Here is a 57,429-nt window from a genome sequence, read left to right as displayed (position 1 = left end):
ATAGGGGTCAACCGGCGCGATCATCAGGTGCACGTCCATGAAGGTTTTCACATGCGGACGGAAAGCTTTCACGGCGGGCGGACCGAAGGTCAGGTTCGGCACGAAATGGCCGTCCATCACATCCACATGCACCCAGTCGGCACCTTGCGCTTCAATGGCTTGGATTTCTTGGCCGAAGTTGGCGAAATCAGCGGACAGGATCGACGGGGCGATCTTGATAGAACGATCAAAGGACATGGCAGTTCTCCGGGCAGCATGGATTTGCCGCCCTTATAGAGAGTTTCGCGCGATTGCGAAGGGTGAAAGCGTCGCGTCCTTTCGGTCAAAACGCAGAGTGGGTCAGTTACCAACGCCGTACCAGTCATCTGTCACCGAGCATCCTTCCCCGCGCAAACACGAAACCATTCCGTCCAGAGTTTCCTGATCCGGCTTTCGATAGACGCCTAAGTTGCAGGCAAAGTCATTGAAGATATGGAAGCGTCCACGAACGCGGTAGATGTAGACCAGCACCTCGTCCGATAGGAATTCACACGACACTGTATCGCAGTATGATTTCATGAGGACCGGTGCCTCGAACCTGTTGACGTAACCATCCTCGGTCAGGCTTTTCCCGTTCAGATAGCCCTTCAGATAGTAGATCCCATCCCTGTTTTTACTTTCAACGGTGCGTGCGGGATCTATGCTCAACTTTCCATGCACGATGAATCGCTCAGGGGCGTCGGTGTTTTGATGTGCTGGGCTGTTGATAATGGCATGGAGTAATGCGATCGGATCATGAATGGGGCAATAGCGTGCTTGCGCCACAGAGGCAGTCGTCAACAGAGCGCCCAGAATCAAGAAACCAGAGCAGAGCGCCCGCTTGATGGCAGGCATGATCTTTTGCATCATAAATTATCTTCTTGGCAAATCCGGGTCGCAGCGTTTGCCCTGAAGGCATGCTGTAACCTTCGACAGGGTGGCCGCGTCGGGGTCTTGGAAGGCAAAGCCGCCGCAGGGGTTGGTTTCCAGAAGATAGTTGCCATCGTCGCGCTTGAGATAGACCAGATACTTCGCCCCATTGGTCAGCCCCGAGCACCACGGCCCAGCGCACTGCACATTGATGTCAATGTCATGCACAAACTGCGCGGTGAACCCGGCGCGGGTCAGGCTTTGGCCGTCGATCCGTCCTGACAGGAAATTGTCCGGTTTGACGTCCTCTTGGTTTTGCCAATCCACTTTGGGCAGCTTGCTTTCATCAAAGCTGAGTGTGCCGTGGACCACCACATAGGAATCGTCCGACTTGGCGGCGTCTTGAAAGGCGGCGATGGCATTGTACGGCATGCAAGACAGGGCGAGCGCCGGGCCGGGAAGCGCCAGAAACAGGGCAGCAAACAGATTGCGCATTACAGATACTCCTGAAATCCTTCCATCACTTTGGCATAGAGTTCGCGTTTGAACGGCACGATATTTTCCACGACTTCGTTTGTGGCCATCCATTGCCAACGGCTGAATTCAGGGTGGTCGGTTTCGATATTCACCTGCGCGTCATCTCCGAGAAAGCGCAGTAGGAACCAGCGCTGCTTCTGGCCGCGATAGCGCCCTTTCCAAATCTTGGGCACAACGTCATGGGGAAGGTCATAGGGCAACCAATCGGGCAGCTCGGCCTCGATCGTCACAAGGTCCGAAGTGATGCCGGTTTCTTCCCACAACTCGCGCAGAGCGGCGTCGCGGGGGTCTTCGCCATCATCCACCCCACCCTGCGGCATCTGCCAGGCAGTCTGTGTCCCCAGCTTGGGCGCATCCAGACGCTGACCGACAAAGGCTTTGCCGTCGGCGTTCAGGATCATGATGCCCACGCAAGGGCGATAGGGAAGTTTGGAAATTTGTTCGGGGGTCATGTGGGCCTCGTCTTTTTCCGTCACACTAGGCGGCAGAGCGCCAAAGGAAAAGGGCCACCCGAGGGCGGCCCTTATTGTTCAATCGACAGAGATCACTCGGCTGCCTTGATCGTCGAAAGACCCTTGATCAGATCGACGGCGTAGGACAGCTGGAAGTCATCGTCGCGCAGCTTGGCGGCCTCTTCGGCGGCTTCGCGTTCTTCCTCGATCTGACGGCGTTCGTCATCGGACAGGCTGTCATTGTTCAGACTGCCGCGAAGATCGGCTTCGCTGCGCTGACGGCCATTGTCCTGATCTTCGTCTTCGCTTTCCGGCTGACGCGGGGGCTGTTCCACCACGATATCGGGCGAGACGCCCAGCGCCTGAATAGAGCGGCCCGACGGTGTGTAATAGCGCGCGGTGGTCAGGCGCATCGCACCTTCGGACGCAACGGGCATTACTGTCTGGACCGAGCCTTTGCCGAAGCTTTTCGTGCCCACGACGATGGCGCGGCGGTGATCCTGAAGGGCACCTGCGACAATCTCGGACGCCGAGGCCGAGCCGCCGTTGATCAGCACCACAATGGGTTTTCCTTCGGCCAGATCGCCAGCTTGGGCGTTCACACGCTCGCTTTCTTCCGGATTGCGGCCACGGGTCGACACGATTTCGCCGCTGTTGAGGAAGGCGTTGGATACAGCGATGGCCTGAGACAACAGGCCGCCGGGGTTGTTGCGCAGATCCAGCACCACACCGTCCACGTTCTCGAACCCACCAAGGGCTTCAACCTCGCGGGCCAGACCGTCGGCCATGTTAGGATAGGTCTGGTCGTTGAAGGTGGTGACACGCAGCACAACTGTGTTGCCCACGCTGCGCGCGGTGGCGGCGGTCAGCTTGATCGTGTCGCGGATGATCGAGACGTCAAAGGGCTCGTCCACACCTTCGCGCACAACCGTAATAATGATTTCCGAGCCGACCGGACCGCGCAGCTTGTTCACAGCCTCGTCCAGCGTCAGACCCAGCAGGCTTTCGCCATCCACATGGGTGATATAATCGCCAGTGGCCATGCCCGCATCATCGGCAGGTGTACCATCCATCGGCGAGACAACGCGCACGAAGCCTTCTTCCTGCGTCACCTCGATGCCCAGCCCGCCGAACGACCCACGGGTCTGCACGCGCATGTCAGCGGCATCCTTGGGCGACAGATAGCTGGAATGCGGATCGAGCGAGGACAACATGCCGTCAATGGCGGCCTCGATCAGATCGCCGGGTTCGACCTCTTCGACATATTGCGCGCGGATTCGTTCGAAAATGTCGCCAAACAGGTCAAGCTGCTCGTACACCGTCGCGTTATCGCTGGCGTCTTGCGCGACCAAGGGTCCGGCAATCTGCGTGGTCAGAATGACGCCTGCCAAGGTTCCGCCCAGCGCGGCCATTACGAGTTTCTTCATTCCATCAATCCTTGCCTGCCGCGAACCAGTTCGTGGGATCCACGGGTTTTCCGTCTTTTCTAAGCTCTATATAAAGCGTTTCCGAGCGTTCTGCGCCAGTTCCTTCCTCCGCAGCGATCAAAAACGCTTGATCATCGCCGGAGCTGACAGCCGGATCGGCCCCGCCCATCAGACCTACGGGCGCGCCTTGGGCCAACACTTCGCCCACGTCTCCATACAATTGACCCAACCCGGCTAGCACCAAAAGATAGCCGTCACCGGGTTCCAGAATGGCCACGTTTCCATAGTCCAGAAGCGGGCCGAGATAGCGGATCGTGGCGGGCCACGGGGTTGTGACAATGGACAAGGGGCGCGTCACGACAATCAGGCCGGGGCGCTGAATGCCCGCGGCATCACGCTCGCCATATCCGCGCAGTACGCGGCCCAGAACCGGCATGGCCAGGCGCCCACGCACGGACGCGAAGTCCGGCAGAGCCGTGGCGCTGGCATTGGCTTTCGGGTCCGACATCAGACCTTCGGCAAAGCTGGCCAGCGTGTCCGCACTTTCCACAAGGGTTTTCATCCGCGCTTCGTCCGCAACAAAGCGACGAGGCAATTGGGTGCGGCGCGCGATAGCAAGGCTAAGCTCAAACCGTGCTTCCTGCACGCCGGCCAAGCCCGCTTGCAACGTGTCCACGGCGTTTTCCTGAAGCGCGCGCAGGGTGCGCTGCTCTTCCAGTCTGAGACGCAGATCTTCGGCCTGAGCTTGCAGGGCGGGGGTCACTTCAGACAGAATCATACCTGACCGCGCAGTGCCCAATGGGCCGGACGGATGGACCAAAAGCGCGGGCTCGGGTGCTTTTCCGATGGCTTGCAGCACGCCAAGAAGCTGGCCCAGACGATCACTTTCCGCATTAAAGGCGGCTTGCAGAGTGGCTTCACGCAGGTTGATCCGACGCAACCCGTCGCGCAGGGAAGACAGGCCTTCCTCGTAGGCTTGCACGGTCTGCGTCAGCGCCGCGATTCGGTCGCCGGATTTCTGCGCCTCTTGCAGGGCTTGTGTTGCGGCCTCAAGCTGGCCCATTGCTGCCCGGGCTGTTTGCGTGGGGTCGGATTGCGCAGACAAAGGCCCGGTCGCCAGGACCAAGGCAAGGCCCGCCAGAAGGGGCTGGAGGGCGTGGCGCAAGATCACGGACGGATCAGGCTTTCGCCGGTCATCTCGGCAGGTTTCGGAAGATCCATCAGCTCTAATACCGTGGGGGCCAGATCGGCCAACCGCCCATGTGCCAAAGAGCTCCCGTCCGGCGCACCCATCAAAACCACGGGAACCAGGTTGGTGGTGTGGGCAGTGTGAGGGCCGTTCGTCGCGTCATCCCACATGGTTTCGCAATTGCCGTGATCCGCAGTGACGATCATCGCGCCGCCGACCTCTTCCAAAGCTGCAATCACCTTGCCCAGACCTTGATCCACAGCTTCGCAGGCCGCGATGGCCGCATCCAAGTCACCAGTATGGCCGACCATGTCGGGATTGGCGAAGTTGGTGACGATCAGGTCAAACCCGTCATGGATCGCTTGCACGAAATGTTCAGTCACGTCGGGCGCCGACATCTCGGGTTGCAGGTCATAGGTCGCAACCTTGGGGCTGGCGGCCATATAGCGCGTCTCGCCCTCGACGGGGGCTTCCTTGCCACCGTTCAGGAAGAAGGTGACATGGGGATATTTCTCGGTCTCGGCGGTGTGGAACTGGGTCTTGCCATGCTTGGCAACCCATTCTGCCAGCGTGTTCACGATGTCACGCTTGGGGAAACAAGTGGTCATATAGGCGTTATGGGCGTCGGAATACTCGACCATGCCCAGAAGCGCCGACAGGGTTGGGCGCGCACCCACAGCAAATTCGTCAAAGCCCGGCTCGCCAATGGCGCGCAGGATTTCGCGGGTGCGGTCGGCGCGGAAGTTGATGAAGAACAACCCGTCACCATCTTGCAGACCCGCATGTTCGTCGATGATCACCGGGCGGATGAACTCGTCGGTGGTTTCGTTGTTATAGGCCGAAGAAATCGCCGCATCGACCGAGCTGAACACCTTGCCGTCGCCCTGCGCAATGGCCTTGTAAGCAAGCGAGACACGCTCCCACCGGTTATCGCGGTCCATTGCAAAGTAACGGCCAGACAGGGTCACAATGCGCGCGCCTTCGGGCAGGTCCGCCTGAAACGCAGCCAGCTGTTCGCGGGCGGATTGCGGGGCCACGTCGCGCCCATCGGTGATCGCGTGGATCGCCACGGTCAGCCCAGCATCGGTCAGTGCCTTTGCTGCGGCCACAAGGTGGTTTTGGTGGCTGTGAACTCCACCGGGACTGACAAGACCCGCGATATGGGCGGTACCGCCAGCGGCCTTGACCTTGGCGGCAAAATCCAGAAGGGCCTTGTTCTTGAAAAAGCTACCATCCTCGATCGCCAGATCAATCTGACCCAGATCCATCGCCACCACACGGCCTGCACCGATGTTGGTGTGGCCGACCTCGGAATTCCCCATCTGGCCGGTTGGCAGGCCAACATCGGGACCGTGGGTGATCAGTGTATTGTTGGGGCAGGTCGCCATCAGCCGCTCAAAGTTCGGCGTGTTTGCCAGTGCTGGCGCGTTATAGGCGGTGTCCTCGCGCAGACCCCATCCATCCAGAATGCACAAAACAACGGGTTTCGGGATAGTCATGTCGGGGTCCTCTGGCTGCTCGCCTTCTATCTATGGGGTCAGGGGGGCGTGTGCAACGGTTGAGGCGTGGTTCTAGACCCGGTGATACGGGCTTCCTGCCAGAATACTCGCCGCGCGATAAAGCTGTTCGGACAACATCACGCGGACAAGCATGTGGGGCCAGACCATTTTACCAAAGGACAGGCTGGCATCCGCCTTGGCGCGCAGGGACGGATCGATCCCGTCTGCACCACCAATGACAAAGGCCACATCTCCGCGACCTTCATCACGCCAACGGCCCAAAAGGTTGGCAAACTCGGGCGAGGACATGACCTTGCCGCGCTCATCCATCGTGCAGATCAGCGCACCTTTGGGAATGGCACGTTCCAACAAGGGCGCTTCAGCAGACATGCCGCCGCCCTTCTTGTCTTCGACTTCATGGAGAGAGAGCGGACCAAGGCCCAGCGCCCGCCCGGTCCGGTCGAACCGGGTGGAATAGTCGGTGATCAGCTCAAGTTCGGGCGATTTGCGCAGCCGTCCGACCGCGCAGACATGCACGCGCATCCTATCGCCCCCTGATCAGGTCGCGGCGTCGGCCGCGCCGGGTTCCATCCACATCTTTTCAAGCTGATAGAACTCACGCACTTCCGGGCGGAACACGTGGACGATCACGTCGCCCCCGTCGATCAGCACCCAGTCGCCCTGACCCTTCCCTTCAATCTTCGAGAAGACGCCCATTTCCTGCTTCAGCTTATCTGCAAGCTTTTCAGAAATGGCAGATACCTGACGAGTCGAACGACCAGAGCACACGACCATGTTGTCGGCAATCTGCGACTTGCCGTTGAGGCTGATCACCACAACGTCTTCGGCTTTGTCTTCTTCAAGGGTCTTCAGGACAAGGGCCAGCATCTGCTCGCTGGCGGTATTTCCGGGGTTAGCCGTCATTTCGGGATCCCCTGCGGCTGCGCCTGATGCAGCCTCTGTTTGCAAAGACAGGACATTGTCCTCCTAACATTACACACCGTTCCGCCCCGGTGCTGGGCATGTAAGAATCGTAACACCGCCAGCACATAAGCTCAATCCACCGTTTATCAAGCCAGCGTGAAGGGTATGTAAACAGGTCACGGGTCGATTTTGGGGCCGGCATCTTCCAGCATCCGAACCTCGCGCTGCGGGAATGGGATCGAGATGCCATGCTCGTGGAACGCATCCCAAAGCGCCAGATAGACATTGCCGCGAATATTGGTCAGCCCGCCAGACGGATCATCGATCCAGAAGCGCAGGATATAGTCGACCGAGCTGTCACCAAATCCGACGATATGGCAAACGGGCGGGCGGAAGCTGAGCACACGGTCGACACTGCGAGCGGCATCGATTGCGATTTTGCGTACTCGATGGGGATCATCGCCATAGGCGGTACCGAAAAAGATATCCAAGCGCACGAAGGCGTTGGTATGCGACCAGTTCACCACCTGTCCGGTGATCAGGTCTTCGTTCGGGATAAGGTATTCGCGCCCGTCCCGCGTCACCACGGACACATAGCGCGCGCCCAATTGTTCGATCCAGCCGAATGTGTCGCCAAGGCTGATCACGTCTCCGGGTTTGATTGACTTGTCCAGCAAGATGATCACGCCTGACACAAGGTTCGACACGACCTTTTGCAGACCAAAACCAAGGCCCAGACCAATGGCGCCAGACAGGAAGGCCAATCCGGTCAGGTCCACTCCGACCGCCTTCAGCGCGATAAAGAAAGCTGCGCCATACAGGCCCATCTGAAGGAACTTCACCGCCAACACCTTCATGGATGGCGAGATATCCTCGTTCTCTTGAATACGCGCGGCGGATCCTCGACTGAGCATTCGTGCCAATGCAAATAGGATGCCAAGGATCACCAAGACACGCAGGATGGTCCAAAGTGAAATCCGGAAGTCCCCGACCTCGAGCGCGAGGTTATCAAGAACGCTCGCAGTCTCTTCGGTGATGCCAAGGAAATAGAGCGTGACATAAATCCACATGCCCCACGTGGCCATGCGGCGCAGGGGGCGGTTTTCGATCGCGAAGGCAGCAAGCCCCACCAACAGCCACGCCGTGACCATCGTAGCAACGAGCGCGATCAGATAGCTGCGGGAGGGCCATGTGACTTCGCGCATCACGGACACCGTGCCCCATGACAGCACGATATAAGCCATCATCGCGATCCGATTGCGCAGATGAATGGCAAAGCGCAACTTGCGTTTGGACCACCCCTCGCGGGTACGCAGCCATGCTTCGATCTTTGGAACCAGAAGTCGAGAAATGATAAACGCAGTCGCCGCAAGTCCCAGCATGATGAGAACCTGATACAGCCGCCATGTCTGACTAAGGCTGACAACAAAGTCGCCACCGTCCTCCCAAAGCGACCAAAGCTGTTCGGTCAGGGACGGTCCGGACGGCTCTGTGGACACGTCCGGTTTGACTTCGGCTGCGGGATCCTGCTCCATTCCCCCTCCTTTTTTGGCAGCATGGCATGGTCCCATATAGAAGGTCCAGAGCCTCGCCCCTTGCCCTGAAGGGCGGGAACGGTTATCTGACCAGCATGACTCGGATTTTTGACATGGATGACCACGCGTTCTTGCCGTGGCGCTTCTTCGGCGCCCAGAACGCGGTGCTTGCCTGCCTATAAGACTTTGTCGCCCGTTTCCGCGGGCGAGCAATCCCTGTCACCCTACCCAATCACAATCCACACGATATCCACGGAGAGCGATATGACCGCCCCGAAGACACTCTATGATAAAATCTGGGATGCCCACGTAGCCCACGAAGCTGAAGACGGCACCTGCCTTTTGTATATCGACCGCCATCTGGTCCACGAAGTGACCAGCCCGCAGGCGTTCGAAGGCCTGCGCATGGCTGGCCGTCAGGTTCACGCACCGGACAAGACTATCGCCGTGCCGGACCACAACGTTCCGACCACCGCTGGCCGTGAAGACCCCTCGCAGATGACCGAGGAAAGCCGCATTCAGGTGGCTGCACTGGACAAGAACGCCAAGGAATTTGGTGTGCATTACTATCCGGTTTCGGACGTCCGTCAGGGCATCGTGCACATCGTTGGCCCGGAACAGGGCTGGACCCTGCCCGGCATGACCGTTGTGTGCGGCGACAGCCACACCGCGACCCACGGTGCGTTCGGCGCACTGGCCCACGGCATCGGCACCTCGGAAGTTGAGCACGTTCTGGCGACGCAAACGCTGATCCAGAAAAAGTCCAAGAACATGAAGGTCGAGATCACCGGCAAGCTGAAGCCGGGCGTGACCGCCAAGGACATCACGCTGGCCGTGATCGGCGAGACCGGCACCGGCGGCGGCACCGGCTATGTCATCGAATACTGCGGTGAAGCGATCCGCGATCTGTCGATGGAAGGCCGTATGACCGTCTGTAACATGGCCATCGAAGGCGGCGCCCGCGCTGGCCTGATCGCCCCGGACGAAACCACCTTTGAATACGTTAAAGGCCGCCCGCACGCCCCGAAAGGTGGCCAGTTCGAGCAGGCTTTGGACTATTGGAAAACGCTCTTCACCGACGAAGGCGCGCATTTCGACAAAGTCGTCACGCTGAAAGGCGAAGAGATCGAGCCGGTTGTGACCTGGGGCACCTCGCCCGAGGATGTTCTGCCGATTTCGGCTGTCGTTCCCAGCCCGTCTGATTTCGAAGGCGGCAAAGTCGACGCGGCTGCACGCTCGCTTGACTATATGGGTCTGACACCGGGTCAGAAACTGACCGACATCGAGATCGACACCGTATTCATCGGGTCCTGCACCAACGGCCGCATCGAAGACATGCGCGCTGTGGCCGAGATCGTGAAAGGCAAGAAGATCAAAGACGGCATGCGTGCCATGATCGTACCCGGTTCGGGTCTGGTCCGCGCTCAGGCTGAAGAAGAAGGACTGGCTGACATCTTCAAGGACGCTGGCTTTGAATGGCGTCTGGCTGGCTGCTCGATGTGTCTGGCAATGAACCCCGACCAACTGTCCGAGAACGAGCGCTGTGCCTCGACCTCGAACCGCAACTTCGAAGGTCGTCAGGGCTATAAAGGCCGAACCCACCTGGTGTCGCCCGCCATGGCCGCCGCTGCCGCGCTGACCGGTCGGCTGACCGACGTTCGTGAACTGATCTAAGAGGACCGCAACATGGAAAAGTTTGAAAAACTCCAAGGTATCGCGGCCCCTATGCCGCTGGTGAACATCGACACGGATATGATCATCCCGAAAGTGTTCCTGAAATCGATCGCACGCACAGGCTTCGGCAAGAACCTGTTTGACGAGATGCGCTATAACCGCGACGGCACCGAGATCGAAGATTTCGTGCTGAACAAGCCGCAATACCGCGACACCCAGATCCTGATCGCCGGTGACAACTTCGGCTGTGGCTCGTCGCGCGAGCACGCTCCTTGGGCGATTGCAGATTTCGGCATCAAATGCGTGGTCTCGACCTCGTTCGCTGACATCTTCTTCAACAACTGCTTCAAGAACGGCATCCTGCCGATCGTCCTGCCGCAAGAGCAAGTCGACACGCTGATGGCGGACGCGGAAAAGGGTGCAAATGCCCGGATGACCGTGGATCTGGAAGCGCAGGAAATCACCACTTCGGACGGTGAAACCATTGCTTTCGAAGTCGATGCGTTCAAGAAACACTGCCTGCTGGAAGGTCTTGATGACATCGGCCTGACGATGGCAAAGAAAGCGTCAATCGACGCTTTTGAAGCCAAGGCAGCAGCGGCTCGTCCCTGGGTCTGACTTTTAAAATACAACCACAGGAAGGGGTCGACTATCATGGTCGACCCCTTTTTGGTGTCAATTTGGTGCATTCCGGCATCATTTGTGGCGTTTTTGGGGCAATCTTACCGCGAATATCGCTCCTAGCCTTGCAGCACCCCCTTTTCCTGCGCAGTCTATTCCCAACCACCCTGGTTTGACCCTAGCGAGGGGCAAGCGCGGAACAAGGATGCGGCATGAATCGCACCGTCCGTATTGCGGAGGAAGAGGCATGGTAAGACGACTGATTGGCGCCATTGTGCGCGCTGGTCTAATGGTGATGTTAATCGCAACACCTTCGGTCCTGGTTCCAGGAGTCAGCGCCGAGGGCGGTCAGGTTGTGGCAATTCTTGCCTTGGCAGCGGCCGCTTTGACCACGTTCGAATATGCGTCCACCTACCCCAGCATTGTCGAGTTTCGGGACGCCCGCCCCTTCAACCGTATCAGGTTTCTGTCGCTGTTTGCATCGGTCCTAAGCCTGTCAATCATCGCCCGTTCGCAGGTAGATCCCTCGATCACGGTCGAGTTTTTGACCTCGATCGGTATCCTGATCGGGCAGGCCATTGATTTTCCATACAGCCCCGTTCACGCGGTGGTGTCGATCCTACCGGCGGATGCCCCGTTCGCGGATCTGGTACAGCTGCGCGCCTTTGCCGGGATGAGCTATCTGATCTCACTTCTCTCCATCGCGGTGTTTTTGATCGCGTTGCGCCTGACCAACTGGCCTTTTTATCGGCAAGAAAGCTTCAACCTGTGGGTCAACCTGCCCACGTTCAGCCCCGCCCGCAATGGCGACATCGTACGCCGCCTGAAACGGGACGCGCGCTGGAACATTGCTCTTGGGTTCTTGCTGCCTTTCCTGACACCGATGATTGTCGTCGAAACAGCGGCCCTATTTGACTCATTCGAAGTGATTGAAACCCAGACAATCATCTGGACCGTCACCGCTTGGGCCTTCCTGCCCGCCAGCCTATTCATGCGCGGGATCGCCATGCAACGGGTTGCTGTCATGATCAGCGATGATCGCAAGCGGAACGGGGCTCCGGCCCGCAATGGACAACCTGTAACCGCATGATACGACCCCTTCTGGCGCTATGTCTGGCGCTTGTTCCCTGCACAGCTTTGGCCGAGACGTTGCGCATTGCGACCTATCACACAGATATTCGCAAAAAGGGGCCCGGACTGTTGCTGCGGGACATCCTGAAAGAAGACCCGCAGATCGCTGCATTGGCGCAGGTAATTGCCCATGCAAAACCGGATGTTCTGGCGCTTCAGGGATTTGACCATGACCTTGAGGGTCACGCGTTGGCGGCATTTCAAGCGTATCTTGCGCAGGTCGGCCACGAGATGCCCTACAATTTCACCGCCGCGCCGAACACCGGGGTCGACACCGGGTTTGATCTGGATGGCGACGGACGCTTGGCCGAACCAGAAGACGCGCAAAGCTTTGGGCGCTATGCCGGCGAAGGCGGGATGGCGGTGCTGTCGCGTGTGCCGATTGGCGAGGTACGCAGTTTCTCGGATCTTCTATGGAAAGACCTGCCCAGCGCACTTCTGCCCGGCCCGGATGAGATCCCTTTTCCCACGCCCGAGGCTCTGTCGATCCAGCGCCTCAGCAGCGTGGCGCATTGGGACATCACGCTGGAACCACAAAGCGGCCCCGCGTTCCACTTGCTGACATTCCACGCCAACACACCCGTCTTCGACGGCCCCGAAGACCGCAACGGACGACGCAACCACGACGAGGTGACGTTCTGGGCCAAGTATCTGGACGGCGCCCTGCTCTTCCCGACGCCGGACGCCCCCGTGGTGATTGCCGGAAACGCCAATCTGGATGCGATGGACGGGGATGGCCGACACGAAGCAATCAACACCCTTCTAACCCACCCGCAGCTGCAAGACCCACGCCCGCAAAGCGCCGGGGGTGCAGCCGCCGCAGATGCAGATCATAGGGCAGACCCGGCGTTTGATACCGCGGACTGGCCAGATCAGAAGCCCGGCAACTTGCGGGTCAGCTATGTCTTGCCCGATACGCGCCTGCGTGTAGAGGGCAGCGGCGTGGTCTGGCCCCTACCTGATGATCCGTTTGCGCAAACGGTCGAAACCGCGTCCCGTCACCGGCTTGTCTGGGTCGATATTGCGTTTTGAGCCGTTGTTTTCTTGACCCTGAGTGCCGGGCAGGCTAGGCCCGTCTGCGACGAATTCAGTGCAAGGAATGCCCCCATGACGAACCCCTCTCTGCTTATTCTGCCCGGTGATGGCATTGGTCAGGAAGTGATGGCCGAAGTACGCAAAGTGATCGACTGGATCGGCGCGAAACGCGGCGCGACCTTCGACGTCAGCGAGGATCTGGTGGGTGGTGCCGCCTATGACAAACATGGCGTGCCGCTGGCCGACGAAACCATGGCGAAGGCGCAAGAAGTTGACGCCGTTCTGCTGGGTGCCGTGGGTGGCCCGGCCTATGACGATCTGGACTTCTCGGTGAAGCCCGAGCGTGGCCTTCTGCGTCTGCGCAAAGAGATGGACCTGTTCGCCAACCTGCGCCCCGCGCAGTGCTTTGACGCGCTGGCCGATTTCTCGTCCCTGAAAAAGGACCTTGTATCGGGTCTGGACATCATGATCGTACGCGAGCTGACCTCGGGCGTATACTTCGGCGAGCCGCGCGGCATCTCGGAAGTCGACGGCCAGCGTGTGGGCGTAAACACCCAGCGTTACACCGAAGCCGAGATCGAACGCGGCGCGCGTGCTGCATTCGAGCTGGCCATGAAGCGGGACAAGAAGCTCTGCTCGATGGAAAAAGCCAACGTGATGGAATCGGGTATCCTGTGGCGTGACGTGGTGACCGAAGTGTCGAAAGATTATCCCGAGGTCGAGCTGAGCCACATGTATGCCGACAACGGTGCCATGCAGCTGGTCCGCGCACCCAAGCAGTTTGACGTGATCTACACCGACAACCTGTTCGGCGACATCCTGTCGGATTGCGCCGCGATGCTGACCGGTTCGCTGGGCATGCTGCCCTCGGCCAGCCTTGGTGCACCGATGGAGAACGGCCGCCCGAAAGCCATGTACGAACCCGTCCACGGCTCGGCCCCGGATATCATGGGCCAAGGCAAAGCTAACCCCTGTGCTTGTATCCTCAGCTTCGCGATGGCGCTGCGTTACAGCTTTGACATGGGCGAAGAAGCGACACGTCTGGAAACCGCAGTCGAGAAAGTTCTGGCCGATGGTGTACGCACCGGCGACCTGCTGAACGAAGAAGGCGTGAAGCCGGTGTCGACCAGCGAAATGGGCGATGCAGTCATCGCCGCGCTGGACGCCAGCCTCTAAGTATCTTTCCCTTCGGCCTCAATCGGGGCCGAGGGGAACCCCCGCTGCGCGATGGCCTGATAATGGGCGACACGCTCGGCGTGATGAAGGCTTCGGTCTAGCCAGCGCATCGCATCCGTATGCGCAAACACTTCCTGAAGATCATAGATCCCCGCATGCTCGCCCAGCAAAAGCCCGCGGCGATGCTTGTTCTTGCGATGCTTGATGATGTCGTGAAGTCGGGACAGACGTGCTGCCTCACGCGAACTGAATTCGGCTTCGGCAAACCGCCGCAAGGTGGCGCCAAGCGCCAAGGTTGGGCGGCGCAGAACATGGTCTTCTAACAGCTCGTTTACGTGTGTGGTCTTGCTGGCCCGGTTGATTAGGCGCGACATGTGGTCGGTCTGGTGCAATAGCGCGGAATAGGTTTCCTCTTCGACGCGATTGTCCCGTTCCGGATGGATGTGTGACAAGAATTCAGACAGATCTTCGAGCGCGCCCTGAAATGGCGCAAGGGCCGAGATTCCGCGATAGTCCGGAGGGGTGTTCATCGCCTGACCCAATGCGCCAAACAGCCGGTTGGCGATCTTTTCACATGCGCCCTGCGCTGCAACCAGCGCCGCGTCCGTGTCCTTCAACAGGCTGCGATCCAACGAGATCAACTTGCCTTCTTCTTTCTCAGGCACCAACCGCGCAACCATCGCCGCAAATTTGGACGTCACGGGCAGGAAGGCCGCCGCGCCGATCAAGTTGAACCCAGTGTGGAACACCAAAAGCGCCGTGAGGTCGTCAAAGCTTTGCGCCAACCCGCTAAGCATCGGGATGACAAGTAAAAGCAAGGGAAAGGCGAACCCGGCGGTCACGCAATTAAAGATCAGGTTGGCAATCGCGGTTTGCCGCATCGGCAGCGATCCCCCGACTGACGCCAGAATGGCCGTGAAGGTCGTCCCGATATTCATTCCGATCACAAGGGCAGCGGCCTGCACCAACTCGATCGCGCCACCCTGCAAAAGGACCAAGGCCAAGGCCATCGCGGCGCTGGAGGATTGCATGACGATGGTCATGACAAGCCCGATGCCGACCAAGAACAACAGCCCTCCGATCCCGCTGCCAGGCAGGATTTCGGGCGTCACCGTGTCCTTAAACCCCCCAAGCCCGGTCTGCATCATCTCAAGCCCGATGATCAGCAGGCAAAGCCCCGCAAAGCCGCGCCCGATCCGCTTCCACATGCCCTTGCCAAGAAGATCCAGCAGGCTGGCGGGCAAAAGCAGCGCCATTGCGGCGATATCCAGATCAAGCTTGAACCCGACCAAAGACACCAACCAGCCGGTCGCCGTCGTGCCGATATTGGCGCCGTAAATGATGCCCAGCGCCTGCACCATCGTCAGAAGCCCAGCCCCGACGAAACCCACGGTCAGCACGGTTGTCGCGCTTGAGGACTGGATGACTGCTGTGCCCAAAGCCCCGGTCAGCACCCCGCGCAACGGGGTCGTGGTAAACCGCCCAAGCAAACGTCGCAGATTAGATCCCGCCGCATCACGCAGTGCATTGGTCAGAATTTCCATCCCGACCAGAAACATTCCCACACCACCGATGGCGTAATAAACCTGCAAGGGCTCACCCCTTTTTGCTCGTGTTCAGTCTGGCGCAATCGGCCGGGGTCCACAAGAAGCTGTGAAAGCGCTTTCCGTCAGGAAAAGGCGCTTGCAAATCAGCCCAACGGGGTATAATTCACCCGCCACGGTCGGGCTGTAGCGCAGCCTGGTAGCGCACCTGCTTCGGGAGCAGGGGGTCGGAGGTTCGAATCCTCTCAGCCCGACCAATGACAAAGGCCCCTCTCGGGGCCTTTTGTTTTTTGCGCACAACAAGCGAAGCGCCGCCCCGCCCTGATGTTACTCCGAGAAGGTCGCGACATAGGCGACGATATCGTCGGCACCCTTGCGCAGCTTCACACCCATGTTCGGACGCGCTTTGGGATCGTCCAAAAAGGTACGGATGAACCCGATGGGGTCTTTCGTGTATTCGATCAGGTTTTCGATGGTCCAGACCAGACCTTCATCACCCGCGCGGATCATGTCGTCTGTGAACATCCCAACCGGAAGCCGCTCGCTTCCATAGCGATAATCGTTTTCTGTGCCGGCCAAACGTCCGACCACGCCATACAGGTTCGGTCCGGTGATGCCACCTTTGACCAGCACCTCGCCTTCTGGGTTGATGATGGCGTGACAGGCCGAACAGCGATTGTACATCTTCTCGCCCTTGGCAGGATCACCTTCTGCACTTGCCAATCCGGGGAAGAGAAGCAGCGCTGCCAGTGCGGGATACAACTTGGTCATTTGATAGCCTCGTGTGATGGATTCTCTGGTTACCTAGCTGACGAAACGGAAACCTAATTTGTCACAAATCAAACGATGGTAATTTTTTCACCGCAGGGTTGTTAATGATCACATCCATTCGCACAGCCAATCACACCCGCTGTGACAGCGCCGCCAGCGCCTCGGATTGCTGTTTTTGACGCCTGTCCACCCGTCATATTTCAGGCCAAAACAGCCAAGGCCATGGGTCCTGCTTGGCGGTCAAACCCGTTTCCGCCATGCCAATGCTCGGTGTCACGCACATGCGAATCGTTGGTAAGGGGCAAATCTACTTCTGATTTTGCCTTAATTGGTTGTGATTCCTTCAAATTTAGACCTGCTGAGACACCATGCGCGGCTGTTTTTAGCCCCATCCAACTCTCGCAAACTCCCTTAACGGTGGAAATGTAAGCATTTTCCTGACGTCATAATTGCGCCCCATTTGAGGCATAAACAACCCTTAATTGCGTCTCATTTACGCCCCGTTCTGGGCCACACTCGATAAGACGTATATTAAAGAGTTCTCGACCTCCCGTTTACGAGGTCTGCCTGGTTACCAACTCTACCAAAAACCGAGGACTACACCGTGCACGCTACGTCTAATGTTGTTGATATTCAGACCAATGCAGCTTTCGTCATGCGCCGAGGGCTCAGCGATAGGTTGCAGTATCTAAGCGCGGAGTACCCACAGGTCGGCTTTGGTGTGTCGCTGGTGACCTTGCAAGGGGACCATTACATGTTGGCCAATCCCAAGATGGCACTTCCTGCCAACAAGTCGGATGGCTTTCCGAAAGGCGAGCAGATCGCCAAACTTGAAAGCGGTCAACGGTTTCAGACCATTCGTGTCTTTGCGGACATTCCAGACGGACCTATCCGGCAGGATTTGCCCGAAATGAAGCTGGTCATGGATGTCATTGATCTTGTAGAGCTGATCGACGCACCTTCAGCTCTGCCCGCAGGACAACTGCAAACGGAAACTGGTCTGAGGAATGTTTTAAACGGTACCGAGGGTTAAACATGACGCGAAACATACATCTACTGGCCACAGGGAATGAGGCCTTGGACCCGCTAAACGAAGCGTTTGGCGGGTTAAACGCGACCATTGACCAGCTGACGGCTATTGCGGATGCGCGCAGTTCGGCACGGCTGGCCAAGCTGAAGTCGCGGATGGACGAATTCACCGCAAATGTGACCTTTGTTGGTCAGGTAAAGGCGGGTAAATCCTCGCTTGTGAATATCATGGCAGGGCGCCCGGGGCTGTTGCCGTCGGATGTGAACCCGTGGACCTCGGTTGCAACGACCCTGCATGTGAACACGCGCACGCCGGGTGACACCAAAGCAAAATTTACCTTCTTCGATCATGATGAATGGCAGAACCTGACGGCCGGTGGCGGGCGTCTGGGTGAACTGGCCCATCGCGCCGGAGCGGATGATGAAATGGACGACATCCGTCGTCAGGTTGAAGACATGAAAGCCCGTTCCGAGGAACGTTTGGGCAAGCATTTCGACCTGATCATGGGTCAAAGCCACTCGTATGACTATTTCGACGATGACCTTGTTCAGCGCTATGTCTGCATGGGGGATGAGGACGATCCGGACATCAGCGCCGAAAGCGGGCGCTTCGCGGATGTGACCAAAACAGCCGAGCTGTATCTGGACATCCCGCAGTATCCGATGGCGATCAATCTGAGCGACACACCGGGCGTGAACGACACGTTCATGGTGCGCGAGCAGATCACCCTGCGCAGCCTGCGTGGATCCGAAGTCTGTGTGGTGGTGATGGCGGCCAGCCAAGCCCTGACCACGATGGACCTGGCGCTGATGCGCATGATTTCGCAGTTTGAAAACCGCCAGATTATCCTGTTCATCAACCGCATTGACGAACTTCACGACCCAGTACGAGAAGTACCCGAGATCCGCGACCGCGTGAACGAAATGCTGAAGCAAAGCAGCATCAACGCCGATGCCGGCGTCATCTTCGGCAGCGCCATCTGGGCCGAAGCCGCCCTGACCGGAAATTCAGACCTGCTGACTGACCACGCGGCGTCGTCCTTGAACAAACTCTATGCAGCGGCTGGGTTCGACAGCGATAGTGTGTCGCTCGACCATATCTGGGCCCTGTCGGGTTTGCCGGATCTGCTGCTGTCCATCAACGAACGGATCGCAGAAGGCGCAGGCGCGCGCCTGTGCAACAAAGTGCGCAACCGCGCCCGCAACATGGCCAGCCAGATCCGCGCAACATCAGTTGCAAAGACGCTGACCGACACAGGCACGATGGTTTACGATCTGGACGGCAAGACGCCAGAAGAAGCCATCCGTACTGTGGCCTCCGACTATGAGATTCGCGCGGCCGAGCTGACAGCCAAACTGCGCGATACGGTGATGCAGCGACTGGCCCGCACGGAAGAGAACTTCATCAAACGCGCCACCGCATCACTGATCGAGCATCTTGAGAAGAATGGCGAAGACGGCACGTGGCAATACGACCCCGCCGGGTTCCGCGCGCTTCAGAAATCAGCCTATTTCAATTTTGCCCGCGCAATGCGCAAGGAAGTGGGCGCGCTGTACGAATCCGCTGCCCATGACGTCGAGTCTGTGTATCGCAAACTGCTGGGGCAGCATCTGGGCGAATTTGCTATCGAACCGCCAATCGTTCCCAACGTTCCGCCCCCCCTTGCCATTGGCCGCACCATTGCGCTGGACCTGCAAAGCACGTGGTGGCGCCGTTGGTGGCAACGACGCAAGGGCGTGGCCTCGTACGCTGCCGATTACACACGGTTGGTGGCATCCGAAGCCAGCTCGATCACCAAAGATATCGAGGAAAACCAGATCGCGGCGGTGTTGGAGAATGTCCGCGCCATGCTGGCAGAATTTATGATCGAGCAACAAGAAACACTTCTGGGAATTTCGCAGTCGGCACAGGCGCAATTGGACGAGGAAGCCTTGAAGGCGGCTGGCATTCAACCTGCGAAAACCCCGGACGAGCTTTTGGGTGATATCCTGAAAGACCTTGGCACCGAGGCGGCCTGAAAAGTATGACAGTATCCATTCCCCCCCGCATCGTTACAGCAGAACAATGGAAGCGCCTGAAGCGCTGGTCGCACCGTAAACCGGTCTTCGCCCTGATGGGTGAATTCAGCGCAGGCAAGTCGACGCTTCTGAACTTCCTTTTGAAAAAGGAAACATTGCCCACACAGGTCACGGCAACGCAACTGCCTCCGATCTGGTTCTCTTGGGGCAACAAGCCTTCCTATGTTCAGAATCTGGACGGCAGCCGCGAAACGATTGAACTGAGCAAGATTGGTGAGGTCGGTGTACAGGGCGCGCATTTCGTGCGGGTCTATCTGGAGGCGGACATCCTTGAAGCCGTGGACCTGATCGACACGCCCGGCATTTCAGACCCGAAGATCTCGTCCGACGTGTGGCAACGCGCGGTGGGTCAGGCCAACGGCGTTTTGTGGTGTACTCACTCGACGCAAGCCTGGCGCGAAACTGAGCGCGCTACGTGGGCATCGTTGCCGAAACGTCTGCGGCAGAACTCGCTTCTGCTGGTGACGCGTGCAGATGCGCTGAACGAAACGGATCAGGCTAAAGTTCTGCGCCGGATCAACCGCGAGGCGGGCGAGATGTTCCGCCGTACGATCATGATTTCTGCCCGCGACGCGATCCTTGCGCGCGACAGCGAAGAACATTCAGACCTTTGGGCTGGAAGCGGCGGCGGCAAGCTGGTGGATAACTTCCTGACCATCACCGCCGATATCATGTCAGCGCGCGCAGATATGCTGGCACGGTACCAAAAAGACGGCACAAGCGCGGAAACAGGCACCGATGCGCTTCAGTTGGGGGAAGAGACCTCAACCCGCATCTGGAGCCCGCCCGTCATGTCCCTCTCAGACGACGCCGGAACTGAACCGACGGCTGGGGGTGCTGGCAATGTTGTAAGCATTCGCCCTGCCCGACCTCGTCGCGGCGTTCGGGCAAGCGATGTGTCCGAGACCCGTCAGCGCATCGATGCGGACGAAGCGGAAATGTTGCGCGCTCGGGTGCAAAGTGACGCCCACAAAGAACAGGACATGCAAGACCTGAAATCCGTCTTCCATGTTTCGGAAGAACCCGACGCGGATGCGGATGACGAAATGCCAGAAGCACTTGTTCTGGTAGACAAGGCCTCCGAATTGCAGGGTGATACTGACGCCGACACCTCTTCCGAATGGGACGAGATCGAAGCGGCCCAGATCGAGGAAGAACACGTAGAAGCCCAGAGCGATCTGGCTGCCGACGAAACCCCGGAGCCGACTCAAGACGTTGAAGACGAGGATGCCAGTCATCTGGTCTCGTCTGTGGCTGAGCTGGTCTCTGACCGTGGTCAAAGCGATGCGGTGAATGCCGATGACGCCGACCAACCGCTTGCGGCCGAGCCGATCAGCTTGGCCTCGAACCAGCCGGTCTATAGCTTGCTGGATTCCAAACCGCTAAGCGCATCCGAAGCTTGGGCCGAACACCTGTCGACCCTTGGAGACATCGACGATCCCGCTGCGTTGCACGATGAGTTTGATAAATTCCTGAAGCTTTTCGACGACCGTGCACGTGATCACCATGCGCAACAGTCCGAAGGCGCTCTGCAATCCCTAAGCGACACGGCAACTGACAGCGACACTGTCTGGCACGTGCTGTAGTATACATGATGCAAACCAACACTTTGGCTGATGCAACCCTATCGCTGGACGATGCACTTTCTGCTGGCATGCAGACCGTTCCGAACTGCGTGGCGGCGGGCTATCTCGATATGCAAACTGGGTTTCTTCTGGGCATTCAGGGGCGCGATGCCGAAAGCATCGCCGCACTTGAAGCCATGTCGACATCGATCGCCAACCTAATTCTGGGACGCGGTGTGCACGCCATTGAACAGTTGTTGGCAGATGGCGGCAACGCACAGGACGCCGGTTTCGGAGAGATCGCGATCTACTCGGGCAAACGCCTGTATCTGCTTGTCAGACGACCGGACCAGCCGGATCATGTGGTCTGCTTTGTCTCGGATGATCACGCAAATGTCGGGCTGGCGCTGGCCAAATCCGCAGCGAACATGAACATGATTTCGGCTGCGGTTTAGGCAGGAGATGGCTGTGATCCAATCAGATATCCTTGATCAGCTCGAACGCATCGTAGAGGACGCAAGACCTCGACGCGATCAGAGCATTTACTTGGCACAAACCACGGTCGAAGCCCGCAGCAAGGCGGCTCTCGGCACGTTGCGTGCGACGGTCCTGCCCCGCATCATTCTGTTCACCAATGATCAGGACGACGCTGTAACCTTGACCGTCAACAATGGCCGTGTGGCCGACATGACAGAAGCGATGATGGATGGGGAGCCAGCAAACCTTCGCGACACCACCGCCGAGCATGTGGCCCAGATGCTGAACATGGTTTGCTCTGGCTCGGGCATCCAGATCTTCAGCACCCCGCCCGAGAACGAAGACGACATCGCCGCGACGGGCTTGCAGATATCCAAGATCGAAGCCGCCATCTACGCGCTCGAACCTGTGACCCCGACCCCTGCTCAAACCGAGCCACCAGTTTCGGTCGAGGCCGAGCCTGCCGACGACACACCTGCCGTTCAGGCCCCGGCAGCAATCCCGCCAGCAGAAGAACCAGCCGCCAATGACGATATTGGCGACGGCATCGCCGCACAGTTTTACGCAAACTCGAAGAAGGCCAGCGATCAACGGATTTTGGTTAATCATGCAGACGCCACGGTTGCCGGTCCTGACGGGGTTTTGACGCAGAACATTGATGCCGTGCAGCAGCTGATGGACGACTTGTCGGCGTGGGACGCCGACAGCGATCAACAGGACGTGGGTCCTCAGCTGATAATCTTGCGATCTCAGGGTCAGGATATGCCAAGCTTGACCATCTGCCGCGACACTAATGCGACAGCAATGGCCGCTCACCACACGCGTAGGTTGGGTTCGGTCGTACAATTATGGAAATCATTGACGGCGCACGAAAATTTAAGCTGAATACAGTAACAACTTGGCGTTCACGTTGGATGCCAGGTCAGTAATTTAATTTTTATAACGAGTTGGAAGTCAGATTATGGATGAGGTTCGCCGACAGGAATTAATTCGGATAGCCGAGCAAATGGAACAGACGGCCAGCGATGAAGCGCAGCCGTTCATTTCGCGCATCTCAACCGACTTGAAAGCTCTGAAACCCGGCGTCGCCTTTGTTGGCCAGATCAAGGCGGGCAAGTCGCGCCTGATCAATGGTTTCACGGGGCAAGCTAACTTCCTTCCCTCCGATGTAAACCCTTGGACCACGGTTGTGACCGATATGCATTTCGGGCACCCATCCAACCGCACCAGCGGTGGCGTTTTCCACTTCTTCGACAACGACCAATGGCAGGCGCTTTTGTCCGAGGGGGACGAAATCCGCGACCTGCTTCCTGATGGGGAAGATAACTATAAGCGGCAGATCATCGAAGAACAGATCGAGGCGATGAAAACCCGCGCAAAGGCGCGACTTGGTGCACGCTATGAGAATTTGCTGGGCACTTCACATGATCTGGAAGAACTGACGCAAGAAGATCTGGCCCGCTATGTCAGCGCAGGCGCCGACCCTGATGATCAGCCCGCGCAGACGGATACCGTATCCGCGCCTTACTACAGTGATCTGACCCGCAAAGCCGAGGTCTTCTTCAGGCAAGGTCATTTCCCCTTCCCAATTACGGTTACGGACACGCCGGGCATCAACGATCCGCTGCTCATCCGGGAAGAGATCTCGCACCAGTACCTGCGCAACTCTGACTTCTTCGTCGTGGTTCTATCCGCCCACCAAGCGCTGTCTCAGGCCGATCTGAAGCTGTTTCGCTTGATGCAGGCGCTTGAGCTTGGGCAGATGGTGGTCTTTGTGAACCGGGTGGACGAACTGAACCGTGGTGTCGAAGATGCCGCCAGCGTCCATGCCGATGTGCGTGCCGGGCTTGAGCATGCGCTGGACAGCGCCCAAATGACGGTGATCATGGGAAGCGCGCAATGGGCGCATTATGCTTTGACCGGGGACGCAACCGGCATTGACCACGACCAGATACTGGCTTGGTTGAAGGCACATCCTCAGAAGATGCAGCGGTTCCTTGAGGGGATCGAGCAGCTGAAGAGAACGCAAAAGGAAGGGGCCGCCGAAAGTGCGCTGCGGTTGGCAGCAATGATTGCGTCTGGCCTGCCGGATCTGCGCAGCCACGTGGTCCGAGAAATGTCGGACGGCCCACGCAGCGAACGCATTCACATTGCGGCTCAGCATCTGCGCAACTTCGCCGCAAGCGAACTGGAACGCCGCCGCGTCCATCTGAAAATCGTGGATGACGATACCGCGGAAACCCATTTCGCACAGACCGAAGATAAAACGCGTGCGCAGCTGAGCCAGCTTGTGAACGAAACCCGAGAACGCCTGACCGAAGATTCCGGGCAGAACATGGCCACGCTACGACAGGAACTTGATGACATCGCCCAGTCGATGGTCTCGAACGTCGTGCAAGGGCGCGATGGCGTATCCCCGCTGCTGTCCACCGGGAGCAATACGGAATTGGACTTCAGCGATCTGCGCCAGATCATGCGCGACCGGTTGCTGGATTCTGCCCATGCCCAACGCCAAAAAATGCTGAACGAGCTATATGCATTGGACATGCAGTCGAACGCGGCACTGGCGGAACGTGGTGTGGGTGACGCGGACAATCCGTTGAACGTGGATGCCAGCGCGCTTCGTTGGTATCGCCCCGACACCGGCATCCTGACCCGTGGCATCACGGTCGAGCTGCGTGTCTCTTGGTTGGCCCGTCTGCTGAAACAGCAATCCGTCGTCACGCGCGCCGAACAGATGATCACGCGCGAGTTCCAATCCATTGCGACCGATCTGGTTGATCAGTTCCAGTCTGACCTGACAGGGCGGCTGAACACGGTTATGGAGCATCACTTGGCGGTTCTTGCGACCCGGTTCGAAGAGCTGGACAAAGCCCAACCCGCATCGAGGCCCGATGCGCATGCAGCACTGGAAAATGCCAAGAGGCTTGCAATTGAGTTGGAAGAGTTGTTCGAAGAGGGTATCGAACCTGAACAGCGACTCGAGGCGGTAACGTGATCAACTTTCCAGAAACAGACTCAGTTCTTGGGCAACTGAAAACGTTTCTCTCGAAAACCGAGGCTGCACCAAGCTCAGCCCCGTTGGAATCCATGCGGGCAACGGCTCGGGGTCATATCGACCAACTGACCAGTGCCGTAACCATCGGCTTCGCCGGCGAATTCGGAGCGGGCAAGTCCAGTCTGGCGAATATGCTGGCAGGTGTCGACATCCTGCCCACGGGTCCGCAGCACCTGAAACTTCCCTTGGTGATCGTGAAATACGCCGCTGACCCCGAGACCACGGCTGGCTGGTGGAACAAGACTTCTGAAAGCTTTGCAGGGATCGACCTGGAAAAAGCAGCCGCGCAAGAGCCTGATTTCATCTCGGTTGGATTGCCTTCGGAAGCACTGCAGGAATTGGTGTTGTTCGATCTTCCCGGCGCAGGCGCGCTGGATGAAAGCTATAAGCAGACTCTAGAACTGTTGAAGTTCGTCGATTGCGCGATCTGGTGCACCAACGGCACCAACGCTTGGCGTGAAACCGAACGGTTCCTGTGGTCGCATGTTGCCCAAGAGCTTCAGGAAAACAGCTTGCTTGCGGTGACCCATACGGACCTACCGGTGGTGCGGGAATCCCTGCCACGACTGGTGCCCCATCTGGAACGCGACAGCGACGGCATGTTTCAAGCCGTTGTTCCCATTGGCACGCCTGTCGCCGTAGAGGCGATGGCGCAAGAGCCCGAACCGGATTTCGAACTCTGGTCCTCTTGTGGCGGCGAAGATCTGGCGCGCCGGGTATTGGGTTTGGCAGCCAATCGCAAATCGCGGGACCTTGAGAAAGCCAAGAAGGATCTTGCGACGACACTGACCCCTGCACTGGAAGCTCTGGGAATGGCCGAGGAGCCTGCCGAGTCCGATTTGAAAGCAGCAGCAGCGGCAGTGGCAGCGGCGGCAGCCGAAGCAGAGGCAGAGGCAGAGGCAGAGGCAGCCGACGCTCCTGCTTCCGAACCAGAACTCAACACCGATGAAGCCGATCTAGAGAACCCTGTTCTTGACGATTGGAAAGCTGCGATGCGTGCATTGCTCTTTGAGCTGCGCGAAACGCCGGACCTTGAGCCTGCAGAGCTGCTGAGCCGGTGTCAGGAACTGGTCGAAGAGTTTACCGAAAAACTGGAGCCGGGCCGCAACATTGATTCATCAGCTGATTGGATCGTGGGTGAGTTCGAGAATGCCTCGGACCTGCTGACACTGATGCAGTACGAAGACACTCCACAAGCAACCAAGACTGTTTTGAATGTACTGACCCAGCTCAGTGACAATCTGTCTTGGGCGGGAACGCAGTCGTCGGATCGGTAAACGCTGCAGTCGGCGGCTTGCCTGCAGTAGCGCAACAACTACAAGCAGAATCACCTTATCCGCCACGCCATAAAACCTTGGCAAGCGGCTTCGATTTATGTGGATTCCGCGACCGTCATCGGACCCGTGATCAATGTATCTTCTTCGTTTCAGCAACAAAGAAGTTATATCGGTTATTTTGTCCCCTCGAGTCATAGCGAAGCCATGTGGCCGCCACAGTTTGGTCTCAATTCCTAAGTCTAACTTCGGAGGCATCGATGGTTGAATTTACCTTGCTGAATTGCGCCACCGGTTGGGAACTCCCTCTGCCAAAACGAGAGACGCAGGTAAGACCAAATGAGCCAGAATCATGCATCGGGGCAGGAAGTAGAAAACCCCCAGATTGCAGCGTTGCAGCCCGGCGAAAAGCTGCTGCGCGACCAATACGAGATCCTTCGTTTCCTGAACAATGGTGGTTTTGGCATCACCTACCTGGCGCGCGACAGCCTGGAGCGGGAAGTCGTTATCAAAGAGTGCTTCCCAGGCGCCCTGTGCCGTCGTGTCGGCAGCCAGGTCGAGGCATCAGATCCTGCATATGAAGAAGATCTAAGATCAATTATCGGGCTGTTCATTCAGGAAGCCCGGAATCACGCACGTCTGGTACATCCGAACATCGTGAATGTGCATCAGGTGTTTGAAGACAACCAGACCGCCTATATCGCGATGGATCTGATCAACGGCGGCGACCTGCTGGATTACGTTCAGGATGAACGCAATACGGTGACACCGGACTTCATCGTGAAGGTCACCGAAAAGATGCTGTCGGCGGTGTCGTTCATCCATGACAACGGGATGCTCCACCGCGACATCTCGCCCGACAACATCCTGATCGACGAAAACGGTCAACCGGTACTGATCGACTTTGGCGCAGCACGAGAGCGGGCGGCGAATCGCTCGGCTGCTCTGTTGACGCTGCGGGTGATCAAGGACGGTTATTCGCCTCACGAGTTTTACGCACGCGGTGCGGATCAGGATGCGACCAGCGATCTGTATGTACTGGCGGCCACGCTGTATCACGCCATCAGCGGCGAACGCCCTGTCGATGGCAAGTCACGTTTGGATGCGTTCAATGCAGGTAGCGCGGACCCCTATGTCCCGCTTTCCGGCCGGTTCGAAGGATACCCCAACGGTTTCCTCAAGGCGTTGGACATGGCGATGGAAGTACACATCGTAAACCGCCCTCAATCGGCGCTGGAATGGCTGCGCATGTTCCGTGGCCCCGCCGTTGTATTCGAGGAATTCGGCTATCGCCCCAGCTCGGTCATTGTGGCGCTCGAACGCCCGGATGAGCCCAAGGCTGATTCCGAGAATGCCGAGGCGATCGTTACCGCGCTTCTGTCCAGCGACGATGACGTTGCAACGACCGCTCAGTCGGAAGGGCTTACGCAATCCGCGCCGAAAGACGACCCTTCTGTCACGGTTGTCAAAAGCAGCTCTGGCGGAGGCGGCAAGGCCATTGCTGGCGTGATTGCGCTTCTGGTGCTTGGGGCTGGTGGATACTTTGCCCTTAGCGGTTCGGACGCGCCCGAAGGTGGTGAGGCCGTCCAAGTGGCCGCGGTCACCCCGGCACCGGTCGCAGCTGTATCCGCGCCCGAACCGGAAGCCGAACCCGTTGCTGAACCCGAACCCGTTGTTGAAGCCGCGCCCGTCGCAGTGGAAGACACCGCGGCACCGATCGCAGTGGTTGACGCAACGCCTGCACCTGTGGAAACAGTGCCGGCACCTGCTCCCGTCGCGGCTGAAGATCTGCTGAAACAGCAAATCGCTTTCGGCCACTGGGACGTCGAGATTCCCTTCGTCACCAGCACGCGCCGCCTGTCTACGGGCAGTGCCGTTGCGATCACCCGTGTCGATCCCAACCAAGACACGTCGATCATTGGCGATTGGGTCGCCCGTGGGGCCGTGATCTATACGATCAATGGCAACCCCGTCACCGACAACAGCAGCTTCGCAGCGCGCATTCTGGATAATGTGAAGGTCGACCCGGATGGGTATATCCGCGCCGCCGCGCGGTATCGCCCGAACAGCAGCGCCCGCCCGTTGAACGGTCTGCTGGCCTTGCCCGCAGTGCGGACCTTCGGACTTGAGAACGGCGTCAGCCTGACCGCCAGCAATGCCGACAATGGCAATTGGGCTGTTCGCGTCACACGTGTCCCGGCTGACTATGCCGAGGGGCTGCGTCCAGGCGACATCCTGTTGACTGAGACAACAACCGGCCAATCCATCGGCGCGCCCGAGGACCTTGATCGTATTCTTGAAACCCTTGTTGCTGACGGCGTGTCCCAAGCACGCCTGACCGCCTTGCGCGAAGGCGGCGAGGTTCAGGTCACCATGCAGCTTGCAGGGGGATCCTGACACCAACCATCGAACTGACTGCCAGATAGTGTTCTCTGTGGGCCAAAGTGGCTCGGGCGGAAGTTGGATCCGCCGCAGAAATTAGCAAGTTACCGAGTATCCACATCAAACTCTGTCAGGGCGTTCTGCCCGGCTGGAATGATACGTCATGAACCAAGGCCATCGTCTTGGCGAAGAGAGTGAAAGGTGAAGTTGCCATGTTCAAATACAAAAGCCCGCTAAGCCGGCTGCTTGAAGGTAGCGCTAAACACGCGAATAAGGACCAATCTCACGAGGAAGAGCGCGACGAGGCCGCGGAAGAACCGATTGCGGACCTAAACGCCCTTCGTCAAGTTCTGGCCGGTGGCAATCAGACCACTGAAGCGGAACCCGAGATTGAAGAACCCGCGGAAGAGCTGGTTGTAGAAGACGTTCAAGTCGAAGAAATCCGCGTCGAAGAAATCGCGCCGCTCGAAGTCGAAGAGCTTCCTGTTGAAGAGGAAGCCCTCTCGGCAGAGGATGAGGCCGCCGATGCGATTTTGAATACAATTCTGGCCGAAGATCTGCCTGGGAAGACCCCAGACATCGCGCTGACGGAAGCGCCGGAAGTTGTCGAGGTCCCGCAGGTCGAGAAGGTGGCAGAAGCCGCGCCTGAACCTGCGCCAGTGGCCGCCCCTGCCCCCAAAGCCGACCGCAGCGAGCGTGTGAAAACTACGTTCCTAGGCTTTGAGCGTCCTGACGCACATGTGCAAGACAGCATGGAGGCCGCTCCGGTTTCCAAACAGGTGGCAGACCAAAATATCTTCCCCGTGGGGTGGCTGGTCATCACAGATGGACCGGGTCGTGGCACCAGCTTCTCGCTGATCGAGGGATTGGCTCAGATTGGCCGCAACGATGATCAAGCGGTTCAGCTGGACTTTGGCGACAACGGCATTTCGCGCGCCGGACACGCGGTAGTGGCTTACAACTCCGAAGATCGGAACTGTTATTTGGGTCACGGCGGCAAAGCCAACTTGGTACGCCTGAATGGTGGCCCGGTACTTAGCACTGTTCCCCTGTCCAACGGCGATATGATCCGCATCAGCGATACCACCTTGCGGTTTGTGGCGTTCTGCGACGACAGCTTTGACTGGCAGGACCGCTAAGCATGTTGGCCAATCCTGCATATGACATCGCCCTTGTGGCTGATCAGGGCAAGCGGGACGCGCAGGAAGACGCTATTGCAGCGCGCTTCTTCGATGCTCTGGATGCAGGATATGTCGTCGTGGCAGACGGCATGGGTGGACATGATGCCGGGGACGTCGCCTCGGGGCTGGTAAAAGCCACGTGGCAGACGGAACTTGATGGTCTTCTGGAAGACGGTGGGTGCAGCGATGAACAGGTCACTGAACGCCTGACTCAGGTCGCACTGCGCACCAATGATGCCGTCGCGGCGTATCTCGAAGAGAACGGATCCGAGCTTCGAATGGGGTCGACCCTGTTGGGTGTTCTGTTGCGCGGGAAGCTGTTGAACTGGGTATCGGTCGGTGACTCGCCGCTTTATCTGTGCCGCAGTGGCTTCATGATGCAGATCAACGAGGACCACTCCATGGCCCCGATGATCGATGCGCAGGTCTCCGATGGAACCCTCTCCGAGGAAGAGGCCCGCACCCATCCCGACCGCAATCAGCTGACCTCGGTGATCATGGGCGCACCTGTGCCCAAGCTGGACTGCCCAGAAGCGGCGGTCGAGCTGGCCAAGGGCGATGTGATTTTGGCGGCCAGTGACGGCCTTCAGTATCTGGACAATGACCAGATCCAAGCCCTTGCCAACGCCCACAAAGACCATCCCGCCCGCGACCTTGCCGTTGCCCTTGTGCAGGCCTTGCGGGCCAAAGCTCATCCTGATCAGGACAACATCACGATCGCCGTGATCAAACCCCTGAATATCTAAAACCACGCTTCTAACTGAGGACCCACAGGAAACATGAGAAACCTCTTCTTCGCATCCGGTCTGGCACTGACTGCAATGACTGGTTCCGCCTTCGCTCAAGAGGCTTGCTCGAAATACGTGGTCGAACGCGGCGATAGCCTACGCGAGATTGCCTTGCGCGCATTCGGCAGTACGGATTTCCGGCTGATTTATAACGCGAACAAAGACGCCATCGGGAAAGACCCCAACATCATTCGCTTGGGCATGACCCTAGAGATCCCCTGCCGCGACACGTCTGCCGGTCAAACCTCTGCAGCAACCACCGAGGCCGAAAAAATGGCCCGTGAAATGTCCGCCGGTCTGATCGCCGAAGCCGAGGCCCGCGCCATCGCTGCCATCACTGAAGCCCAGAAAGCCAGCGCCGAGGCCGTGGCCGCCGCAAATGCTCAAGCAGCTGTTGCCATCGAAGCCGCCCGCGCCGAAGGGGCCGCGTTGATCCGCAAGGCCGCACAACCGGGCACGTCAGCGGTGGATGAACGTCAGATCCTGCTGATCACAGGCGGCAACTACGCCCCCTTCACCGACGAAGATCTGCCCAATCGCGGCCTCTATACCAAGCTGGTGGAAACCGCATTTCTGCGCGCCGCCCCCGAACAGGCCTATAAGATCCAGTTCGTGAACGACTGGAATTCGCATCTGGATCTGTTGATGCCCACGCTGGCCTTCGACGGAACGTTCCCTTGGTCACGCCCCAATTGCGAAGAAGCCGAGGCCTTGTCAGAGAATGACCGCGCCCGCTGCGAAACCTATAACTTCTCGAACCCGTTCTACGAGGTAGTCGACACTTACTTTGCAAAGAACGGATCGGGCTATGAAGTCGCGATGAGTCACGCAGACTTTGCCGGGGCCACATTCTGCCGTCCTGAAGGCTGGTCGCTGACACATATGGACGCCGTTGGCCTGTACGAACCGGCCATCACTTTGGTCCGTCCCATCGATCCCGATGCCTGCTTCGATGCCGTTGCCAACGGCACCGTCGATATTGTCGCGATCGAAGCGCACCTTGCCGTCGAGGCCATCAGCCGCCTTGGCTATCAGGACGAGATTATCGAAAACCCCAACCTTGCGGCAATCAAGGGTCTGAACGTGATGACCCATGTGAACAACCCCGATGGGGAAGCTGTACTTGAGATCCTGAATCGGGGTCTGGAAATTATGCAACAATCCGGCGAATGGCGGGACATCGTGTCCACCGCTCTGCGCCACCAAATGGACAACAGTTAAGGCCGTTCCAGGCCGATAAGACTACCTGGAGGATAGGAAATGTTTAAACAAACTGCGAAGAAGCTCGCAATCGCGACGACCGCCACCGTCGCTTTGTCAGCTGGTATGGCAAGCGCTCAGCAGGCCTGTACCAACTATACCGTATCTGACGGCGACACGCTGGCGACGATCGCAATCACGGCTTATGGCACCTCGAACTATCAGCCGATCTTCAACGCGAACCGTAACATCGTGACCAACCCCAACGACCTTGACCCGGGTCTTGTGCTGGCCCTTCCGTGTGAGGATGGCAGCCTGCCCGACGGACGTTCCGCACAGGAAGTGATCGCAGCCGAAGAAAGCCGCTTTGAATCCACCCGTCGTTCGAACGCCTATGAGCCCCCCATCCGCCTGGTTACCGGCAACGGCTGGGCGCCCTTCACCGACGAATCGCTGAATGGCGGTGGTTTCATGACCCGTATTGCCACCACCAGCCTTCACCGTGCTGGCAACTCGCGCGACTACTCGGTCAGCTTTGTGGATGACTGGGGTGCACACCTCAGCACGCTGCTGCCGCTTGGCGCGTTCGACGTATCCATTGCATGGACCATGCCTGACTGTACCAACCGCTCGTACGAGTGGTCGGAAGAGACAACCACGCGCTGCACGCAGTTCTACGCGACTGTCCCCGTCTATGACACGGTTCGTGGCTTCTACACCCTGCCGGAAAGCTCGTATGTCAACGCGACCACCTTCGCGGAATTCGAAGGTGCAACGGTCTGCCGTATGGATGGCTGGAGCATGATCGACCTTGAGGAACAAGGCATCAACGTTTCGAACGTGACTGTACTTCGCCCCAAAACCGCACGTGAATGTCTGGATGCTGTGTTGAACGGCACCGCCGACGCCGCGTCGTTCGAAGTTCAGCTTGCCGCTGACACGATGAGCGAAATGGGCCTGACCCAGAACGATCTGGTTGAAAACCCCTTCGTTTCCACCCTGTCGTCGCTTGCATTCCTTGTACACCGCACCAACCCGTTTGGCCGCCAGTACGTCGCAATGATGAACAAAGGTCTGAACGAGATGCGTGAATCGGGTGAATGGTACGCCATCATCTCGGACACCCTGCGCGAGCATAACGACCGCATGAACGCGAACTAAGCCGATACAGCTTAGATGGAATATAGAAATGGCCGGCGAATACGTCGGCCATTTTCGTTTCTGGGGTATCTCAGGACCCTAGGATCCCCGGAAGGCCGAATGTCCTATCCCTGAGGCTCGGCGGCATAGCTCAGCACCATGTCACGCAACGTGACCAGCCCGCAGGCGGTGCCGTCTTCGATCACCAATGCGCGGCGGTGATCCAGCCGTGACAAAAGACGCACCGCGTATTTGACCGCCATGTGATCGGCCACCGTCAGGGCGGGCTTGTCCATCACCTCGTAGACATTCATGCGGTCCAGAGACTTGTTCATCGCAATCGCCCGCTCGGCGATCATGTCGATCGAGATGATGCCGTATTCGTCATCCTCGTGACGGCGTTCGATCACCAGCGCCGTCACGCCCTTGGCTTTCATTTCGCTGACAGCTTCGCGCACCGTCGCAAGACCACTGATCATATAGATCTGACCCTGCATCACGTCGCGCACTTTCATCGTGTTGTCTTCCATCACAAGTCCTCCTTGCTGATTTCCTGCTGGATCGTGGCAATCTGACCGGACAGCCCAATGGCGTCTTCAATGTCCAACTGGAATGCTACCCCGGTTCCGGGGTCTTCATCAAATCGACAGGCCGCGCCGATCCCTTCCAGAATCAGGCGGCTGTGGTGTTCCTCGACCAGAAACAGGATCACGTCCCGCTGCCCGTCCACGGTCAGGCCAAGAAACGTCTTGGCAGGGGTCAACCCTTCGCCTCGCGCCGAGGTGATGACGGTACACCCGGTTGCGCCCTTTTCGCGGGCGGCCTCGATGGCGGTGTCCGTCAGTTCATCCTGTGTCATCACAATGATCAGTTTAAACTTCATGGTTCTCTCCTTGGCTGTCTTTGTCGGCCCTTCGGCGCGACAGCCAGTTGCTGATTTGGGCATAGCCCATCACGGTAATCATGGGAAATAGGCTGGCCAGAGCGATCAGGCCAAACCCGTCCAGAAGGGGGCTGCGCCCCGGCACGGTGCTGGCAAGGCCCAACCCAAGGGCCGCCACCAAAGGCACAGTTACGGTCGAGGTCGTCACCCCGCCGCTGTCATAGGCCAGCGGAATGATCATGCGCGGCGCCATAAGCGTCTGGATCACGACGATCACATAGCCCACGATCATGTATTGATAGAGCGGCGTGCCCGTCACGATGCGGAACGTCCCCACCGCAAGGCTGATCGCCACCCCAAAGGCCACGGCGATGCGCAGCCCATTGGCCTTCACCCCGCCCCCCGATGCTTCCTGCGCCTTCAAGGCGACGGCGATCAGGGACGGCTCGGCGATGGTGGTCGCAAAGCCGATGGCGAAGGCGAAGATATAGACCCAGTAGTAATCCAGCCATTCGACCGCCGCGCCGGGCTCGATCCCCAGGAAGGCGGGATCGGTCAGCTGGGCGGCCATCTCGCGGCCCAGAGGGAACAGGGCAATTTCCAGTCCCGACAGGAACAGCGCAAGGCCCAACAGCACATAGAACATGCCCACGGCCACCTTTTTCGGGTGGGGAATGGGTTTGCGCAGGATCACAAGCTGGAACAGCAGCAGCACCGCCGCGATCGGCAGCACGTCGCGCACAACGCTGAGGAAGGTCCACAGAAGGTCGGTCAGGATCGTGATCATGTCGCCACCACCAATCCGAACAGAAGCACGAAGATGATCGGCATCAGGGATGCAAAGGCGATCAGTCCGAACCCGTCAATCATCGGGTTCCGCCCCTTGATGACCGAGGCCAGACCAACGCCCAGCGCCGTCACTAGAGGTACCGTGATGGTCGAGGTCGTGACACCCCCGCTGTCATAGGCGATGCCGATGATCTCGCGCGGGGCGATGGGGGTCAGGGCGACCACCATGATGTAGCCGCCAATGATCAGCCATTGGATCGGCCAGCCCATCAGGATGCGGAAGACGCCCAACACCAAGGACGCGCCGACGGACGCGGCCACGGTATAACGCAGGGCGGTCGCCATGAAGTTCATCTCGGCCTCACTTTGGCCGATCACACCGGCCTCGGACATCACGGTCGCGGCCTCGGCCCCGACGGCGATCAAGGCGGGTTCGGCAACGGTGGTGCCAAAGCCAAGGCTAAAGGCAAACAGGACAAGCAAGGGAAGTGAGCCACGCAAGGCCAGCGCGTTCGCCAGCGCCTCGCCCAGAGGAAACAGCGCCATATCGAGGCCTCGGATAAACACCGTCAGGCCCAGTAGGACAAACAGAAAGCCCAGCGCGAACTGTCCCAGATTGTCGATGGGTTGCTGCAACACAACAAGCTGGAAGAAGCCCACGATCAAAAGGATCGGGGCGAGGTCGCGGGCGGTGCCGCCCAAATAGCCGAATAGCTTTCCAAGCGTATCGGTCATATGCCCCTTCCTGCGTTACATCACGAGTTTCGTGTTCATACCAATGATGTAACAGCCACGTGGCGGCGGTGCGAGCCATGATTGAAATCAAACCAAAATGGCAAAAAAACACCCCCGGACAGGCCGGGGGTGCATGTGTTCAGTCTGTGGTTCGGATCAGTCGTTCGACCAGCCCGAAACGGCTTTGACCTCAAGGAAGTCCTCGATCCCCAGAATGCCGCCTTCGCGCCCGTTGCCGGACTGCTTATAGCCACCAAAGGGCGAGCCTGCAGCGCGCGAGGTGCCGTTCATCTCGACCATACCCGAACGCATCTGGCGGGCCACGCGGTTGGCGCGCGCGCCGTCCTGAGTCTGGATATAGTTGGTCAGACCATAGACGGTGTCATTGGCGATCTCGACGGCCTCTTCTTCGGTGTCGAACTTCATGATCGACAGGACCGGGCCGAAGATTTCTTCGCGACCGATGGTCATGTCATTGGTTACGTCGGCAAAGACAGTGGGCTTCACGTAATAGCCTTTATTCAGGCCGTCAGGGCGCCCGGTTCCACCCGCGACAAGGCGTGCGCCTTCGTCGACGCCCTTCTGGATCAGATCTTGGATCTTGTTCCACTGAAGCTCGTTCACAACGGGACCAACGTGGCGGCCTTCCTCGGATGCGGGGCCAACCTGCACTTTGCCAGCCACTTCGGCAGCTTCTTCCACCACGCGATCATAGATCGAGCTTTGGACCAGCATACGCGAGGGCGCGTTACAGCTTTGGCCGGTGTTCTGCATCATGTGCAGCACGCCACGCTTCACAGCTTTCTCGTCCGCATCTTCAAACAGGATGTTGGCACCCTTGCCGCCCAGTTCCAGCGCCACGCGCTTGATCGTGTCGGCGGCCGCTTTCGAGATCGCGATGCCCGCACGGGTCGAGCCGGTGAAGCTGACCATGTCCACGTCGGGATGCGAGGTCAGCTGGCTGCCAACGCCCACGCCATCACCATTCACCATGTTGTAGACGCCGGCCGGGGTGCCGGCTTCGTCCATGATTTCGGACCAAACGATCGACGACAGCGGTGCGACCTCGGACGGCTTCAGAACCATGGTGCAGCCAGCCGCAGCCGCAGCCACAACCTTCAGCGTCACTTGGTTCATCGGCCAGTTCCAAGGCGTGATCAGCGCGGTCACACCCACGGGTTCGTACAGAAGACGGTCATTCGGGGCGTGTTTGCCCAGCGTCTTCTCGAACTCGAAATCTTTGAAGGCGCGGATGAAATTCTTGATGTGCCAGCTGCCAGCACCCACTTGCGAGCTGCGCGACAGATCAATCGGTGCGCCCATTTCAATGCTCATCGCCTGGGCCAAGTCTTCGGCGCGGCGGTTGTAGATCTCGAGAATGCTCTCGATCAGTTCCAGACGCTCGGCCTTGGACGAAAAGCCCCAGGTCTTGAAAGCTTCCTTGGCGGCCGCAACGGCGGCGTCGGTGTCGGCCTGATCACCAAGCGAGATGACCGCGCAGACCTCTTCGGTCGAGGGGTCAATCACATTGCAATCGTTGGCGGCAGCTGGGGCGACCCATTTGCCATTGATGTAAAAGTCGCGTTTCTCGATCATATTCCTGACTCCTTGGACGGGTTTGCGGGCACTGTGGCACCGTGGGGCTGGTAGCGCAACCCGTGGAATCATAATTTGATCAAATTATTTTACAAAGCGCAAGACCTGATAAATTGACGCACCTTACTTTCAAATCTTCGCCGAATACTTAGCTACACCATGAAACGAATTGTCATCCAAAAGGAGAGCCCCTCATGGGACTGCGCATTAACGACATCGTGCCAAATTTCACGGCAGAAACAGATCAAGGCACAATCAGCTTCCATGACTGGATTGGTGACAGCTGGGCCATCCTTTTCTCGCACCCGAAGGACTATACCCCCGTTTGCACGACCGAATTCGGCGCTGTTGCACAGCTTGCCGATGAATGGGCCAAACGCGGCACCAAGGTGATCGGCCTGTCGGTCGACAGCGCGCAAGAGCACGTATCGTGGAAAGCCGACATCGAAGGCTTCTCGGGTGCAAAGGCCGGCTTCCCAATCATCGCGGACGAAGATCTGGCCGTGTCCAAGCTGTTCGATATGCTGCCCGCCGAGGCCTATCTTCCCGATGGCCGTACCGCAGCCGACAGTGCATCCGTGCGCTCGGTCTTCATCATCTCGCCCGACAAAAAGGTTCAGTTGATCATGACCTATCCCATGTCGGTGGGTCGCAACTTCGCCGAGGTGCTGCGCGCGCTGGACGGCCTGCAAGCCACGTTCAACACACCCATCGCCACCCCGGCAAACTGGGTCAAGGGTCAGGACGTCATCGTTGCCCTGTCGCTGACCGATGATGCGGCGAAGGAAAAGTTTGGCGAGATCGACATCAAGCTGCCTTACCTGCGCACAACGGCTGACCCCAGCCTAGCGGCGGCTGAATAACCAAACGAAAGGGCCCGCGCTGATCAGCGCGGGCCCTTTTTCGTTTCGCAAGACTGTAGGAACAGCCTTATTTCTCGGCGGCTTTCAGCGCTTGGCTCAACGCTTCGCGATCACCAACATGGTTGGCCAGAACCAGCACAAGGCGGGCGTTCAGCGCGTCGCTGTCTTCTTTGCTCAGACCTTCATGCGCGGCCAAAAGCTCGGCATAGAAATCATCCACACCGTCGATGTTCGGGGTCAGGATCAGATCAGTCATGGGGCTTACTCCTTACCGATGGCGCGACGGATCGCGGCGCGGATCTGGTTTTCATCATAGCTGGGGCGACGGGCCGCGACGTGCTGATCTGGACGGATCAGATAGACGGCTTTTTCGTTGTCACCCAGATAGCGTTCACGCAGGGCACCGGTCTTGTCGTCTGCAGTCGACAGGGCCAAACGTTCGACCTGAATGCCAGCTTCCTCGATCACATCGGGGGCGTCGGCGTCGATGGTCAGCAGAATGAACTTGTCGCCCAGCTTGGACAGAAGGAACTCATCCCCCAGCGGCGCATCGGGGCAAACTGAACCGGGACGCGAACGGGCGGGGCCGTCTAGCGCATCGGCCGAGTTCAGAGGCGAGCCATCATAGGTGCAGGGCACCGACAAACGGCCCGAGTTCACCATCGGTCGTGCAAACTCGTGCTTTTCCGACAGGTCCAGAACGGCATCGCGCAGGACACGGCTCATCTCCGATTTCGGAGTGATGAAATCGGTCGAGCGGGTCGAGTTCATGATGTTCTCGTCCGCACCGTGCACCCGTTCAAAATCATAGCTGTCCAGCAGGCTTTCAGGCGCTTCACCGCGCATGACCATGCCCAGTTTCCAACCCAGGTTGTCGACGTCCTGCATGCCCGAGTTCGCACCGCGTGCGCCAAAGGGCGACACTTGGTGTGCGGCGTCACCTGCAAAGAAGATGCGACCGTGGCGGAAGCTGTCCATGCGCTTGCACTGGAAGGTGTAGATCGAGGACCAGACCATGTCATATTCCACACCTTCACCAAGGAAGGCGTCCAGACGACGACGGATGTTTTCCTCTTTCATCTCTTCCTTACGGTCGACGTCCCAGCCGATCTGGAAGTCAACGCGCCAGACATCATCGGGCTGTTTATGCAGAAGGGTCGACGCGCCGCCACCGTGGGTCGGTTCAAACCAGAACCAACGCTCGGTCGGGAAGTCGTCGTTCTTCATCTTGATGTCGGCGATCAGGAAGCTGTCCTGGAAAACCTTCCCGGTAAAGTCCAGATCCAGCATGGTGCGCAGTGGAGACGAGGCCCCGTCACAGCCGACCAGCCATTCAGCTTCGATCTGATAAGGGCCGTCGGGCGTCATGATGTTCACGGTGACATAACCGTCATGTTCTTCGACCGAATCCACGCGGTTCTTGCCGCGGATCTCGATCGGCGCCCCGTCCTTTTGCAGCTCTTCAAAGCGATCCAGCTGGAAGCTTTCGTAATAGGGCTGCTGCATGTTGATGAAGGCGGGGTATTCGTGACCTTCTTCGGGCAGAAGGTTGAATTCAAAGACCTGGTCGTCCTTGTTGAACACTTTGCCAATGTTCCACACGACGCCTTTATCGACCATCGGCTTGCCGCAGCCATAACGGCCTGCAACTTCAAGGCAGCGCTTGGCGAAACAAATCGCGCGCGAGCCCATGCCGACGCCTTCGTGGTCGTCCAGAACCAGCGTTGGAATGCCTTGGCGACCAAGGTCCAGCGCGGTCGCGATGCCGATGGGTCCTCCACCCATGACAACGACCGGATGACGTACGGGCGACGCCGCATCCTGATCGGCAGATTTCTTGTAGGGATAGCGCTTGTAGGCAAGCGTGTATCTATCGTCGAACATCGGGTTCTCCTCCGGCTGCGCGCGTTTCGGGTGGGGTCCGGCCCTCATGGCCGAACCCCGAAGGTCTTAGCCCTGCAGGGCGGCCCACATGTCCAGATCGCGCTGTGCGGTCCAGATACGGGGGGTGTCGATGCCGCGGGCCTCGTCATAGGCGCGGGCGACGTTGAAGGGCAGGCAGTGCTCGTAGATGGCATAGTCTGCGAATTTCGGGTCACATTCGGCGCGCACGGCGTCCCATGCTTCTTTCAGCGAACCACCGCGTGCAGCCACTTTGGCGGCCGGGGCGTAGGTGCTGTAAACGAAGTCACGGGTGCTTTCGATGGCGCGTTCAACGGCTTTTTTGCCGATCAGGGCTCCGCCACGACCGGGTGCGATGGCGTCCACGTCGAAGGACGCGATGTTGTCCAGCGTGTCACCCCAATCCGAGAAGTGACCGTCGCCACAATAGCAGGCCGAGTGATCTTCTACGATGTCGCCGGTGAACATGACGTTCTGGTCCGGCACGTGAATCACGATGTCGCCCGAGGTGTGAGCGCGGCCCAGATGCATCAGGTCGATGCGGCGGTTGCCCAGATAGACAGTCATATCATCCGAGAATGTGGTCGTCGGATAGGTCAGACCGGGGATCGACTCGTGGCCTTCGAACAGGCGCGGGAAGCGCTGGAATTCGCTGTCCCAGTCTTCCTGACCGCGTTCCACAACCATCGCACGGGCTTGGTCGCCCATGATGATCTGATCCGCACCATAGGCCGACGCACCCAGCACGCGCACGGCGTGATAGTGGGTCAGAACCACGTGGCTGATCGGCTTGTCGGTCACCGAACGCACGCATTCGATCACTTTGTTGGCCAGACGCGGGGTCGCCTGAGCTTCAACGATCATGACGCTGTCATCGCCAATGATCACGCCCGAGTTCGGGTCGCCCTCGGCGGTGAAGGCATAGAGCCCCTCGCCGATCTGGTCGAAGGTAATTTTCTTTTCGGTCATGTCGCCTTGCGACGCGAATGCCTTTGCCATGGTTGTCAGTCCTTGATGAGATAGTCGATTTGAATCACGCCGCCGCCATGGGTCTGGCTGGAGGCGAATGAGAGGTTGTGTTGTGGTCCGTCGGTGAACAGTTTGCGCCCGCCACCAAGAATGGTCGGCATCACGAAGACGCGCAGAGTATCGAACAAGCCCGCGTCAAGTGCTGCGCGCTGGGCTGCTCCGCCCCCCATGACCCAGACCTTCTTGTGCCCAGCCTTTTCGATGGCTTTGCGAAGGGTCTCGATGTCTCCGGCAGCGGTGACGTGATCTGCGGAATAGTCGGCCTGATGGGTCAGGACATAGCTGGCGCGATCCTCGTAGGGCCACCCCCAACCAAGCACCTGCTGGTGCGTTTCGCGCCCGGTGATCAGCGCGTCCACCTCTGAGATGAACGCGCCATATCCGCCGTCGTTTCCGTCGGCACCCATCGCCTCGTTGAACGGATCAAGCCATGCCACGCCACCGTCTGGGGTAGCGATGTAGCCATCAAGGCTCATGGCGATATATCCAACGTATTGCGTCATGCGCGGGGTACCTTACTTGGGCCAGCTGACGGCAGGCAGGATCTGGCCTGTGCAATCGCCAAAGCCGATCTGGAAACCGTCACCCTTGGCAGCACCGCGCAGGGTCAGCGTGTCGCCGTCCTCGATAAAGGTGCGGGTTTCGCCGGTGTCGAGCGTGAAGGGCTCGCGGCCCGCCCAGCTCATCTCCATCAGCGATCCGTATTCGGTCTTGGTCGGACCCGAGATGGTGCCGGACCCCAAAAGGTCGCCCACATTCATCGCGCAACCGCCAATGGCGTGATGGCACAGCTGTTCAGCAGCCGAGTAATACATACGGGTGTAGTTGGTTTCGCCAACGACGCTCGCCGTGTCACCGCCTTCGGGCTGCATCAGAACCTGAAGCTCGATGTCATAGAGGCCGTCCTTGGAGCCATCCAGATAGGGCAGCAGTTCTTTCTCGCGTTCCGGTGTCGGGGCGCGGAACTCTTCCAGCGCAGCAGCAGTCACGATCCACGGGCTGATCGAGGTGCCGAAGGCTTTACCTTGGAACGGGCCAAGCGGCTGGTATTCCCAACCTTGGATGTCGCGGGCAGACCAGTCGTTCAGCAGCACGTAGCCAAAGATCATGTCATCAGCTTCGTCGACCGTGATCGGCTGGCCAAACTCGGAAGGCTTACCAACGATGGCCCCCATTTCCAGTTCGATATCCAGACGCATCGAGGGACCAAAGCTGGGCATCTCGGCGTCGGGCGCTTTGCGCTGACCGTTCGGGCGGTGGATCGGTGTGCCCGAGATCACGACGGAGGACGCACGGCCGTTATAGCCGATCGGAATGTGCAGCCAGTTGGCCGGCAGATCGGGCGAACCACGCAGGATCGCGCCCATGTTGGCAGCGTGCTGACGACCGGCGTAGAAGTCGGTGTATTCCGACACAAGGAACGGAATGTGCAGCTCGGCACCGGCTTGGGCGACCAGCAGGGGCGCAACGGCGTCACGCTCGGTCGAGCCTTCGCCAAGCAGTTGCCCAAGACGGGCGCGCAGGGCGGACCATGCGTCCGATCCCAGCTCCATCAGCTCGTTCCAGAAAGGAACGTCGAAGACGGGTTCATCACCGATCTCGATCAGGCCAGCTTCTTCAGCGGCCTGCATATCAAGGATCATGTCCCCGATGGCCACACCACAGCGCGGCTCGGTGTCGGCGGTCGAGAACACGCCATAGGGCAGGTTATTCAGGGGAAAGGGGGTCTCGGCAGAGTTCGCGCTGTCCACCCACGACTTTTTCAGTTGGCTCATGTGATCCTCACTCGGCGTCGGCCTGTGCCTCGGGTCGCGCATCGGCGAAGGCGGGCAGGGCCAGACAGGTTTCTTCGATTTCGGTCAGACGCGGATAGGCGGTCAGATCCACCCCCCAGCGCCGTGCGTTATAGTACTGTGCGACAAGGCAAATGTCTGCCAGCGTCGGCGTGTCGCCAAAGGCAAACTTGGTGCCCTTGTCGACCATCTGTTCAAGGGCGGCAAAGCCCGTGTCCATCCAGTGGACCATCCATTGGCGCTTCGCCTCGGCATCCGCACCGAACGTGTCGCCCAGATGCTTGGCCACGCGCAGGTTGTTCACCGGATGAATATCCATCGCGATGACATGCGCGGCGGCCATCACCTTAGCACGTTTGACTGGATCTGCGGGCAGCAAGGCAGGCTCGGGCTGCACGGCCTCAAGATAGTCGATGATCGCCAGCGACTGGGTCAGGACGGTGCCATCCTCCAATTCCAGCGAGGGCACCAGATGGGTCGGGTTCTTGGCCACATAATCCGCCGCGTGCTGCTGTCCGCCATCTTTCACAAGATGGACAGACACATGCTCTGCGTTGAGCCCCTTGAGGTTCAACGTAATGCGCACGCGATAGGCCGCAGTGGACCGCCAGTATCCGTAAAGCGTCATCACTTTTTACCCGGCGTCCCGTCGAACTTCTTCTCAAGGCTCTCCCAGCAGTCGATATACTCGTCCTGAAGCGGCGCTTCATTCGCCGCAAACGCGGTCAGGTGCTGCGGGAAGCGGGTCTCGAACATGAAGGACATGGTGTTGTCCAACTTCTCGGGCCCAAGGTTCGAGTTCGAGGCACCCTCGAAGGCATCACGATCCGGACCGTGCGGCAGCATCATGTTGTGCAAGGACACACCACCGGGGACAAAGCCCTGCGGCTTGGCGTCATACTGGCCATAGATGTTGCCCATCAGCTCGGACATGATGTTCTTGTGATACCACGGCGGGCGGAAGGTGTTTTCGGCCACCATCCAACGCTCGCGGAACAGAACGAAGTCGATATTCGCGGTGCCCGGCTGGCCCGAAGGCGCCGTCAGCACGGTGAAGATCGAGGGGTCCGGGTGGTCAAACAGGATCGCACCAACCGGGCAATAAGTTGTCAGGTCGTATTTGTACGGCGCGTAATTGCCGTGCCATGCGACGACGTCCAAGGGCGACTGGCCGATCTCGGTCTTGTGGAACTGGCCACACCATTTGATGGTGATGGTCGACGGCACTTCGCGGTCTTCAAACGCAGCAACAGGGGCTTTGAAGTCACGCGGATTGGCCATGCAGTTCGCGCCAATCGGCCCGCGGCCCGGAAGCTCGAATTTCTGGCCGTAGTTTTCACAGACGAAGCCGCGCGCGGGGCCTTCCAGAAGCTCAACGCGATAGACAAGGCCACGGGGGATGATGCCGATTTCCTGCGGCGCAAGGTCGATGACACCCAGTTCCGTATAGAAGCGCAGCTTACCTTCCTGCGGCACGACCAGCAGCTCGCTGTCGGCCGAGAAGAAATAATCATCCACCATAGACTCGGTGACCAAGTAGACGTGGGTTGCCATGCCGACTTGGGTGTTCACGTCGCCCGCCGTGGTCATGGTCCGCATGCCGGTGATCCAGTTCAGACCTTCGGCGGTGGGCACGGGATCCCAGCGATACTGGCCCAGCGAAATCACATCCGGATCCACGCAGGGCGCAGATTTCCAGTAAGGGACGTCAATCTTCGTGTAACGCGCCGAGTGCTTCACCGACGGGCGGATGCGATAGCACCATGTGCGCTCGGGCGGATTGGCTGTGAAGGCAGTGCCGGACAGCTGCTCGCCATACAGGCCATATTCGCATTTCTGCGGGCTGTTCATGCCTTGCGGCAGCGCACCGGGCAGCGCCTCGGTTTCGAAATCATTCGCCCAACCGGGCATGTAATGGGTCTCGGTGCCAACGACTGACACCGCGCGCGTCATCTCGCGCGAGGGGCTGTGCTTGTTCATAATTCGATCCGTTTCAATGCCCAGATGGGCCGTCCTGTTGCGCCGCAATGATATCGTTGCATGTGAAATGAAGTCAAGAAAAAGGGACACTTCACATGCGAAGTAATGAAATGGCAACAATTTGAAGAGTTAAGCCAATGGAAACTTGCGGCTGCTATCCATGATCTCGGGTGAATAATGAGGTGGTGGGATGCGTTCAAACGAGCGAGCTCCGGTAATTATCAAGAAAGTGAAGAAGGTTAGTGGTGATGGCCATCACGGCGGTGCATGGAAGGTGGCCTATGCTGACTTCGTGACCGCGATGATGGCCTTCTTCCTGCTGATGTGGCTGTTGAACGCCACGACGGAAAAGCAGCGCAAGGGCATCGCCGATTACTTCAGTCCGACCATTCCGATCACCCGCGTTTCAGGCGGTGGCAGTGGGTCGTTCGGCGGCGACAGCGTGCTGAGTGACGAAAGCCTGTCGCAGACCGGCACCGGTGGCGTTCCACGCGATCCCGCAAACACTGAAGGCGGCAAGGGTGCCGATAGCACTGGGGACGACGGCGAAAAGCAAACCGCCAAGCTGAAAGAGGTCGAAGAGATGCTTCTCAGCCGTTCTGGGGAAAGCATGACAAGCGACCAGCTTCGACGCCATATCGTGACGCGCGTGACAGATGAAGGCCTGCTGGTCGAGATCTTCGCGCTTGAACACGCCCCGCTGTTTCATGCCGGCACTACGACACCAACTCCGATCCTGAAAGACATCCTGACAACGATTGTCGAGGTGTTCAGCCTGGCCAAGAACGGTGTCGCGATCGAAGGTCATGTGGCAACACAGCCAGTCGTCGTCGCCGAGAATACCGCTTGGGAACTGTCATCCGGTCGGGCGGACAAGGTGCGTACTTTGTTCGAATCGCTGGACCAGACACCCGGAAAAGTACAGCGCGTCACCGGTCATGCGGATCGTGAACATGCCGAGGAAACCGCGATGGCCGCAAGGAACAATCGGATCGAGCTGATCCTCCTAAGGTCTAAAAGGTAGCAAAATCATACACTAACAGGAAATCGTCACCGTATCTCTCGCCCATTAGGCGGCTGTTAAGGGCACCCGGTCCACTCTGATCCAGACCAGAGGTAGATGCAGCAGAAAGGCGCACCATGACGATTTCCTCTTCGCTTAGTGCCGGCGTGGCCGGACTGAACGCACATGCCACGAAACTCGCGACGATTTCAGACAACATCGCGAACTCGTCGACGTTTGGATACAAACGAGCCACGGCAGATTTTCAAAGTCTTGTAATCGGAGGTGATGCGGGCTCCGGGTCGTATTCTGCGGGGGGTGTACGCACGACCACGCAGCGCTTGATCGACGAACACGGCCCCCTGATCTCGACGTCGAACCCGATGGATATCGCTGTCGGTGGGCGCGGCATGCTGCCCGTCACACAAGAGGTCTATGCCGATTCAAACCCCGGCGAACGGCCCATGATGATGACCACGACCGGATCGTTCCGTACTGATTCCGAGGGTGTTCTGAAAACAGAAACCGGGCTTGTGCTATTGGGATGGCCTGCAGATGCAGACGGCAATGTCGCAACCTATCCGCGCGACACAGGTGTCGGCTTGGAACCCGTTGTGATTAACGCCAACCAAACTGCGGGTGACCCAACCACCAGCATGAAGCTGGGCGTCAATTTGCCCGCTGTCGAAACTGAAGCAGGCGCCGACGGCGCAGCACTGCCCCTGTCGGTCGAATATTTCGGCAACCTCGGAACCTCCGAAACGCTGGATTTCAGTTTTACACCCACCGTGCCGGGCACCGGATCATCGAACACCTGGACCATGCAAATTACCGACAGCGCCTCGGGCGGGGCCGTGGTCGGAGAATACACGCTGGTCTTCGATGACAGCCGCGCCGATGGCGGCACATTGGCTTCGGTCACAGTGGTGTCCGGAGGTCCCTATAACGCAGCCGAGGGCACGCTGGATTTGACCGTGGCAGGCGGGCCACTTTCATTGACCATCGGGGGAATCAGTGACCCCAATGGCCTGACGCAACTGTCCGACAGCTTCGCCCCAGTGGCCATCACCAAGAATGGCTCGCCAGTGGGCAACCTGACCGCGGTTCAAATCGACGAACACGGCTTCCTGAAAGCCACCTATGACACCGGGTTCATTCGCACGATCTATCAGGTGCCCCTGGTGGACGTGTCGAATCCGAATGGTCTGACCTCGATCTCGAACCAAGCCTATCAAGTATCGCCTGAAAGCGGATCATTCTTCATGTGGGATGCCGGTGACGGCCCAACTGGTGAAGTCGTGGGCTTTGCCCGCGAAGGGTCGACGACCGATGTCGCGGGCGAATTGACCAACCTGATCCAGACCCAGCGGGCCTACAGCTCGAACGCGAAGGTCATCCAGACCGTCGACGAGATGTTGCAAGAAACCACCAACATCAAACGCTGATCCGGTATCGCAAAGTAGTGTCCCATGACAATCAACAGCGCCCTTTACAACGCACTATCCGGTCTAAGCGCCAATGCCCGTGCAGCCCATGTTGTATCGTCCAACGTCGCCAACGCGATGACGGAAGGGTACGGGGCACGGTCGCTTGGACTATCGTCGCGTACGCTGGGCGGGGCGCCATCCGGCGTCGTAATCGATGGGGTCAACCGCCATGTGGACGAACGGCTGTTGGGCGATCGCCGCCTGTCGGACGCGGCAATGGGTCATGGAAGCACACGATCCGGCTTTCTTGAAGGGCTGGAAAAGACGCTCGGCACCCCGGATCAGCCGGGCTCGCTTTCGGGGCGCATGGCCCAGTTCGAAGCCGCCCTGACCGAGGCAGCGGCTCGCCCCGACAGCGAAGCCGCCTTGAATGCCAGCCTGAATGCAGCGCGCAATATCGTGTCCCATCTGAAAGCCACATCCGATCACATTCAGTCCGCGCGCCTATCGGCCGATGGGTCGATCGCGCAAGAAGTCGCACAGCTTAACCAAGGCTTGCAGGATGTGCAGAGCCTAAACACCAAAATTCAGGTCGCGATAGCGCGCGGTGCCGATCCATCCGGGCTGATGGATCAACGGCAGCAAACCATCGACGCGCTGTCCTCGATCATACCAATCAAGCAGGTTCCACGCGACGGCGGACAAGTCGCCTTGATCTCGAGCGGTGGGGCAATATTGCTGGATGGCCGGGCTGCGGAGTTGACGTTCTCGCCCGTCAACATGATCGTACCCGAAATGACGCAGAGCGGTGGAGCCTTGTCTGGCCTGACCATCAATGGCCAGCCGATCGATACCGAGGCCGAGCGCAGTGCGATTTCCGGTGGATCTTTGGCGGCCCATTTTCAGGTTCGTGACGATCTGGCAGTGTCCGCGCAAGAACAAGTAGATGCTTTTGCGCGCGATCTGATTGAAAGGTTTCAAGATCCCGCGCTGGATACGACCCGCGCGCCGGGTGCACCGGGCCTGTTTACGGATGCCGGGACTGCATTCGATCCGGCGGACGAAGTCGCTCTCAGCAGCCGTCTTTCCTTGAATCCCGCCGTGGATCCTGCGCAGGGCGGTGCGCTTTGGCGTCTTCGCGATGGGCTTGGGGCGATGGTGCAGGGCAATGTCGGCAACGCAACATTGCTGGGGAACATGATCGACGCGCTGGATGCCCCCAAGGTGGCTGTCTCTGGCGGGTTCTCCGGTGCTGCCCGATCTTCGGCAGGCTTGGCTGCAGATCTGCTGAACACGATCACCGTAAATCTTGATCAGAGCGAAGCGCGTCTCAGCTATGACATCGCCCAAAATGACAGCCTACGACAGATGGAGCTGGCGCAAGGTGTGGATACCGATGCCGAAATGCAAAAGCTGATGATCATCGAACAGGCCTTCGCCGCCAACGCACAAGTGGTCACCGCCGCCGACGAGATGCTGCAACTTTTGTTAGGTATTTAAGGAGAGCGTGATGAGCATTTCCACCTTCGGCGACATGGCCAGCACCTTCCTGACACGACGGCAAAACACGCAGTTGCGCCAAGAATTGACACGGCTAAGCACAGAGCTGTCCACAGGTCGAAAAACCGAACTGGGGGCGAATGTGACAGGTGGCTATAGCGCAGTCGCAGGCCTTGAACACAGCCTGAAGCTCATGTCCGCCTATACGCAGGCCACGAACGAGGCGCGGCTGATGGCGGACACCACGCAGGTGGCATTAACCACAATCCATGCACAGGCGCTGGATTTGTCGAACGGGCTGATCGCGGCACGCAGTTCGAACAACGCGACGTTGCTGCAATCCACCGCATTGGATGCCGAACAGAAATTCGCTTCGATCATCTCGAAACTGAACGCAGATGCGGGGGGGCGGTCGCTATTTGGTGGGGCCGCCACCGACAGACCCGCCCTGGCCGGCGCCGACACGATCATCTCCGAACTTATGACGGCCATTGCAGGCGAAGTCACGGCGGCGGGCGTTTCAACCGCAATCGACGATTGGTTCAACACCCCCGGCGGTGGGTTCGAAACCCTTGGGTATCTGGGGGCGGATGAAAGCTATGGCCCCATCCGGTTGGGCAACGGCGAAACCGCCACCCTGCCCGTACGCGCGAATGACCCCGAAATACGCAGCCTTTTGTCTGCGGTCGCCAAGACGGTGGTGCTGGCCGAGGGCGCTCTTTCCGGGGATCTGGATCAGCAGAAATCGCTGGCCGAAATGTCGTCGAATGCCCTTCTGAACGCCGTGGATGACACAACGATGCTGCAAGCCCGGGTTGGTGCTGTTGAAGCCCGGATCGAAAATGCCGTGGCACACAACACCGCCGAACAACACGCGTTGGAGCTTTCATACAACAACCTGACCGCCGCAGACCCTTATGACACCGCAGCGCGATTGGAAGAGCTCTATGGTCAGATGGAGGCGCTTTACGTCACCACCGCGCACCTATCGAAACTCAGCTTCACGGATTACATGCGATGAAACACCTGCTTGCCTGCCTGCTGGCGTTATTTGCGCTGACCACCGCCGCCCATGCAAACTCGATCCGTATCAAGGATCTGGTCGAATTTGACGGGGTGCGCGGCAATGACCTTGTCGGGTACGGGCTGGTCGTCGGGCTGAACGGCACCGGGGACGGCATCCGCAATGCACCTTTCACAGAAGACATCATGTCAAACATTCTGGAGCGACTGGGCGTAAACATCACGGGTGAACAGTTCAGACCCAAGAACGTGGCAGCCGTGTTCGTCACAGCTTCGTTGCCTCCCTTTGCGCGCACAGGATCACGGATCGACGTTACGGTCTCGGCCATCGGGGACGCGAAGAGCCTGCTGGGTGGCACATTGATCATGACCCCGCTAAACGCCGCAGATGGCGAGATCTACGCTGTCGGACAAGGCACAGTGATCGCGGGTGGCGCAACCGCCGAAGGCGATGGGGCTACCGTGACCAAGGGCGTTCCGACCAGCGGAGTGATCCCCAGTGGCGCACGCGTCGAGCGCGAGATCGACTTTGACTTCACCAAGTTGAAATCCATCCGGCTGGCCCTGCGCACCCCGGACTTCACCACTGCCGTACGGATCGAACGAGCCATCAACGGAAAATATGGACGCGTCGTGTCGCGCATGTTGGACAGTGGTACGGTTGTCGTGGACATCACGGCGACGCGCGCAATCTCGCCAGCGCATGCCCTGGGCACAATCGAAAATATCGGTGTCGAACCCGAACGGCGCGCCAGAGTGGTCGTGGATCAACGATCAGGAACCATCGTGATGGGCGAAGATGTTCGGATCAGCCGGGTGGCCGTGTCTCAGGGGAATCTGACCTTGCGCATTCAGGAGCAACCTATCGTGGTCCAACCCAACCCGTTCTCGGACGGCGAAGCGATTGTCGTCCCACGCACCAATGCCACGATCGAGGAAGAGCCCGGTATTGGATTGGCCGAGGTTAGTGGCGGCGCGTCTCTGTCTGAACTGGTTGCCGGGTTGAACGCGCTGGGTGTGGCCCCGCGCGACATGATCGACATCCTGAAAAGCATCAAGGCCGCCGGGGCGCTTCATGCAGAATTCATCGTCCGGTGATGTGAAGGTGCGGCGTCAGGCGCGGCGCACCACGACCGAGCCCACCGAATATCCTGCCCCGAAGGAACAGATCACACCAGTATCCCCGGGCGCCAAGTCGTCCGAATACTTCGAGAAGGCAATAATCGACCCGGCGGACGAGGTGTTGGCATAGTCCTGAAGAATATTGGGCTGCTCATCGGCCTCAGGCGTACGACCCAGCACTTTCTTCCCGATGAAGTCGTTCATCGACTTGTTGGCTTGATGCAGCCACAGCCGTTTCAGATCGTCTTGATCTACGCCAATATCCGCGATGTGTCCCAAGATGTGCTTCGACACGATTGGCAGCACCTCTTTGAACACCTTGCGACCGTTCTGCATGAACTGCATGTCGCGCCGATCCGACAGGTCGGACGTCTCTTCACGGGTGCGGCGCAGGAAACCGTTATTGTTGCGGATGTTGTTCGAAAACTGCGTCAGGCAGCGGGTCGATAGGATCTCGAAATGATCGCCTTGGGCGTCTTCTTTACGCTCGATCAGGGTCGCGGTTGCCACGTCTCCGAAGATGAAGTGGCAATCCCGGTCGCGCCACTCCAGATGGGCCGAGCAGATTTCGGGGTTTACCACAAGCGCACGTTTCACAGACCCAGACCGGACCATGTCCGCTGCCGCCTGAATGCCGAATGTCGCGGAAGAGCACGCCACGTTCATATCAAACGCAAACCCACCCGCACCCAGCGCTTGTTGAATCTCGATCGCAATCGCCGGATAGGCACGTTCATGGTTCGAGGCCGCACAGATCACCAGATCGACGTCGCCCGCATCACGTCCCGCCTGTGCCAACGCTTTGCGGCAGGCATCCACACCCATTTCGGTCATGATACCAGGCTCATCATCGGCGCGTTCACGCAGCATCGGATGCATCACGTCGGGATCCAGAACTCCTGTTTTGTCCATAACAAAGCGCTGATGAATGCCCGAGGCCGAGACGATGAACTCTTCTGATGAGTGGCCGATCGCGGCCACATCGCCCGCTGAAATCGCATCCGCATTCGCTGTGTTGAACTTGTCGGCATAGGCGTTGAATGCCTTCACCAATTCAGCGTTTGTGATGGTCTGGTCAGGCGTGAAAACGCCGGTACCGGAAATGACGGGGTGATGCATCAGGGCCTCCTTGCAGCTTTGGACAGTCAAGCAGGAAGCGCGACGAGCGGCAAGTGTCGCTGCCCCAAGGTCAATCGATTAGAACGGGCATTTTGCCTTGATGGTCAGCCCTTTTCCGCCGTCTGGGTGACGTAAGCGCAGGCTTTCAGCGTGGAGCATCAAACGCGGAGCGTTCAGCGCCTCGCCTGTAGCATAAAACGGATCGCCCAGAATGGGATGACCCAGTTCCAGCATGTGTACGCGCAACTGGTGGCTTCGTCCGGTCTGAGGGAAAAGCCGCATCCGGGTGGCGTTCTCTTCGTATCGTAGAACCTTCCAATCGGTCACAGCGGGCTTACCGTTCTCGAAGTCGACATGCTGTTTCGGGCGGTTTGGCCAATCGACAAGCAAGGGCAGATCCACGGTTCCTTCGCGTTCTTCCACCCGACCAAAAACGCGCGCCAGATAGGTCTTCTTGACCTGCCGTTTCTCGAATTGAAGTCCCAGATGACGCTGCGCATGGGGTGTCAGCGCAAAGACCATCACGCCCGACGTGTCGCGGTCCAACCGATGCACCAGCAGAGCTTCGGGAAACACCGCCTGAACGCGTGCGATCAGGCAATCGGCCAGATGTTCGCCTTTGCCTGGTACGGACAATAGGCCCGACGGCTTGTCGACCAACAAAAGCTCGTGGTCGTGATGCAGGATGACCAGAGGATCCTGCGGAGGGTTGTATTCAGACGACATGTGCGCGGGATAGCGGCTGAGGCCACACGCCGCAAGTCACCGCTTGCGACGCATTTGTCGAAACATCGAGGTCGTATAGACGATCAACGCCATCCAAATCAGCGGGAAAGCGATCAGTTTGGCGCCTCCGAATGGCTCGCGGAAGACAAAGACAGCGACAAGGAAGATCATCGTTGGCGCGATGTATTGCAGGATGCCGATGGTCGACAGACGCAGAAGCTTCGCCCCATTGGCATAGACCATCAGGGGCACAGCCGTTACCAATCCGCACCCCATCAACAGCGCGGTGTCCCAGCTCGAGGTAAACAAATGCCCCTGCCCGGTCGCCCCCAGCCAGACCACATAAGCCAAGGCGGGGGGTGTCAGGATCAGGACCTCTAGCAGGAAGCCTTGGTTCGGGCCAATTGGAAGGGATTTTTTGAAATAGGCATAGAAACCCCATGTCAGCATCAAACTGAGCGCGACCATGGGTAGGCGGCCCGCCTCGATGGTCAGAACGATCACCGCCAAAGCTGCCAGCAGCACGGCAACCCATTGTGCACGCGATAGACGTTCGCCCAGAAGCATGGCGCCCATCAGGATCGAGAACAGCGGATTAATGTAATAGCCCAACGCGGCCTCGACCGTCTTCTCGGCACCAATCGCCCAGATATAAATGCCCCAGTTAACCGAGATCAGAGTGGCCGTGACCAAGGCCAGCAGCAGGCTGCGGCGATCGGTCAGAACGGCCTTCAGATCTCGCGTGCGGCCCATGGCGATCAGCACTGCTCCGGCGACGGGCACGGACCAGATCACGCGATGCGCCAGCACCTCGGTTGCGGGCATATGGGTCAGAAGCTTCAGGTACAGCGGCAGAAATCCCCACAACACATAGGCCGTGATCGCAAAGGCAAGCCCTTGCGGCGTATCCACATTCTCAGGTCTGGCCGTGTTCGTCATCGTGCGCTCCTCATCCGGCCTTTATGGCAGGCACGACGAGGGATTGGATAGCGTGAATTCGTTGAACCACAGCATCACTGAATGTGATGAATGGTCAATTGCTTAGCCGTTCAGCCTTTACGCGCTTCCAGGCCTGCCGGTCGAGCTGATAGCACTTCCACGGCAAGATGCTTCCAGACAGATCCAAATCCTCATCGCTGGTAAATTCAGCCCCCAGCTTCATCGTTGCTTTCTGCGACCGGATGTTGTCAGGCGCAATGTGAAACCAAACCCGGTCGAAGTGGACAAAGGCATGATCCAGCATCAATTGCTTCATGCGCAAATTCACCTCTCCGCCCCAGAATCGGTGGTTCAGGAAGGTAAACCCAATGCCAATATCGCCCGGCGCATCTGGACCGACGTAGTAGCGAGAACAGCCGATCACTTTGCCCTCTGCCTTGTCGAACACGACCAAGGTGCCACCTGCCGCCAGTAGCATGTCGAAATAAGGATCGAACACCGCCCGTTGACAACGGTCTTTTGCGGGGTGACCAGCCCAGGTCTCGGGATCACTGGCGGCGGCAAACAGGTCTTCGCGGTCGTCTTCGCAAAGCCCACGCAAGCGCAGCGTGTCCCCTTCCAGATCGGGCTGGTCGTTGAAGATCACACTTTGACCCTGTCCGACTTGGGATCATACATCGGCTTCAAGGATGCTTCTGCTTTGACCCGTGTGCCTGCCACGTCGATCTCATAGCTCGATGCCAGAACATCCGCTGCGGATTCGCCTTTGCAAGGCACATAACCCAAGCCCATCGCCGCCCCCAGATGGTGCCCGTAAGAGCCCGAGCTGAGGTAGCCCACGATCTCGCCGTCGCGAATGACGGGTTCGTTGTGATAGAGCAGCGGCTCGGGATCGGTCAGTTTGAACTGGACCATGCGGTTTTCCAGCCCGCTTTCCTTCTTGGCCAGTACCGCGTCGCGACCGATAAAGTTTGGCTTGTCGGTTTTCACCGCAAAGCCAAGCCCCGCTTCCAACACATGATCTTCGCAGGTGATGTCATGGCCGAAATGACGGAAGCCCTTTTCGATCCGGCAGCTATCCATCATGTGCATGCCGCAAAGCTTCAGACCCATGTCCTGCCCGGCATCAAACAGGGTTTCGAAGACATGCCCCGCCATATCGGCCGAGGCATAGATCTCCCACCCGAGTTCACCGACATAGGTCACGCGGTGGGCGCGGGCCAGACCCATACCGATCTCGATATCCTGGGCGGTGCCGAAGGGGTTGGTGGCGTTGGTGAAGTCATTCGGGCTGACTTTTTCAAGCAGCTTGCGCGCGTTCGGACCCATCACAGCCAAGACGCCTTCGCCTGCGGTCACATCGGTGATCACCACGCGGAAGTCGCCCACGTGGCGCTGCATCCATGTCTGGTCGGCCAGACGTGTGGCAGCGGGGGTGACGACCAGATACGAGGTCTCGGTCAGGCGGGTGACGGTCACGTCCGCCTCGATCCCGCCGCGACGGTTCAGGAACTGAGTGTAGACAATCTTGCCATTGGGCACCGAGTAATCGCCGCCGCCCACATAGTTCATGAACGCCTCGGCATCCGGGCCTTCGACCCTAATCTTGCCGAAAGAGGTCATATCGTACATGCCCACGTTCTCGCGCACCGCTTTGTGTTCAGCGGCGGCGTTGTCGAACCAGTTGGGGCGCCCCCAAGTGTATTCATACTCGGCTGTTTGGCCTTCATTCGCGAACCAGTTGGCACGTTCCCACCCGGCAAGCTCGCCGAACACGGCGCCTTGTTCCTTCAGGTGGTGATGGAAGGGCGTGCGGCGCACACCACGCGCGGTGGCTTTCTGGCGGAAGGGGAAGTGGTCGGCATAAAGCAGGCCGAGTGTCTCTTTCGAGCGTTCAAACAGGTAGTGTTTGTTGCCTTGGAACGGCTGCATCCGGCTGATGTCCACATCGCCCAGATCGAAGGGCTTGTCGCCGTCCTCCATCCATTGCGCCAGCGCCATACCTGCGCCACCCGCCGACTGAATGCCGATCGAGTTAAAGCCCGCAGCGACCCAGACATTGTCCATCTCGGGCGCGAGGCCAAGGTGATAGGCATCGTCGGGCGTGAAGCTTTCGGGACCGTTGAAGAAAGTGTGGATACCGGCCTCGGCCAGCATGGGCATGCGGTTACAGGCGTTTTCCAAGATCGGTTCAAAGTGGTCGAAATCTTCTGGCAGTTGGTCGAACTCGAACGTATCTGCGATACCCTTCATGCCCCATGGTTTCGCGTTTGGTTCAAACGCACCCAGCAGCATTTTACCCGCATCTTCTTTATAGTACGCGCATTCGTCCGGCACGCGCAGGACGGGCATTTGGGTCAGGTTTGGAATGGCCTCGGTTACGATGTAGAAGTGTTCGCACGCATGAAGGGGCACGTTCACACCGGCCATGCGGCCGACCTCGTGACCCCACATGCCTGCGCAGTTCACGATCATGTCGCAGGCAATGTGACCCTGTTCCTTGCCATCATCCGACGCCCAATCGACCCCTGTCACCTTGCGCCCGTCGCGCTTGATGCTGGTAACTTTGGTGCGTTCTTTGACGATTGCACCCTTTTGGCGCGCACCCTTGGCCAGCGCCAGCGCGATGTTGGCCGGGTCGCCCTGCCCGTCTTTCGGCAGCCACACGCCACCGACCACGCCATCGATGTTCAGATGTTCATAGCGCGACAGGGCCTCTTCGGCGGAGATCTCTTCCACATCCACACCGAATGCGCGGGCCATGGCGGCCTGACGGGCCAGTTCTTCCATCCGTTCGGTGGTCAGCGCAACGCTGATCGAGCCCACACGTTTAAAGCCGGTGGCAACGCCTGTCTCCGCTTCCAGATCGCCATAGAGTTCCTGCGAATATTTCGCGAGCTTCGTCATGTTCGCCGTCGCGCGCAGCTGCGCGATCAGACCGGCGGCATGCCATGTGGTGCCGGATGTCAGCTGCTTGCGTTCAAGCAACACCACATCTTTCCAACCAAGCTTGGTCAGGTGATAGGCGACAGAGCAGCCGATAACGCCGCCACCGATGATGACTACGCGGGCTTGTGTGGGCAGGGACATGGCATCACTCCTTGATGGATTCGGGTCGAAGGTGGCACGAGCCGTCGCGACCAAACATCGTGTTTCCGACAAAATTGCCGGAAATCAGTTACTGTAAGCCGCCAAGTTTCCGTTCTTGCGCAGCGACATGGGGGTCACGCCGAAGTGGCGCCGAAAGAGCGACGAAAACCCATTGGGAAAGCCACAGGCAAGCCCAACATCCCGCACGCTCATCGCGGTTTTCAAAAGCAACGTGTTGGCGTGGTTCAGACGGAGTTCGCGATAGTAAGCATTGGGCGTGGTGTGAAAATGCGTACGGAAATGACGTTCCAGCGAGCGTTCAGAGATGCCCAGCAACGCCACCAGTTCCGAGATGCGCAAAGGCTCTTCCAGATTGGCCTGCATCAGCTCGACACATTGATCCAACGCCCGGTTTCCGGTCAGGGTAAGTTCTTTCCCGCCAAAGGGTTGCAGGGTCGCGAAGGTGCGGATGTTTTCATGCAACATAATGTCAGCAACCGTCGCGACCGAGGCCGCCGACAGGTGGCTGCCCAGCAGCGCCAGCACAAGGTCATGGGTCGATCCCATCCCGGCCGAGGTAATGATCCGCCCGTCATCAGCAACCAGCGCATAAGACCCCACCCCCGGCGTACCGCGTTCGTTCAACACCGCGCGGTTTTCCCAATGGGTGGTGTGGCTCATCGTTTGTTCGCCGGTTTCGGCGATGTGACGGCTGGCGGCTTCGGACAGCAGGATCACGCGGGCTCCGGCCCATTGATAGGCCTTGATTTCCTTTTGCAGCGACAGCTCTTTTGCGTCTGGGTCAGAGTTGCCCAGCACAAAGACGTAGTGCGCCGACGGCTTGGGGTGGAAAGGCTGGGTCGCCACGTCGATCCCGGCGCGACAGCGGATATCGCCCCCGTGGCGCGACAGGTTTTGCCAGCGAAACACCTGACGGGCCGTGACCCGGTTGGCGATACGCAGAAGCTCAAGAATGGCAGACAATTCTGTCAGGACGAAACCGTCCGACATCAGAATGTCGACCTGAATCGGATGCTGGATCATATCCTTCATCTCTGTTCCCTCCCAATTGGTGGCCCCACGCGAACTGCGCCGCGCAGGGCTGGTTCTTCTTGCGATCAGGCGCGCAGGCGCTCGTTTGCCGGATCCCAAAGCGGTTGGTCTTCCTGCACCACGGCTTTGAACTTTTCGCCGTAGATTTCGACCTCAAGCTCGGTGCCGGGTTTGGCCAGCTCGGTGCGGACCATGCCCAGCGCGATCGACTTGTTTACGCGATGGCCCCATCCGCCCGATGTGGTTTCGCCCACAATCTCGTTGCCCGACCAGATGCAGGA

General features: G+C 58.7%; 54 protein-coding genes and 1 tRNA gene (2 of these 55 cut by a window edge). 24 read left to right on the top strand and 31 right to left on the bottom strand.

The genetic code is table 11. The features are described from left to right. The 10 genes from rpe to ALP8811_RS15715 all read right to left on the bottom strand — a co-directional run. On the bottom strand, window positions 1-237 hold the 5' end (the start) of the coding sequence (gene rpe / locus ALP8811_RS15760; protein ID WP_108858206.1) for a ribulose-phosphate 3-epimerase. 456 nt of this gene lie to the left of the window's left edge; only the first 237 of its 693 coding nucleotides appear in the window; it begins with the start codon at window positions 235-237; its stop codon lies off the left edge, out of view. Between the two features lie 102 nt (window positions 238-339). Beyond that, window positions 340-885, bottom strand: coding sequence for a hypothetical protein (locus tag ALP8811_RS15755; protein ID WP_181363787.1), 546 nt, complete (start codon window positions 883-885; stop codon window positions 340-342). A 6-nt stretch (window positions 886-891) separates the two neighbouring features. Then, a complete protein-coding gene (locus ALP8811_RS15750; protein WP_108858204.1) occupies window positions 892-1,383 on the bottom strand; it encodes a hypothetical protein in 492 nt (163 codons plus the stop codon). Further along, the gene (locus tag ALP8811_RS15745; RefSeq protein ID WP_108858203.1) at window positions 1,383-1,877 is read right to left on the bottom strand and encodes an RNA pyrophosphohydrolase; all 495 of its coding nucleotides are present in this window, start codon (window positions 1,875-1,877) and stop codon (window positions 1,383-1,385) included. The genes ALP8811_RS15750 and ALP8811_RS15745 overlap by 1 nt, the downstream gene beginning before the upstream one ends. Window positions 1,878-1,969: 92 nt before the next feature. Next, complete coding sequence (locus tag ALP8811_RS15740) at window positions 1,970-3,304, bottom strand: S41 family peptidase (protein WP_108858202.1); 1,335 nt, start codon at window positions 3,302-3,304, stop codon at window positions 1,970-1,972. 4 nt (window positions 3,305-3,308) lie between these two features. Continuing rightward, window positions 3,309-4,475 carry a murein hydrolase activator EnvC family protein gene (locus ALP8811_RS15735; protein WP_306418717.1) on the bottom strand — a complete coding sequence of 389 codons (1,167 nt, stop codon included), beginning with the start codon at window positions 4,473-4,475 and terminating at the stop codon, window positions 3,309-3,311. Next, window positions 4,472-5,992: a 2,3-bisphosphoglycerate-independent phosphoglycerate mutase gene (gene gpmI, locus ALP8811_RS15730; protein ID WP_108858201.1), complete on the bottom strand. Its 1,521-nt coding sequence runs from the start codon at window positions 5,990-5,992 to the stop codon at window positions 4,472-4,474. The genes ALP8811_RS15735 and gpmI overlap by 4 nt, the downstream gene beginning before the upstream one ends. A 72-nt stretch (window positions 5,993-6,064) precedes the next feature. Continuing rightward, window positions 6,065-6,535, bottom strand: a complete 471-nt coding sequence (gene rlmH, locus ALP8811_RS15725) for a 23S rRNA (pseudouridine(1915)-N(3))-methyltransferase RlmH (RefSeq protein ID WP_108858200.1) — start codon at window positions 6,533-6,535, stop codon at window positions 6,065-6,067. Window positions 6,536-6,550: 15 nt separating this feature from the next. Continuing rightward, window positions 6,551-6,916, bottom strand: coding sequence for a ribosome silencing factor (gene rsfS, locus ALP8811_RS15720; RefSeq protein WP_108858199.1), 366 nt, complete (start codon window positions 6,914-6,916; stop codon window positions 6,551-6,553). 176 nt (window positions 6,917-7,092) lie between these two features. Then, the gene (locus ALP8811_RS15715; RefSeq protein WP_108858198.1) at window positions 7,093-8,451 is read right to left on the bottom strand and encodes a mechanosensitive ion channel family protein; all 1,359 of its coding nucleotides are present in this window, start codon (window positions 8,449-8,451) and stop codon (window positions 7,093-7,095) included. A gap of 264 nt (window positions 8,452-8,715) precedes the next feature. Between ALP8811_RS15715 and leuC the strand changes: the two genes are divergently transcribed. The 5 genes from leuC (at window position 8,716) to leuB (ending at window position 14,088) form a co-directional block, all read left to right on the top strand. Continuing rightward, window positions 8,716-10,125 carry a 3-isopropylmalate dehydratase large subunit gene (gene leuC / locus ALP8811_RS15710; RefSeq protein ID WP_108858197.1) on the top strand — a complete coding sequence of 470 codons (1,410 nt, stop codon included), beginning with the start codon at window positions 8,716-8,718 and terminating at the stop codon, window positions 10,123-10,125. 12 nt (window positions 10,126-10,137) lie between these two features. Next, entirely contained in the window at window positions 10,138-10,743 is a 606-nt protein-coding gene (gene leuD, locus ALP8811_RS15705) for a 3-isopropylmalate dehydratase small subunit (RefSeq protein ID WP_108858196.1), read from the top strand. 250 nt (window positions 10,744-10,993) lie between these two features. Next, window positions 10,994-11,836: a hypothetical protein gene (locus ALP8811_RS15700; RefSeq protein WP_108858195.1), complete on the top strand. Its 843-nt coding sequence runs from the start codon at window positions 10,994-10,996 to the stop codon at window positions 11,834-11,836. Next, complete coding sequence (locus ALP8811_RS15695) at window positions 11,833-12,909, top strand: endonuclease/exonuclease/phosphatase family protein (RefSeq protein WP_108858194.1); 1,077 nt, start codon at window positions 11,833-11,835, stop codon at window positions 12,907-12,909. The genes ALP8811_RS15700 and ALP8811_RS15695 overlap by 4 nt, the downstream gene beginning before the upstream one ends. 75 nt (window positions 12,910-12,984) lie before the next feature. Next, window positions 12,985-14,088 (top strand): 3-isopropylmalate dehydrogenase, encoded by a 1,104-nt coding sequence (gene leuB / locus ALP8811_RS15690; RefSeq protein ID WP_108858193.1) that lies wholly within the window; start codon window positions 12,985-12,987, stop codon window positions 14,086-14,088. Here leuB and ALP8811_RS15685 read toward each other — a convergent pair. Then, window positions 14,085-15,680 carry a Na/Pi cotransporter family protein gene (locus tag ALP8811_RS15685; protein ID WP_245924680.1) on the bottom strand — a complete coding sequence of 532 codons (1,596 nt, stop codon included), beginning with the start codon at window positions 15,678-15,680 and terminating at the stop codon, window positions 14,085-14,087. The two genes, leuB and ALP8811_RS15685, sit on opposite strands and share 4 nt — an antisense overlap. Before the next feature lie 132 nt (window positions 15,681-15,812). On the opposite strand from ALP8811_RS15685, the gene ALP8811_RS15680 reads away from it, so the two are divergent. Then, a tRNA-Pro gene (locus tag ALP8811_RS15680) sits at window positions 15,813-15,889 on the top strand. A 70-nt stretch (window positions 15,890-15,959) separates the two neighbouring features. Here the strand turns inward: ALP8811_RS15680 and ALP8811_RS15675 are convergent. Further along, entirely contained in the window at window positions 15,960-16,403 is a 444-nt protein-coding gene (locus ALP8811_RS15675; protein WP_108858192.1) for a c-type cytochrome, read from the bottom strand. A 604-nt stretch (window positions 16,404-17,007) separates the two neighbouring features. Here ALP8811_RS15675 and ALP8811_RS15665 point away from each other — a divergent pair. The 12 genes from ALP8811_RS15665 to ALP8811_RS15610 all read left to right on the top strand — a co-directional run bounded on the left by ALP8811_RS15665 (window position 17,008) and on the right by ALP8811_RS15610 (window position 32,597). Further along, window positions 17,008-17,436 carry a hypothetical protein gene (locus tag ALP8811_RS15665; protein ID WP_146184041.1) on the top strand — a complete coding sequence of 143 codons (429 nt, stop codon included), beginning with the start codon at window positions 17,008-17,010 and terminating at the stop codon, window positions 17,434-17,436. A 2-nt stretch (window positions 17,437-17,438) separates the two neighbouring features. Then, a complete protein-coding gene (locus ALP8811_RS15660) occupies window positions 17,439-19,451 on the top strand; it encodes a dynamin family protein (protein WP_108858189.1) in 2,013 nt (670 codons plus the stop codon). A 5-nt stretch (window positions 19,452-19,456) separates the two neighbouring features. Continuing rightward, a complete protein-coding gene (locus ALP8811_RS15655) occupies window positions 19,457-21,097 on the top strand; it encodes a dynamin family protein (protein WP_108858188.1) in 1,641 nt (546 codons plus the stop codon). 8 nt (window positions 21,098-21,105) lie between these two features. Further along, a complete protein-coding gene (locus ALP8811_RS15650) occupies window positions 21,106-21,531 on the top strand; it encodes a hypothetical protein (RefSeq protein ID WP_146184040.1) in 426 nt (141 codons plus the stop codon). 13 nt (window positions 21,532-21,544) lie between these two features. Then, the gene (locus ALP8811_RS15645) at window positions 21,545-22,438 is read left to right on the top strand and encodes a hypothetical protein (protein WP_146184039.1); all 894 of its coding nucleotides are present in this window, start codon (window positions 21,545-21,547) and stop codon (window positions 22,436-22,438) included. 121 nt (window positions 22,439-22,559) lie between these two features. Continuing rightward, window positions 22,560-24,551 (top strand): dynamin family protein, encoded by a 1,992-nt coding sequence (locus ALP8811_RS15640; RefSeq protein WP_245924679.1) that lies wholly within the window; start codon window positions 22,560-22,562, stop codon window positions 24,549-24,551. A 92-nt stretch (window positions 24,552-24,643) separates the two neighbouring features. Continuing rightward, a complete protein-coding gene (locus ALP8811_RS15635; RefSeq protein WP_245924678.1) occupies window positions 24,644-25,888 on the top strand; it encodes a dynamin family protein in 1,245 nt (414 codons plus the stop codon). Window positions 25,889-26,224: 336 nt separating this feature from the next. Further along, window positions 26,225-28,282 carry a protein kinase domain-containing protein gene (locus tag ALP8811_RS15630; protein WP_108858183.1) on the top strand — a complete coding sequence of 686 codons (2,058 nt, stop codon included), beginning with the start codon at window positions 26,225-26,227 and terminating at the stop codon, window positions 28,280-28,282. A gap of 197 nt (window positions 28,283-28,479) precedes the next feature. Beyond that, window positions 28,480-29,406, top strand: coding sequence for an FHA domain-containing protein (locus ALP8811_RS15625; RefSeq protein WP_108858182.1), 927 nt, complete (start codon window positions 28,480-28,482; stop codon window positions 29,404-29,406). 2 nt (window positions 29,407-29,408) lie between these two features. Continuing rightward, a complete protein-coding gene (locus ALP8811_RS15620; protein ID WP_108858181.1) occupies window positions 29,409-30,194 on the top strand; it encodes a PP2C family protein-serine/threonine phosphatase in 786 nt (261 codons plus the stop codon). A gap of 33 nt (window positions 30,195-30,227) precedes the next feature. Further along, window positions 30,228-31,457 carry a transporter substrate-binding domain-containing protein gene (locus tag ALP8811_RS15615; RefSeq protein WP_108858180.1) on the top strand — a complete coding sequence of 410 codons (1,230 nt, stop codon included), beginning with the start codon at window positions 30,228-30,230 and terminating at the stop codon, window positions 31,455-31,457. Window positions 31,458-31,496: 39 nt separating this feature from the next. Then, on the top strand, window positions 31,497-32,597 hold the full coding sequence (locus tag ALP8811_RS15610; protein ID WP_108858179.1) for a transporter substrate-binding domain-containing protein: 1,101 nt from the start codon (window positions 31,497-31,499) through the stop codon (window positions 32,595-32,597). A gap of 104 nt (window positions 32,598-32,701) precedes the next feature. Here ALP8811_RS15610 and ALP8811_RS15605 read toward each other — a convergent pair whose 3' ends face one another. The 5 genes from ALP8811_RS15605 to ALP8811_RS15585 all read right to left on the bottom strand — a co-directional run bounded on the left by ALP8811_RS15605 (window position 32,702) and on the right by ALP8811_RS15585 (window position 36,579). After that, window positions 32,702-33,106 (bottom strand): CBS domain-containing protein, encoded by a 405-nt coding sequence (locus ALP8811_RS15605; RefSeq protein WP_108858178.1) that lies wholly within the window; start codon window positions 33,104-33,106, stop codon window positions 32,702-32,704. Continuing rightward, window positions 33,106-33,459, bottom strand: coding sequence for a P-II family nitrogen regulator (locus ALP8811_RS15600; protein WP_108858177.1), 354 nt, complete (start codon window positions 33,457-33,459; stop codon window positions 33,106-33,108). Before ALP8811_RS15600 ends, ALP8811_RS15605 begins: the two co-directional genes overlap by 1 nt. After that, a complete protein-coding gene (locus ALP8811_RS15595; RefSeq protein WP_108858176.1) occupies window positions 33,449-34,246 on the bottom strand; it encodes a DUF1538 domain-containing protein in 798 nt (265 codons plus the stop codon). The genes ALP8811_RS15600 and ALP8811_RS15595 overlap by 11 nt, the downstream gene beginning before the upstream one ends. After that, window positions 34,243-34,983: a DUF1538 domain-containing protein gene (locus tag ALP8811_RS15590; RefSeq protein WP_108858175.1), complete on the bottom strand. Its 741-nt coding sequence runs from the start codon at window positions 34,981-34,983 to the stop codon at window positions 34,243-34,245. Before ALP8811_RS15590 ends, ALP8811_RS15595 begins: the two co-directional genes overlap by 4 nt. Window positions 34,984-35,139: 156 nt before the next feature. Then, a complete protein-coding gene (locus ALP8811_RS15585) occupies window positions 35,140-36,579 on the bottom strand; it encodes an aldehyde dehydrogenase family protein (RefSeq protein WP_108858174.1) in 1,440 nt (479 codons plus the stop codon). A 194-nt stretch (window positions 36,580-36,773) separates the two neighbouring features. Here ALP8811_RS15585 and ALP8811_RS15580 point away from each other — a divergent pair, with 194 nt between their 5' ends. After that, window positions 36,774-37,442: a peroxiredoxin gene (locus tag ALP8811_RS15580; protein ID WP_108858173.1), complete on the top strand. Its 669-nt coding sequence runs from the start codon at window positions 36,774-36,776 to the stop codon at window positions 37,440-37,442. A gap of 67 nt (window positions 37,443-37,509) precedes the next feature. Here ALP8811_RS15580 and ALP8811_RS15575 read toward each other — a convergent pair whose 3' ends face one another. From ALP8811_RS15575 to hmgA, 7 genes are all read right to left on the bottom strand, one after another. After that, window positions 37,510-37,698: a DUF2783 domain-containing protein gene (locus ALP8811_RS15575; RefSeq protein ID WP_108858172.1), complete on the bottom strand. Its 189-nt coding sequence runs from the start codon at window positions 37,696-37,698 to the stop codon at window positions 37,510-37,512. Between the two features lie 5 nt (window positions 37,699-37,703). Beyond that, window positions 37,704-39,326: an FAD-dependent oxidoreductase gene (locus ALP8811_RS15570; protein WP_108858171.1), complete on the bottom strand. Its 1,623-nt coding sequence runs from the start codon at window positions 39,324-39,326 to the stop codon at window positions 37,704-37,706. Window positions 39,327-39,392: 66 nt separating this feature from the next. After that, window positions 39,393-40,343, bottom strand: coding sequence for an MBL fold metallo-hydrolase (locus ALP8811_RS15565; RefSeq protein ID WP_108858170.1), 951 nt, complete (start codon window positions 40,341-40,343; stop codon window positions 39,393-39,395). Between the two features lie 5 nt (window positions 40,344-40,348). Next, entirely contained in the window at window positions 40,349-40,876 is a 528-nt protein-coding gene (locus ALP8811_RS15560; RefSeq protein ID WP_108858169.1) for a dihydrofolate reductase family protein, read from the bottom strand. 12 nt (window positions 40,877-40,888) lie between these two features. Beyond that, window positions 40,889-42,148 (bottom strand): fumarylacetoacetase, encoded by a 1,260-nt coding sequence (gene fahA / locus ALP8811_RS15555; protein ID WP_108858168.1) that lies wholly within the window; start codon window positions 42,146-42,148, stop codon window positions 40,889-40,891. 7 nt (window positions 42,149-42,155) lie between these two features. Further along, on the bottom strand, window positions 42,156-42,794 hold the full coding sequence (maiA, locus tag ALP8811_RS15550; RefSeq protein WP_108858167.1) for a maleylacetoacetate isomerase: 639 nt from the start codon (window positions 42,792-42,794) through the stop codon (window positions 42,156-42,158). Then, window positions 42,794-44,146, bottom strand: a complete 1,353-nt coding sequence (gene hmgA, locus ALP8811_RS15545) for a homogentisate 1,2-dioxygenase (RefSeq protein ID WP_108858166.1) — start codon at window positions 44,144-44,146, stop codon at window positions 42,794-42,796. The genes maiA and hmgA overlap by 1 nt, the downstream gene beginning before the upstream one ends. A 190-nt stretch (window positions 44,147-44,336) precedes the next feature. Between hmgA and ALP8811_RS15540 the strand changes: the two genes are divergently transcribed. From ALP8811_RS15540 to ALP8811_RS15520, 5 genes are all read left to right on the top strand, one after another. Next, a complete protein-coding gene (locus ALP8811_RS15540) occupies window positions 44,337-45,170 on the top strand; it encodes a flagellar motor protein MotB (protein ID WP_108858165.1) in 834 nt (277 codons plus the stop codon). Between the two features lie 116 nt (window positions 45,171-45,286). Then, complete coding sequence (locus ALP8811_RS15535; protein WP_108858164.1) at window positions 45,287-46,594, top strand: flagellar hook protein FlgE; 1,308 nt, start codon at window positions 45,287-45,289, stop codon at window positions 46,592-46,594. Between the two features lie 24 nt (window positions 46,595-46,618). After that, window positions 46,619-48,076: a flagellar hook-associated protein FlgK gene (gene flgK, locus ALP8811_RS15530; RefSeq protein ID WP_108858163.1), complete on the top strand. Its 1,458-nt coding sequence runs from the start codon at window positions 46,619-46,621 to the stop codon at window positions 48,074-48,076. A 10-nt stretch (window positions 48,077-48,086) separates the two neighbouring features. Then, window positions 48,087-49,097 (top strand): flagellin, encoded by a 1,011-nt coding sequence (locus tag ALP8811_RS15525; protein ID WP_108858162.1) that lies wholly within the window; start codon window positions 48,087-48,089, stop codon window positions 49,095-49,097. Further along, entirely contained in the window at window positions 49,094-50,197 is a 1,104-nt protein-coding gene (locus ALP8811_RS15520; protein ID WP_108858161.1) for a flagellar basal body P-ring protein FlgI, read from the top strand. The genes ALP8811_RS15525 and ALP8811_RS15520 overlap by 4 nt, the downstream gene beginning before the upstream one ends. A 15-nt stretch (window positions 50,198-50,212) precedes the next feature. On the opposite strand, the gene ALP8811_RS15515 is transcribed toward ALP8811_RS15520, so the two are convergent. From ALP8811_RS15515 to ALP8811_RS15485, 7 genes are all read right to left on the bottom strand, one after another. Next, on the bottom strand, window positions 50,213-51,340 hold the full coding sequence (locus ALP8811_RS15515; protein WP_108858160.1) for a beta-ketoacyl-ACP synthase III: 1,128 nt from the start codon (window positions 51,338-51,340) through the stop codon (window positions 50,213-50,215). Window positions 51,341-51,418: 78 nt separating this feature from the next. Next, window positions 51,419-52,066, bottom strand: a complete 648-nt coding sequence (locus tag ALP8811_RS15510) for an RluA family pseudouridine synthase (protein WP_108858159.1) — start codon at window positions 52,064-52,066, stop codon at window positions 51,419-51,421. Between the two features lie 36 nt (window positions 52,067-52,102). Beyond that, window positions 52,103-53,005, bottom strand: coding sequence for an EamA family transporter RarD (gene rarD / locus ALP8811_RS15505; RefSeq protein WP_108858158.1), 903 nt, complete (start codon window positions 53,003-53,005; stop codon window positions 52,103-52,105). A gap of 94 nt (window positions 53,006-53,099) precedes the next feature. Then, window positions 53,100-53,651, bottom strand: coding sequence for a GNAT family N-acetyltransferase (locus tag ALP8811_RS15500; RefSeq protein ID WP_108858157.1), 552 nt, complete (start codon window positions 53,649-53,651; stop codon window positions 53,100-53,102). Then, on the bottom strand, window positions 53,648-56,095 hold the full coding sequence (locus ALP8811_RS15495; RefSeq protein WP_108858156.1) for a GcvT family protein: 2,448 nt from the start codon (window positions 56,093-56,095) through the stop codon (window positions 53,648-53,650). Before ALP8811_RS15495 ends, ALP8811_RS15500 begins: the two co-directional genes overlap by 4 nt. Window positions 56,096-56,179: 84 nt before the next feature. Beyond that, entirely contained in the window at window positions 56,180-57,148 is a 969-nt protein-coding gene (locus ALP8811_RS15490) for a GlxA family transcriptional regulator (protein ID WP_108858155.1), read from the bottom strand. A gap of 65 nt (window positions 57,149-57,213) precedes the next feature. Beyond that, window positions 57,214-57,429: the 3' portion of a GcvT family protein gene (locus ALP8811_RS15485; RefSeq protein WP_108858154.1), read on the bottom strand. Its footprint extends 2,232 nt past the window's final position; only the last 216 of its 2,448 coding nucleotides appear in the window; its start codon lies beyond the right edge, outside the window; it ends in the stop codon at window positions 57,214-57,216.

This window comes from Aliiroseovarius pelagivivens (assembly GCF_900302485.1).
GTDB classification, from domain to species: Bacteria; Pseudomonadota; Alphaproteobacteria; order Rhodobacterales; family Rhodobacteraceae; genus Aliiroseovarius; species Aliiroseovarius pelagivivens.
The sequence above is the reverse complement of the archived record's forward strand: the minus strand, read 5'-3'. Positions and strand labels throughout refer to the sequence as shown.

What these genes read in the sequence shown, in the direction of transcription:
- ALP8811_RS15540 (WP_108858165.1), top strand. Translation starts at nt 44,337, where the DNA reads ATGCGTTCAAACGAGCGAGCTCCGGTAATTATCAAGAAAGTGAAGAAG.
- ALP8811_RS15600 (WP_108858177.1), bottom strand. Translation starts at nt 33,459, where the DNA reads ATGAAGTTTAAACTGATCATTGTGATGACACAGGATGAACTGACGGAC.
- ALP8811_RS15660 (WP_108858189.1), top strand. Translation starts at nt 17,439, where the DNA reads ATGACGCGAAACATACATCTACTGGCCACAGGGAATGAGGCCTTGGAC.
- leuB (WP_108858193.1), top strand. Translation starts at nt 12,985, where the DNA reads ATGACGAACCCCTCTCTGCTTATTCTGCCCGGTGATGGCATTGGTCAG.
- rarD (WP_108858158.1), bottom strand. Translation starts at nt 53,005, where the DNA reads ATGACGAACACGGCCAGACCTGAGAATGTGGATACGCCGCAAGGGCTT.
- ALP8811_RS15570 (WP_108858171.1), bottom strand. Translation starts at nt 39,326, where the DNA reads ATGTTCGACGATAGATACACGCTTGCCTACAAGCGCTATCCCTACAAG.
- ALP8811_RS15620 (WP_108858181.1), top strand. Translation starts at nt 29,409, where the DNA reads ATGTTGGCCAATCCTGCATATGACATCGCCCTTGTGGCTGATCAGGGC.
- ALP8811_RS15585 (WP_108858174.1), bottom strand. Translation starts at nt 36,579, where the DNA reads ATGATCGAGAAACGCGACTTTTACATCAATGGCAAATGGGTCGCCCCA.
- maiA (WP_108858167.1), bottom strand. Translation starts at nt 42,794, where the DNA reads ATGACGCTTTACGGATACTGGCGGTCCACTGCGGCCTATCGCGTGCGC.
- rlmH (WP_108858200.1), bottom strand. Translation starts at nt 6,535, where the DNA reads ATGCGCGTGCATGTCTGCGCGGTCGGACGGCTGCGCAAATCGCCCGAA.
- hmgA (WP_108858166.1), bottom strand. Translation starts at nt 44,146, where the DNA reads ATGAACAAGCACAGCCCCTCGCGCGAGATGACGCGCGCGGTGTCAGTC.
- ALP8811_RS15750 (WP_108858204.1), bottom strand. Translation starts at nt 1,383, where the DNA reads ATGCGCAATCTGTTTGCTGCCCTGTTTCTGGCGCTTCCCGGCCCGGCG.
- ALP8811_RS15695 (WP_108858194.1), top strand. Translation starts at nt 11,833, where the DNA reads ATGATACGACCCCTTCTGGCGCTATGTCTGGCGCTTGTTCCCTGCACA.
- ALP8811_RS15605 (WP_108858178.1), bottom strand. Translation starts at nt 33,106, where the DNA reads ATGGAAGACAACACGATGAAAGTGCGCGACGTGATGCAGGGTCAGATC.
- ALP8811_RS15495 (WP_108858156.1), bottom strand. Translation starts at nt 56,095, where the DNA reads ATGTCCCTGCCCACACAAGCCCGCGTAGTCATCATCGGTGGCGGCGTT.
- flgK (WP_108858163.1), top strand. Translation starts at nt 46,619, where the DNA reads ATGACAATCAACAGCGCCCTTTACAACGCACTATCCGGTCTAAGCGCC.
- ALP8811_RS15635 (WP_245924678.1), top strand. Translation starts at nt 24,644, where the DNA reads ATGCGGGCAACGGCTCGGGGTCATATCGACCAACTGACCAGTGCCGTA.
- ALP8811_RS15700 (WP_108858195.1), top strand. Translation starts at nt 10,994, where the DNA reads ATGGTAAGACGACTGATTGGCGCCATTGTGCGCGCTGGTCTAATGGTG.
- gpmI (WP_108858201.1), bottom strand. Translation starts at nt 5,992, where the DNA reads ATGACTATCCCGAAACCCGTTGTTTTGTGCATTCTGGATGGATGGGGT.
- leuC (WP_108858197.1), top strand. Translation starts at nt 8,716, where the DNA reads ATGACCGCCCCGAAGACACTCTATGATAAAATCTGGGATGCCCACGTA.
- ALP8811_RS15575 (WP_108858172.1), bottom strand. Translation starts at nt 37,698, where the DNA reads ATGACTGATCTGATCCTGACCCCGAACATCGACGGTGTGGATGATTTC.
- ALP8811_RS15715 (WP_108858198.1), bottom strand. Translation starts at nt 8,451, where the DNA reads ATGGAGCAGGATCCCGCAGCCGAAGTCAAACCGGACGTGTCCACAGAG.
- ALP8811_RS15755 (WP_181363787.1), bottom strand. Translation starts at nt 885, where the DNA reads ATGCAAAAGATCATGCCTGCCATCAAGCGGGCGCTCTGCTCTGGTTTC.
- ALP8811_RS15610 (WP_108858179.1), top strand. Translation starts at nt 31,497, where the DNA reads ATGTTTAAACAAACTGCGAAGAAGCTCGCAATCGCGACGACCGCCACC.
- ALP8811_RS15740 (WP_108858202.1), bottom strand. Translation starts at nt 3,304, where the DNA reads ATGAAGAAACTCGTAATGGCCGCGCTGGGCGGAACCTTGGCAGGCGTC.
- ALP8811_RS15490 (WP_108858155.1), bottom strand. Translation starts at nt 57,148, where the DNA reads ATGAAGGATATGATCCAGCATCCGATTCAGGTCGACATTCTGATGTCG.
- ALP8811_RS15675 (WP_108858192.1), bottom strand. Translation starts at nt 16,403, where the DNA reads ATGACCAAGTTGTATCCCGCACTGGCAGCGCTGCTTCTCTTCCCCGGA.
- ALP8811_RS15520 (WP_108858161.1), top strand. Translation starts at nt 49,094, where the DNA reads ATGAAACACCTGCTTGCCTGCCTGCTGGCGTTATTTGCGCTGACCACC.
- ALP8811_RS15640 (WP_245924679.1), top strand. Translation starts at nt 22,560, where the DNA reads ATGGAACAGACGGCCAGCGATGAAGCGCAGCCGTTCATTTCGCGCATC.
- ALP8811_RS15590 (WP_108858175.1), bottom strand. Translation starts at nt 34,983, where the DNA reads ATGACCGATACGCTTGGAAAGCTATTCGGCTATTTGGGCGGCACCGCC.
- ALP8811_RS15655 (WP_108858188.1), top strand. Translation starts at nt 19,457, where the DNA reads ATGACAGTATCCATTCCCCCCCGCATCGTTACAGCAGAACAATGGAAG.
- ALP8811_RS15510 (WP_108858159.1), bottom strand. Translation starts at nt 52,066, where the DNA reads ATGTCGTCTGAATACAACCCTCCGCAGGATCCTCTGGTCATCCTGCAT.
- ALP8811_RS15595 (WP_108858176.1), bottom strand. Translation starts at nt 34,246, where the DNA reads ATGATCACGATCCTGACCGACCTTCTGTGGACCTTCCTCAGCGTTGTG.
- ALP8811_RS15525 (WP_108858162.1), top strand. Translation starts at nt 48,087, where the DNA reads ATGAGCATTTCCACCTTCGGCGACATGGCCAGCACCTTCCTGACACGA.
- ALP8811_RS15580 (WP_108858173.1), top strand. Translation starts at nt 36,774, where the DNA reads ATGGGACTGCGCATTAACGACATCGTGCCAAATTTCACGGCAGAAACA.
- ALP8811_RS15625 (WP_108858182.1), top strand. Translation starts at nt 28,480, where the DNA reads ATGTTCAAATACAAAAGCCCGCTAAGCCGGCTGCTTGAAGGTAGCGCT.
- ALP8811_RS15650 (WP_146184040.1), top strand. Translation starts at nt 21,106, where the DNA reads ATGCAAACCAACACTTTGGCTGATGCAACCCTATCGCTGGACGATGCA.
- ALP8811_RS15565 (WP_108858170.1), bottom strand. Translation starts at nt 40,343, where the DNA reads ATGGCAAAGGCATTCGCGTCGCAAGGCGACATGACCGAAAAGAAAATT.
- ALP8811_RS15615 (WP_108858180.1), top strand. Translation starts at nt 30,228, where the DNA reads ATGAGAAACCTCTTCTTCGCATCCGGTCTGGCACTGACTGCAATGACT.
- ALP8811_RS15535 (WP_108858164.1), top strand. Translation starts at nt 45,287, where the DNA reads ATGACGATTTCCTCTTCGCTTAGTGCCGGCGTGGCCGGACTGAACGCA.
- rsfS (WP_108858199.1), bottom strand. Translation starts at nt 6,916, where the DNA reads ATGACGGCTAACCCCGGAAATACCGCCAGCGAGCAGATGCTGGCCCTT.
- ALP8811_RS15515 (WP_108858160.1), bottom strand. Translation starts at nt 51,340, where the DNA reads ATGCATCACCCCGTCATTTCCGGTACCGGCGTTTTCACGCCTGACCAG.
- ALP8811_RS15630 (WP_108858183.1), top strand. Translation starts at nt 26,225, where the DNA reads ATGAGCCAGAATCATGCATCGGGGCAGGAAGTAGAAAACCCCCAGATT.
- ALP8811_RS15560 (WP_108858169.1), bottom strand. Translation starts at nt 40,876, where the DNA reads ATGACGCAATACGTTGGATATATCGCCATGAGCCTTGATGGCTACATC.
- ALP8811_RS15745 (WP_108858203.1), bottom strand. Translation starts at nt 1,877, where the DNA reads ATGACCCCCGAACAAATTTCCAAACTTCCCTATCGCCCTTGCGTGGGC.
- leuD (WP_108858196.1), top strand. Translation starts at nt 10,138, where the DNA reads ATGGAAAAGTTTGAAAAACTCCAAGGTATCGCGGCCCCTATGCCGCTG.
- fahA (WP_108858168.1), bottom strand. Translation starts at nt 42,148, where the DNA reads ATGAGCCAACTGAAAAAGTCGTGGGTGGACAGCGCGAACTCTGCCGAG.